Source organism: Pseudomonas sp. NFPP25 (assembly GCF_900116505.1).
Classification (GTDB): Bacteria; Pseudomonadota; Gammaproteobacteria; order Pseudomonadales; family Pseudomonadaceae; genus Aquipseudomonas; species Aquipseudomonas protegens.
Map to the genome: position 1 here is coordinate 1 of NZ_FPBG01000007.1, position 57671 is coordinate 57671.

37 protein-coding genes (1 of these 37 running past the window's edge) are annotated in these 57671 nt (G+C 65.8%); 20 read left to right on the forward strand and 17 right to left on the reverse strand.

Going from position 1 to position 57671, the window contains the following annotated elements:
* On the forward strand, positions 1–3930 hold a 3930-nt coding region (locus BM382_RS25275; RefSeq protein ID WP_139238033.1), incomplete at its 5' end, for a non-ribosomal peptide synthetase.
* A gap of 398 nt (positions 3931–4328) precedes the next feature.
* On the opposite strand, the gene BM382_RS25280 is transcribed toward BM382_RS25275, so the two are convergent.
* Together BM382_RS25280 and BM382_RS25285 are read right to left on the reverse strand one after the other, a co-directional pair.
* Entirely contained in the window at positions 4329–6803 is a 2475-nt protein-coding gene (locus tag BM382_RS25280; protein WP_072444619.1) for a TonB-dependent siderophore receptor, read from the reverse strand.
* Positions 6804–6898: 95 nt separating this feature from the next.
* Positions 6899–8551 (reverse strand): cyclic peptide export ABC transporter, encoded by a 1653-nt coding sequence (locus tag BM382_RS25285; RefSeq protein WP_019094654.1) that lies wholly within the window; start codon positions 8549–8551, stop codon positions 6899–6901.
* Between the two features lie 200 nt (positions 8552–8751).
* Here BM382_RS25285 and BM382_RS25290 point away from each other — a divergent pair, with 200 nt between their 5' ends.
* Positions 8752–9615, forward strand: a complete 864-nt coding sequence (locus BM382_RS25290) for a formyltransferase family protein (RefSeq protein WP_072444617.1) — start codon at positions 8752–8754, stop codon at positions 9613–9615.
* Positions 9616–9669: 54 nt separating this feature from the next.
* On the opposite strand, the gene BM382_RS25295 is transcribed toward BM382_RS25290, so the two are convergent.
* The 3 genes from BM382_RS25295 to pvdM are packed head-to-tail and all read right to left on the reverse strand — an operon-like array spanning position 9670 to position 13301.
* The gene (locus BM382_RS25295; protein WP_011062370.1) at positions 9670–10563 is read right to left on the reverse strand and encodes a dihydropyoverdine dehydrogenase; all 894 of its coding nucleotides are present in this window, start codon (positions 10561–10563) and stop codon (positions 9670–9672) included.
* A gap of 47 nt (positions 10564–10610) precedes the next feature.
* On the reverse strand, positions 10611–11906 hold the full coding sequence (locus BM382_RS25300) for a pyoverdine-tailoring periplasmic protein PvdN (protein WP_011062369.1): 1296 nt from the start codon (positions 11904–11906) through the stop codon (positions 10611–10613).
* A gap of 21 nt (positions 11907–11927) precedes the next feature.
* Complete coding sequence (gene pvdM, locus BM382_RS25305) at positions 11928–13301, reverse strand: pyoverdine-tailoring dipeptidase-like protein PvdM (protein WP_019095850.1); 1374 nt, start codon at positions 13299–13301, stop codon at positions 11928–11930.
* Positions 13302–13508: 207 nt separating this feature from the next.
* On the opposite strand from pvdM, the gene BM382_RS25310 reads away from it, so the two are divergent.
* Positions 13509–15137: a pyoverdine maturation tyrosinase PvdP gene (locus BM382_RS25310; RefSeq protein ID WP_053159574.1), complete on the forward strand. Its 1629-nt coding sequence runs from the start codon at positions 13509–13511 to the stop codon at positions 15135–15137.
* Between the two features lie 10 nt (positions 15138–15147).
* On the opposite strand, the gene BM382_RS25315 is transcribed toward BM382_RS25310, so the two are convergent.
* The 5 genes from BM382_RS25315 to BM382_RS25335 form a co-directional block, all read right to left on the reverse strand.
* On the reverse strand, positions 15148–15585 hold the full coding sequence (locus BM382_RS25315) for an SMI1/KNR4 family protein (protein WP_015636416.1): 438 nt from the start codon (positions 15583–15585) through the stop codon (positions 15148–15150).
* An 18-nt stretch (positions 15586–15603) separates the two neighbouring features.
* The gene (locus BM382_RS25320) at positions 15604–15903 is read right to left on the reverse strand and encodes a DUF3349 domain-containing protein (protein ID WP_072444615.1); all 300 of its coding nucleotides are present in this window, start codon (positions 15901–15903) and stop codon (positions 15604–15606) included.
* A gap of 100 nt (positions 15904–16003) precedes the next feature.
* The gene (locus BM382_RS25325) at positions 16004–17395 is read right to left on the reverse strand and encodes an efflux transporter outer membrane subunit (RefSeq protein ID WP_072444613.1); all 1392 of its coding nucleotides are present in this window, start codon (positions 17393–17395) and stop codon (positions 16004–16006) included.
* A gap of 7 nt (positions 17396–17402) precedes the next feature.
* Complete coding sequence (locus BM382_RS25330; protein ID WP_019094663.1) at positions 17403–19376, reverse strand: MacB family efflux pump subunit; 1974 nt, start codon at positions 19374–19376, stop codon at positions 17403–17405.
* The gene (locus BM382_RS25335) at positions 19377–20549 is read right to left on the reverse strand and encodes an efflux RND transporter periplasmic adaptor subunit (protein WP_015636412.1); all 1173 of its coding nucleotides are present in this window, start codon (positions 20547–20549) and stop codon (positions 19377–19379) included.
* A gap of 326 nt (positions 20550–20875) precedes the next feature.
* Here BM382_RS25335 and BM382_RS25340 point away from each other — a divergent pair, with 326 nt between their 5' ends.
* From BM382_RS25340 to BM382_RS25360, 5 genes are all read left to right on the forward strand, one after another.
* The gene (locus BM382_RS25340; protein WP_026020154.1) at positions 20876–21358 is read left to right on the forward strand and encodes a sigma-70 family RNA polymerase sigma factor; all 483 of its coding nucleotides are present in this window, start codon (positions 20876–20878) and stop codon (positions 21356–21358) included.
* Between the two features lie 149 nt (positions 21359–21507).
* Positions 21508–22845 carry a lysine N(6)-hydroxylase/L-ornithine N(5)-oxygenase family protein gene (locus tag BM382_RS25345; RefSeq protein WP_011062360.1) on the forward strand — a complete coding sequence of 446 codons (1338 nt, stop codon included), beginning with the start codon at positions 21508–21510 and terminating at the stop codon, positions 22843–22845.
* A 638-nt stretch (positions 22846–23483) separates the two neighbouring features.
* Positions 23484–26249, forward strand: a complete 2766-nt coding sequence (mgtA, locus tag BM382_RS25350) for a magnesium-translocating P-type ATPase (protein ID WP_072444611.1) — start codon at positions 23484–23486, stop codon at positions 26247–26249.
* A gap of 204 nt (positions 26250–26453) precedes the next feature.
* On the forward strand, positions 26454–27170 hold the full coding sequence (locus BM382_RS25355) for an MgtC/SapB family protein (protein ID WP_015636409.1): 717 nt from the start codon (positions 26454–26456) through the stop codon (positions 27168–27170).
* Positions 27171–27498: 328 nt separating this feature from the next.
* Entirely contained in the window at positions 27499–27945 is a 447-nt protein-coding gene (locus BM382_RS25360; protein WP_065363180.1) for an ANTAR domain-containing protein, read from the forward strand.
* 76 nt (positions 27946–28021) lie between these two features.
* Here BM382_RS25360 and dkgB read toward each other — a convergent pair whose 3' ends face one another.
* Complete coding sequence (gene dkgB, locus BM382_RS25365; RefSeq protein WP_072444609.1) at positions 28022–28825, reverse strand: 2,5-didehydrogluconate reductase DkgB; 804 nt, start codon at positions 28823–28825, stop codon at positions 28022–28024.
* 221 nt (positions 28826–29046) lie between these two features.
* Complete coding sequence (locus BM382_RS25370; protein WP_026020155.1) at positions 29047–29955, reverse strand: LysR substrate-binding domain-containing protein; 909 nt, start codon at positions 29953–29955, stop codon at positions 29047–29049.
* Positions 29956–30052: 97 nt separating this feature from the next.
* On the opposite strand from BM382_RS25370, the gene BM382_RS25375 reads away from it, so the two are divergent.
* The 3 genes from BM382_RS25375 (at position 30053) to BM382_RS25385 (ending at position 33277) form a co-directional block, all read left to right on the forward strand.
* Positions 30053–30928 carry a pirin family protein gene (locus BM382_RS25375; protein WP_011062355.1) on the forward strand — a complete coding sequence of 292 codons (876 nt, stop codon included), beginning with the start codon at positions 30053–30055 and terminating at the stop codon, positions 30926–30928.
* A 146-nt stretch (positions 30929–31074) separates the two neighbouring features.
* The gene (gene ycaC / locus BM382_RS25380; RefSeq protein ID WP_011062354.1) at positions 31075–31701 is read left to right on the forward strand and encodes an isochorismate family cysteine hydrolase YcaC; all 627 of its coding nucleotides are present in this window, start codon (positions 31075–31077) and stop codon (positions 31699–31701) included.
* A 133-nt stretch (positions 31702–31834) separates the two neighbouring features.
* The gene (locus BM382_RS25385) at positions 31835–33277 is read left to right on the forward strand and encodes a mechanosensitive ion channel family protein (RefSeq protein WP_019094668.1); all 1443 of its coding nucleotides are present in this window, start codon (positions 31835–31837) and stop codon (positions 33275–33277) included.
* Positions 33278–33624: 347 nt separating this feature from the next.
* Here the strand turns inward: BM382_RS25385 and BM382_RS25390 are convergent, their stop codons facing one another.
* The gene (locus BM382_RS25390; protein ID WP_072444607.1) at positions 33625–34389 is read right to left on the reverse strand and encodes an AraC family transcriptional regulator; all 765 of its coding nucleotides are present in this window, start codon (positions 34387–34389) and stop codon (positions 33625–33627) included.
* A gap of 99 nt (positions 34390–34488) precedes the next feature.
* On the opposite strand from BM382_RS25390, the gene BM382_RS25395 reads away from it, so the two are divergent.
* The 3 genes from BM382_RS25395 to BM382_RS25405 all read left to right on the forward strand — a co-directional run bounded on the left by BM382_RS25395 (position 34489) and on the right by BM382_RS25405 (position 37849).
* The gene (locus BM382_RS25395; RefSeq protein ID WP_072444605.1) at positions 34489–35622 is read left to right on the forward strand and encodes an MFS transporter; all 1134 of its coding nucleotides are present in this window, start codon (positions 34489–34491) and stop codon (positions 35620–35622) included.
* A 149-nt stretch (positions 35623–35771) separates the two neighbouring features.
* Positions 35772–36845, forward strand: coding sequence for an NAD(P)-dependent alcohol dehydrogenase (locus tag BM382_RS25400; RefSeq protein WP_026020156.1), 1074 nt, complete (start codon positions 35772–35774; stop codon positions 36843–36845).
* A 92-nt stretch (positions 36846–36937) separates the two neighbouring features.
* On the forward strand, positions 36938–37849 hold the full coding sequence (locus BM382_RS25405) for a universal stress protein (protein ID WP_072444603.1): 912 nt from the start codon (positions 36938–36940) through the stop codon (positions 37847–37849).
* A gap of 14 nt (positions 37850–37863) precedes the next feature.
* On the opposite strand, the gene BM382_RS25410 is transcribed toward BM382_RS25405, so the two are convergent.
* Positions 37864–38601: a Crp/Fnr family transcriptional regulator gene (locus tag BM382_RS25410; RefSeq protein ID WP_011062348.1), complete on the reverse strand. Its 738-nt coding sequence runs from the start codon at positions 38599–38601 to the stop codon at positions 37864–37866.
* Between the two features lie 68 nt (positions 38602–38669).
* A complete protein-coding gene (locus BM382_RS25415; protein ID WP_072444601.1) occupies positions 38670–47357 on the reverse strand; it encodes a glycoside hydrolase family 94 protein in 8688 nt (2895 codons plus the stop codon).
* 497 nt (positions 47358–47854) lie between these two features.
* Here BM382_RS25415 and BM382_RS25420 point away from each other — a divergent pair, with 497 nt between their 5' ends.
* From BM382_RS25420 to BM382_RS25435, 4 genes are all read left to right on the forward strand, one after another.
* Positions 47855–48238 carry a DUF2946 family protein gene (locus tag BM382_RS25420; protein ID WP_011062346.1) on the forward strand — a complete coding sequence of 128 codons (384 nt, stop codon included), beginning with the start codon at positions 47855–47857 and terminating at the stop codon, positions 48236–48238.
* Positions 48239–48356: 118 nt separating this feature from the next.
* Positions 48357–50525 (forward strand): TonB-dependent receptor, encoded by a 2169-nt coding sequence (locus tag BM382_RS25425; protein ID WP_053159557.1) that lies wholly within the window; start codon positions 48357–48359, stop codon positions 50523–50525.
* Between the two features lie 53 nt (positions 50526–50578).
* Complete coding sequence (locus tag BM382_RS25430; protein WP_019094672.1) at positions 50579–52057, forward strand: PepSY domain-containing protein; 1479 nt, start codon at positions 50579–50581, stop codon at positions 52055–52057.
* Between the two features lie 134 nt (positions 52058–52191).
* Entirely contained in the window at positions 52192–52722 is a 531-nt protein-coding gene (locus tag BM382_RS25435; RefSeq protein ID WP_011062343.1) for a DUF3087 domain-containing protein, read from the forward strand.
* Between the two features lie 25 nt (positions 52723–52747).
* On the opposite strand, the gene BM382_RS25440 is transcribed toward BM382_RS25435, so the two are convergent.
* The gene (locus tag BM382_RS25440) at positions 52748–55348 is read right to left on the reverse strand and encodes a patatin-like phospholipase domain-containing protein (protein ID WP_072444599.1); all 2601 of its coding nucleotides are present in this window, start codon (positions 55346–55348) and stop codon (positions 52748–52750) included.
* A gap of 332 nt (positions 55349–55680) precedes the next feature.
* Between BM382_RS25440 and BM382_RS25445 the strand changes: the two genes are divergently transcribed.
* Positions 55681–56463, forward strand: coding sequence for a sulfite exporter TauE/SafE family protein (locus BM382_RS25445; protein ID WP_011062341.1), 783 nt, complete (start codon positions 55681–55683; stop codon positions 56461–56463).
* Positions 56464–56479: 16 nt separating this feature from the next.
* Here the strand turns inward: BM382_RS25445 and BM382_RS25450 are convergent, their stop codons facing one another.
* Positions 56480–57100, reverse strand: coding sequence for a LysE family translocator (locus BM382_RS25450; RefSeq protein WP_015636393.1), 621 nt, complete (start codon positions 57098–57100; stop codon positions 56480–56482).
* Between the two features lie 203 nt (positions 57101–57303).
* On the opposite strand from BM382_RS25450, the gene BM382_RS25455 reads away from it, so the two are divergent.
* Positions 57304–57671, forward strand: the start of a protein-coding gene (locus BM382_RS25455) for a PAS domain-containing protein (RefSeq protein ID WP_011062340.1). It continues 2080 nt past the right edge of the window; 368 of the gene's 2448 nt are visible here — the first part of the coding sequence; it begins with the start codon at positions 57304–57306; the stop codon falls past the right edge of the window.

Here is a 57671-nt window from a genome sequence, read left to right on the forward strand (position 1 = left end):
GACGTGGACGGGCTCGAACCCGAGCGCTTCCGCCAGGCCTGGCAGGCGGCCATCGACAGCCATGACATCCTGCGCAGCGGCTTCCTCTGGCAGGGCGAGCTGCCGGCGCCGATCCAGGTGGTGCACAAGCGTATCCGCCTGGACTTTGTCGAGCATGACTGGCGGGCGAACGAGGCCGTGCCGGCCGCCCTGGATGGCTTGGCCGAAGAAGAGCGCCTGCGTGGTTTCGACCTGCTGGCCGCGCCCCTGCTGCGCCTGACCCTGGTGCGCACTGGCGAGCAGCGTTACCACCTGATCTACACCAACCACCACATCCTGATGGACGGCTGGAGCAACTCACGGCTGCTCGGGGAAGTGCTGCAACGCTATGCGGGGCAGTTCGCGAGCCATGCGCCCGGGCGCTACCGCGACTACATCGCCTGGCTGCAACGCCAGGACGCCACCCTTAGTGAGCATTTCTGGAAACAGCAACTGCAGGGGCTGGATGAGCCGACCCGTCTGGCCCAGGCCATTGCTGCCGGTGCACGCGCGCCGCTGGAGGAGGGCCATGGCAGCCATGGCTGCACCCTCGACGAGGCCCAGACCCGCAGCCTGGGCGAGTTTGCCCGCCAGCAGAAAGTCACGGTCAACACCCTGGTGCAGGCCGCCTGGCTGTTGCTGCTGCAACGCTGCACCGGGCAGGACACTGTGGTGTTCGGCGCCACGGTGTCCGGCCGGCCGGCGGAACTCAAGGGGGTGGAGCAGCAGATCGGGCTGTTCATCAACACCTTGCCGGTGGTGGCCGCGCCACTTCCGCAGTTGTCGGTCAGCGACTGGTTGCAGGCCGTGCAGGAGCGCAACCTGGCCCTGCGCGATTTCGAACACACGCCGCTGTATGACGTGCAACGCTGGGCGGGCCTTGGGGGCGAGGCACTGTTCGACAACATCCTCGTGTTCGAGAACTACCCGGTGTCCGAAGCCCTGGAGAAAGGCTCGCCGGCACAGTTGCAATTTGGCGCGGTAGGCAATCATGAGCAGACCAACTATCCGCTGACGTTGTCGGTGTTTGTCGCTGAACGCTTGTCATTCGACTACAGCTATTCGTACCAGCACTTCAGTGGCGCGGTGATCCGGCAACTGGCCGAGGGCCTGCAGCACCTGCTGCTGGCCATGATCGGCAACCCCGGGCAGTGCCTGGGGGATCTTTCGCTGCTCAGCGACGGGCAACGGACGGTCGTTGAACAGGAGTCCCGCCGGGCGGCCGGGCAAGTGGGCCGGGGCCTGAATATCCACCAGTTGATCGAAGCCCAGGCCGCGCGCACTCCGGATGCCGTGGCGCTGCTGTGCGCCGGTGAGCAACTGAGCTATGGCCAGTTCAACCAGCGGGCCAACCAGTTGGCCCATAAGCTGATCGAGCAGGGTGTAGGCCCGGATGTGCGGGTGGGCATTGCCGTGGAGCGCGGGCTGGACATGATTGTCGGCCTGCTGGCGGTGCTCAAGGCCGGTGGCGCCTACGTGCCGCTGGACCCCGAGTACCCCCAGGAGCGCCTGCACTACATGATGCAGGACAGCGGCATCCAGTTGCTGCTGACCCAGTCGCCGCTGCTGGAGCGTTTGCAGGATGGCCTCGCGGTGCCGTACCTGTGCCTGGACCAGGCTCCCGTCTGGCTGGCCGGTATGGCGCAGGGCAACCCGCCTGAGCGCAGCAGCGCGGAAAACCTGGCCTATGTGATGTACACCTCCGGCTCCACCGGCCGGCCCAAGGGCGTAGGTATTACCCACAACGCCCTGAGCCAGCACGCACGGGCCACCGCCAGCCATTTCAACATGACGGCTGCGGACCGTGGCTTGCAGTTCTCCACCTTCAACTTCGATGCCTTTGTCGAACAGCTGTACCCGGCGCTGATCCGTGGTGCTTCGGTGGTGATCCGCGGCAAGGCGCTGTGGGACAGCGAAACCTTCTACCGCGAGCTGATCGAGCAAGGCATCAGTATCGTCGACTTGAGCACCGCCTACTGGTTCATGCTGGGCAAGGACTTCGCCGCCAAGGGGCCGCGGGACTTTGGCCGCCTGCGTCAGCTCAACCTGGGGGGCGAGGCCATGCCGGCGGAAGGCGTGGCCGCCTGGAAGCAGGCCGGCCTGAAACACGCCTGCCTGCTCAACACCTACGGGCCCACCGAGGCCACCGTGAGTGCCACGGCCCATGACTGCGGTGCCTACCTGAAGGGGACCGAGCCGCTGCCGGCGGTGATTCCACTGGGCAAGGCCCTGCCGGGCCGTTCCATCTACCTGCTGGACAGCAGCGGCAACCTGCCGCTCAAAGGTGTGATGGGCGAGCTGATGATCGGTGGCGACCTGCTGGCCCGGGGTTACCACGACCGCCCAGGCCTGACTGCCGAGCGTTTCATTCCCGATCCGTTCAGCAGCGATGGTGGGCGCCTGTATCGCTCCGGCGATCTGGCCCGCTATGACGCCGAAGGCGTGATCGAATACGCCGGGCGCATCGACCACCAGGTGAAGATCCGCGGTTTCCGTATCGAAATGGGCGAGATCGAAGCGCGGCTGCTGGAGCTGACGCCAGTACGCGAGGCGCTTGTACTGGCCCAGGACGGCGCGAGCGGGCCACAACTGGTGGCTTATGTAGTGCCAGCCGCGCAGGTGGCGGCCGATACGCCGCAGGCCCAGGCGCAACTGCGCGAGCAATTGAAAGCGGCCCTCAAGGAGGTGTTGCCGGACTACATGCTGCCGGCGCACCTGCTGTTCCTCGAAGCGCTGCCGTTGAGCCCCAACGGCAAGCTGGACCGCAAGGCCCTGCCCAAGGCCGACGCCAGCCTGTTGCAGCAGGCCTACATCGCCCCACAGAGCGAACTGGAACAGCAGGTCGCGGCGATCTGGGCCCAGGTGCTGGGCGTCGATCAGGTGGGCCTGGACGACAACTTCTTCGAGTTGGGTGGGCACTCCCTGGATGCCTTGCGCCTGATCGGCGCCATCAACCAGGCACTGGCTGTGCAACTGAGCATCAATGCGCTGTTCACGGCGCCGACCGTGGGGCAACTGGCTGGTGTGATCGCAGCCGGTCAGCCCGACAGTGCACAGAATGTCATCGCCCTGGGTGGCTCCGGCCAGCCGCTGTTCTGCTTCCACCCGGCGGGGGGCAGCGTGTATGGCTACCTGCCGTTGGCGGCGCAGTTGCGCGACCGTTGCGCGGTGTATGGCGTGCTGCACCAGGCCTACCTGCAAACCGACTGGAGCGAGGTTTCATGGCAGGCCATGATCGAGCGCTATGTCGCCAGCATCCGCCAGGTGCAGCCGAGCGGTCCCTACTATCTGGCGGGCTGGTCCCTGGGCGGGTCCATTGCCATGGACGTGGCCAGCGAACTGGAGGCGGCGGGAGAGACGGTGCGTTTCCTCGGCCTGCTCGACCCGACACCGCCTCAGGGCGCCGGGGACGATCAGATCCAGACGCAGGAGATGCCAGTCACTGTGACGGCCGAGTCCGAGTGGCAGGCGATCATCGACAAGCTCTGCCAGCAGTTCCCGGGCAGTGCAGAGATGATCGAGAGCCGCTTGAGGCGCGAAGCCGAGCTCGACTGGCAGAGCATCCATGGCTGGGTGGCTGGCAATATCCCCCTGGCTCCCGGCGAGCTGGATCGGGTGGTGGGGCTGTTCAAAGCCGAGTTCGACGCCTCGCTGGTCAGCGCGGTGTTCAATGACTTGAGCGCCTTGTCTGCGGCCTATGCCTATCGCCCCCTGCGGGTTGCGCCGCGGCTATGGTGGTCCAGCGATTATGCCCGGGAGCGGATCCAGATCATGGAGCAGGCCATGGGTCGTGAGGTGCAGGGTGGTGAGATAGCCGCTTCATATCATATCGAAGCCCGCCATGAAGCCATGGTGGACAGCCGAGCCTTGCTGGAGAGCTTCACAGAGCAGTTGCTGACCTGCTTGAACTGAGACACCGACAAAGGCCTGGACCGGCAACGGTCCAGGCCTTTGTCGTTTTCGTCATAAGCAAATCAACGGCTCGCCCTCGCTCTGTAGGAGCTGGCTTGCCAGCGTAGGCGTCACCCGGGGCGCTGCATGACTTGCGGGCCTCTTCGCCGGCAAGCCGGCTCCTACGGGGATCTGCACCGTGCATCTGACTGCTGTAGGAGCTGGCTTGCCAGCGAAGACGTCACCCGGGGCGCTGCATGACTTGCGGGCGCCTTCGTCGGCAAGCCGGCTCCTACGGAAGGGGATGTGGGAGGGGAGGGGAATTCATCGCGTTGCAGGATCTGGCTTGCCAGCGAATGCGCACGAGTCTCAAGGGCGCCTTCGCCGGCAAGCCGGCTCCTACAGGGGGAGGACGTGATTCACAGAGACCAGCTGACCGTGACCATGGCATTGCGCGGGTCGCCGTAGAGGCTGGTGCCGTAGTCGGTGTTGGTGCCGATGCTCTGGTAGTAGCGCTTGTCGAAGAGGTTGTTGACGTTGAGGCGAATGTTCACATTCTCCGAGGCCTTGTAGCTGGTCATCAGGTCCACCAGGGCGTAGGACTTCTGTTCGATGCGGTAGTCGAAGGTGCTCAGGTAGTCGTTGGTGCCCTTGTTGTAGATGGTGTTCTGGCCATAGATCCCGCCGCCGATGGTCCAGCGGTTAAGGTCGCCGGGCAGTTGGTAGGTGGTGAAGGCCTTGAACACGCTGCGCGGGATGTCGGTGTCGAACAGGCGGCCGACGTTGGCTTCATTGGAGTCCTTGGTGTACTTGACCGAGGCATAGGTGTAGCCCGCCCCCAGTTCCCAGCCCGGGGCCAGGGTGCCGTTGATTTCCAGCTCGATACCTTCGCTGCGCACCTGGCCCGCGGCTTCGTAGCAGGTGCTTCCCACCGGGTTGCACTGGTTGGGGTTGAGTACCTTGGCACGGTTTTCCTGGTCGATGCGGAAGATCGCCGCACTGGCATTGAGTTTGCCGTCGAAGTACTCGCCCTTGATGCCCAGTTCGTAGTTCTTGCCTTCGATGGGCTTGAGCGCGCCGTTGGAGGTGTCGAGTTCGGTCTGTGGCTTGAAGATATCGGTGTAGCTGACATAGACCGAGTGGTTCTGGTCCAGGTCATAGATGGCTCCGGCATAGCGGGTCAGGTGGCGTGTCACTTTGTTCGGCAGGCTGGAGGCGGAGGCCTTGCCGTTCCAGGTGGTGGTCACGTCATAGTCGTACCAGTCCAGGCGGCCGCCCAGGATCAGCTTCAGGTCATCGGTGATGCTCAGACGGGTGGTGACGTAGGTGCCTTCCAGCTGGCTGGTACGGCGTTGTGTCCAGGGGTTGGCACTCATGTCCGGCTTGGGAATGCCGCTGGGCTTGTAGATGTTGGTGTGGGTCTCGAGGTCGATGGGCAGGCCCTTGCCTTTGAACGTCAGGTCGCGCCGGCTGGCGCCCACCACCAGTTCATGGGTACGCCCGAACAGGGAGAAGGGACCGGTGACGTAGCCGTCGTAGCTGTTTTGCTGGTCTTCGTAGTCGTAGCGACCGATGTTCTGGCCGAACTCATCGTAGTTGGCGCCCATGCGTTCCGGAATGGAGCCGAGCATGTTCAGGTCCGACCAGCTCTTGCTGGCGGACAGGAGCATTTTCCAGCTGTCGGCGAAGCGATACTCCAGGCGGCTGAACGCCGTGGTGTTGTTCTGATCCCAGTACTCCCACTTGCTGCCCAGGTAGGTCGAGCGCTTGAGGTGCAGGTCGCTGCCGTCGGCTGCAACCGGCAGGCCACCCCAGGAAGTGTTGTTTCTGCCGCTCTGGTTGGAGACGCCAAAAGTGAAGGTGGTGTCTTCGTTCAGGTCGGCCTCGGTGATGCCGTAGAACACGTTGCGTTCACTGCTGACGAAGTCCTGGAAGCTGCCCTTGCTCTGATAGGCGGCGACCACCCGGCCGCGCAGGGTGCCGCTTTCGTTGAGGGCGTTGGAGGCGTCGATCTCGGTGCGGTAGTCGTCCCAGCTGCCGGCGCTGCCGGTGACGGTGACCCGCGGTGTGGCGGTGGGGCGCTTGCGCACCATGTTGATCGCTGCCGACGGGTTACCTGCGCCCTGCATCATCCCGGTGGCGCCACGCACCACTTCCACATGGTCGAAGATAGCCATGTCAGCCGAGGAGTTCATGTCCCGGCTCAGGTAGTGGGTCAAATCGTTGGGCAAGCCGTCGGTCATCAGGTTTTCGACGGCAAAACCACGGGAGTAGAAGGTCGGCCGCTGCGGACCGTCCTTGGTGATGGAAATGCCGGGGGTGGCCTTGAGCACATCCTCCAGGGACCTCATGTTCTGGTCATCCATGCGTTGGCGGGTGATGACCGTGACCGACTGCGGGGTTTCCCGGGCCGTCAGCGACAGCTTGCTGGCGGTCTGCATGGCCCCGGTGGTGTAGGAACCTGTGTCCTCGGTGGTGGTGCCCAGGCCCTGGCCGCTGACGGTGCTGGTCCCCAGTTCCAGCGAGCCGTTGCCACCATGGTTGCGGATAGTGACCGAGTTGTCCTTGAGGGTGTAGGCCACCCCCGTGCCATTGAGCATGGCCGCGATGGCCCGCTCCGGCGAATAGCTGCCGCTGAGGGCGTTGCTGCGCTTGCCTTGCACATCGTCAGGGTTGTAGAGCACCTGCATATTGGCCTGGCGCCCGAACTCCTGCAGGGCCGCAGACATGGACTGCGAGACGATGTTGAAATGGATTTCCTGGGCCTGGACCTGAGCCATCAGTGGCAGGGTCAGGGCCAGGCCCAGGGTGCGGGAAGCCAGTTTTGGCGAGAAGGCCTGGCGAAGCAGCGCTTTCGTCAAAGGGGTCAGTCGGTGTTGTGCGGGCATGCTCATATGCTCTTATAGATCCGGCAGATGTAGTGACTGTTAATGGTATTAATTCTCAGTTCTGTCTGTATGACGCATCAGCTGCCATAAACCGGAAACAATCACGCCGGTTGCAGTTCAGTCAGGACTCGTCCGGCCTTCATGCGCACCAACTGGTCGGCAATGTCGAAGTAGCGATCGTCGTGGCTGATCACGATGATGGTCTTGCCCAGGCGCTTGAGATCGGGCAGCAGCTCGGTGTAGAAAATCCGCCGGAAGGCCGGGTCCTGGTCGGCGGCCCATTCGTCGAACACCAGCACCGGGCGCTCTTCCAGCCAGGCATTGACCAGGGCCAGGCGCTTGCGTTGGCCGGTGGACAGGTCGGTGGTGGTGAAGGCGCCATCCTTGACGCTGACCTTGTGGGCGATTTCCAGGCGGTTCAGGTACTGGGTGGCGACGTCCAGCGACTTGCCGGCATTGCCCTGGACCAGGTCGTCGAACAGGTAGTAGTCGGCAAATACCGTGGTGAACAGCTGCCGGTAGTCATCCCGGGCCCGGTCGGTCACCGCTTCGCCATTGAGACGGATCTCCCCGGACTGGGGCTGGTACAGGCCCAGCAACAGCTTGATCAGGGTGGTCTTGCCGCAGCCGTTCTCGCCGACGATGAAGACGATGTCGCCCTGCTTGATGTTCAGGTTGATCGGGCCCAGGTGGAACGGTTCGCTGCCTTCCACCGGCGGCGGGCTGTAGCGCACCTCGCGCAGTTCCAGGCTGTGCACCACCGCTTGCGGCGCTTCGCTGTCGTCCATCAGCAGGTGCGGCTCGGGAGAGGAGAAGCGTTCGGATAGTTCGCTGATCCGGGCGAAGGCGATCTTGGCCTTGCCGACGATGGGCAGGTAGCCGACCACGTGTTCCAGCGGGCCCTTCATGTACAGCAGCACCAGCACGAAACCGGTGATCACCGCAGGATCCGGGTTCGGGTAGTAGGCCTGCATGGCCAGGGCCAGGCCGATGACCACGAAGAACAGCATCGAGCCGAAGCTCTTGGCCAGGATGTAGATGTTTACCGAGCGCACCTGGATATCGCTGATGCGATCCGCGGTTTTCTGGATGCGCTGGGTATTCATGCGAAAGCGCCGGGGCCGGTGAATGCGCAGCTCCTTGGCGCCGGAGGCAATCGCGTTGTAGTAGCGCTGCAGCTCGTCCTCATGGTCGCGAGCCTCATCGAAGCCCTTGATGCCCTTGCCGCCGGCCACCAGCTGCACACTGGTGCCGATGATAATGGCCACCACCATCATCAGGAACATCGGCACCGAGAGGTACGCCAGGTAGCCCAGGCAGCCCAGGGTGACGGTGGTGGCGATGGCCAGGGGAGTGAAGGCGAAAGAGAAGTCGCTGATGGTGTCGACGTCGTGGGTCAGTACCGGGATCAGGCGGTGGGAGCGATAGCGCTCGATCTGGGTGATGGGCGCCGAGAGTACTTTTTCACCCAGGTCCTTGCGCAGGGCGGCAATGATCCGTTGTCCCACATAGTTGGTGCCGATGTCCGAGACGATGGAGCTGATCAGGGCCAGCACGCACAGGGCGGCGAAGGTCAGGACCACGCCTTGGGTCATGCCGGTCGCCGAGTGCAGGGCGTTGTTGATGGTGGCCAGCAACAGGGTGATGGCCAGGCCGCCGGCCATGCCCAGGGCAACGGAGATCACCACGATGGTGCGAAAGGGCCTGAGCAATGCGAGCAGACCGTTGAAGGCGCCGCGCTTGGGGTCGGTCATAAGTACTTCCCAGAGAGTGGATAGAGGGTCGTAGCACGCAGACCCTTACCCCTGACAAACGAAGCGCCGACGCCAGTATTTAGCTCGGCATGCCAGCCCGGCGGGCACTGCGGATAAATTGCCCTGCCTGTGGTTCGTTCTTGTTCTGTGGGCGCACGTGTATCGACGCAGTGCCTGAACCATTGAGCGAGAGCGAGCAAATGACAAAGAAGAATCTGGTGTATGTCTGGTCCCTGCGAAATGCCGCCGCCGACAAGGCCGGGCAGGCGGTGGCTTACAAGGACCACGAGCGCTACATGAAATCGGTGCTGGAATTTCTGGTCCAGACGCTGAACCAGACCCCCCTGGGCGAGGCCTACGAACTGGTGGGCGTGGTCTACGACGATGACGAGCAGTCGCCACGGGACCAGCAGTTGGTCAGCGACTACGGCTTTGCCTACCAGCCGGGCCGCCAGTGGTTGTACCCGGCGGACCTGGAAGTGCAGGGCAAGCGGGTCAACGACTTGCTGCTGAGTGTGCCGTCCACCTATCGTCGCCATCCCCGCGGCAGTGCCGAACACATCGCCGGCAAGCAGGATTTCGAACGCCGCCTGCACGACACCCTGGTGGAGCTCAAAGCCGATATCGTGGTGCTCGACGGCCTGCTGGTGATCCTCGATGAACTGGTGCGCCCGGGAGCGCCTTTCGCCCGGCGGATCATGAACATCCACCCGGGCATCACCCGCATCGAATCGCCCTATGAGCGTCGCGGGGCCTATGCCACCTGGAATGCCCTGTACGGCGCCCGTGGGCAGAAAGTAGTGGATTGGGCGACGAAGGAAACCGAGCCGACCGCGCCGCTATACCTGACCGGGGCGTCGTTCCACTACGTGGACAACGGTATCGACTCCGGCGAGGTGCTGCATGACGTGCTCAACACCGAAATCGGCCCCGAGGACACCATCCTCGAACTGCGCTGGAACAACTTCAACAACAGCCTGTTCCCGGCCTTGCGCCAGGGCCTGTGGCTGATGCTGGAGAACCTTCGCCAGGCTCAGGCCGGCAAGTCCCGGGACGTCGCCTGATACTGCCAGTGGCCCGGTGCGGTTGTTGCCCCGGGCCGCTGTTCATCGGGGTGTCTACTTGTGGCTGGCGCCGGGCTGTTCCAGCTCACGCACAACTCGGAAGCTCAGCCAGTCCCCGCGCACTTCGCGCTTGCGGCTGTTGCGGTTGCCCGAACGCGAGAATACCGGTGCCTCGCCCCAGTCGTTGCCGCGAATCTGGGCATCCAGGCACACCCCTTCCGACTCTTCCATCCAGGCCCGGCCATCGGCAGGTGCGCCCACGTAGTCGGGGTGCCAGCAGTCGGCGACCCATTCATAGACGTTGCCGTGCATGTCATACATGCCGAAGGCATTGGGCGGATAGCTGCCCACCGGGGCGGTGAAACTGAAGCCGTCCTTGGGGCCGTAGGTGTTGGCGTGCTTGGTGATCTGGTACTGGCCTTCCTCGTCGAAAGGGAAGGGGAAGGAACCGGTGCTGCCGGCGCGTGCGGCGTATTCGCGTTCCGCCTCGCTGACCATGCGGTAGTGCTTGCCGGTTTTCTTCGACAGCCACTGGGTATAGGCCTGCACGTCGGCGTAGTCGACGCAGACCGCCGGCTGGCGCGGCCCCTGTTCATAGCGTGGCTTGCTGGCCTGGCACAGGCGGCCGGGGCGGTCGTCGCCGTCCTTGATCACGGTACCGGTTTCGCGGATGTAGGCATCAAGCTCGGCGGCAGTGACATGGAAGCGGCTCATGGCGAAGGCGTTCTTGAAGGTCACGGTGTGCTGCGGGCCTTCATCGGGCTCGCGGCCCACTTCGTCTTCCGGGGTGCCCATGACAAAGCTGCCGGCCGGCAGGACCACCATTTCCGGGCAGTTCTTGCAGTCCTTGAACACGCTGCCGGGCTTGGGCGGTTCTACCGCGTGTGCGTTGAGGCTGATCAGGCAACCGGCCAGGGCGGCCAGGGAGGAACAGGCGATGGGTTTCATCAGTCAATAGCCTTGTGCAATGTGAGTTCAGGGGGCGTGGCAACGGCTCAGGCGGTCTTGCTGCTGCGCAGGCGCTTGCCCAGCAGGTCCATCGTCCGGTCGATATCCGCCTCGCTGTTGAGCAGGCCGGGGGCCATGCGCACCACCGGCCCGGCATCGCGGTCCACCGCGTCCACCAGGATGCGGTTCTCGATCAACCAGGCGGCGGTGGCGTCGGTGTCCAGGTTCTGGCCGCGGAAGAAGGTGAAGCCGGCGGAGTGCTCCGGGCTCAGGGGTGTTACCAGCTCGATGCCCGGGTGCTCCTGCAGGCGCTGCTTGAGGTAGCTGTTGAGTTCATGGATGCGCGACTGGATGTTGGCCTTGCCCAGCTGCATGTGCAGGTCGAAAGCCTGGTCCACAGCCCAGCGGTGCTCGAAGCTGTGGTAGCCACCGGGGGTCATGGTGGTGGCGAAGTTCTGGTTTTCGGAGAAGGTCGCCACCATCGGCGTCAGGTGTTCGAGTTGTTCCGAACGTGAGCAGAAGATCCCGGTGCCGCGCGGGCCGAACATCCATTTGTGGGTGCCGGCGACGAAGAAGTCGCAGTTCAGGTCGGCAAAGGTGATGTCCTCCACCCCCAGCCCGTGCACACCATCGACGCAGTAGAGAATCCGCTCGTGCTCATCGCGATTGCGGTTGTGCTGGTCCACCAGCTTGCCGATCTCGCCGATCGGCAGTTTCACGCCGCTGCCCGACTGCACCCAGGTCATGCCCAGTACGCGGGTGTTGGCGCGGATGTTGCGGTCGATGTTGCCCAGCACTTCGTCGGTGGACATCCGGTGGGGCGACTTGAACAGTTCGATGGTGCGCACCTGGGTGCCGTCGCGCTGGGTGCGGTACTTCAGCGCGTTGCGGGTCGAGTAGTGCTCGTGAACCGTGGTCAGGATCTCCTGTCCGGGGCGCACGTGGATGCCGCCATACATCAGGGCCAGGCCTTCGGTGGTGCTGCCGGTCAGGGCCACCTGGCCGGGCTTGATCTGCAGGTAGCGGCCGACACTTTCGCGCACCTGGGCCTCGCGCTTCCAGGTGTACTGGGTGTCGTAGTCCATGGCCATGGCCGGGTTGCGGTCGAGCACTGCGCGGTATTTTTCGATGGCCTCGCGCACCGGCCTCGGGTGCGAGGTGATGAGGAAATTGGCCAGGTGCACGTAGTCCGGGTCGAGGTCGAACAACTGGCGCAATTGGGTCCACTGCGAAGCACTGGCGGTGGCACTGTCGGCCCGGGCCTGGCTGATGGCGAGGTTGCCCAGGGGCAGGGCGGCGGCCAACAGGCCTGCTTGTTTGAGGAATGTCCGACGGTTGGTCACAGGAAGGCTCGTGGTCATGGGTTAGCCGGCGATGGCGGGTTGAGGGGCGGGTTTTGCAGGCTTGGCCAGTTTCTGCACCTGTTCCCAGACGCGCAGATAGTTCTCGCCCCAGAGCTTGGCGATCTCGATATCGCTGTAGCCACGCTGGATCAGCTCGGCGGTGACGTTGCGGTTGTCCGCCACGCTCATCCAGCCATTGACGCCACCGCCCTCGTTGAAGTCCGAGCTGATGCCGACGTGGTCGATGCCGACTTTCTTCACCGTGTAATCGATGGCGTCGACATAGTCCTTGAGGCTGGCCTTGGGTTCCTCATCGAGGATGCCGTACAGGGAGCTGGCGTATTCGCCAAAGCGCTGTTCCGGCCAGATGGTGATCACGGCGTCGCCGGGCATCAGTGCGTTCTCCAGGCCTTGCAGTGGCCCGAGGTCGAAGCGCTTGCGCAAGGCATTGAGCTTGTCCAGGGTCGGCTGGCTGAGGGGGCGCAGGTAGGTGGAGAAGCCCACGACCTGGATCACCCCGCCGGTGGCCTTGATCTGTTGCATTTCCTGGTCGCTGAGGTTGCGCGGGATATCCACCAGCGCCCTGGGGGCGGAGTGGGAAGCCACCACCGGTGCCCGGGTCAGGCTCGCAACGTCGTCCAGGGCCTTGCTCGACATCTGCGAGACGTCGATCACCACCCCCAGGTCATTGAGCCGCTGCACCGCCTGCTTGCCGATGGGCGAGAGGCCGCCGAGGGCGTCCCGGGTGTCATTGAAGAAGGGCAGCGGGCGCGACGAGTCGGCCCAGTCGTTGTTGCCCACATAGCTGAAGCCGAACAGGCGCATGCCCCGTGCGGCCCACTGGTCCAGCTGGTCCAGGTCGTCGCCCATGGCGTAGGCGTTGAGCAGGCTGATCACCACCGCCACCTTGCCTTCCGAGGCAATGCGGCGCAGGTCGGCGGGGGTGTAGGCGATGGCGGCCTGGTTGGGGAAGTCACGCACCATGCCCTGGATGATCCGGTAGCGGGTCTCGCGCTGGTGGCGGGCTTCCTCGACGAAGCCGGCGGTGGGGCGGTGCGGCGCGTTGGCGCCGTTCCACATCTCCGGCCAGGCCAGGATGCTCAGGGCGGCGCCGGACATGCGGCCGCGACCGGCCTTGACCAGGTCGAACTGGCGAGAGGTGTCCTTGTCCGCTTCGCTGCCTTCGGTGCCGAAATCCAGGGGCACGGTGATGTGGCTGTCGAAGGAGATGATGCGTTCTTGCAGGTCGTTGGCGTGCTTGACGATCTCGCTGGGGTAGGACACCCGATCCTTCCAGTAGTAGTGCCAGGCCGCGCCGGCACCGACGCCGAGGGCGGCGATGATAAGTATCAGCAGGCTCAGATAGAGGGTTTTCTTACCAGATATTTTGATCATTGCTATCCCAGTCGCAGGCGGGCTGATGACGGGGTCGGGCCCTGGGGTTCAGTGCTGCCGGGTCCGACCTTTTGTGCACATCTATCCGCGATAAACGAGCTGGCCGAGAGCAAATTTAGCGTCGCGGCAATCGCTGGCCGGTAAATTTCCCTGCAAATCCAACGTTCTAGCTAGATGCGTGACGCGCCACTGGATAAAGGTAGAGCGATGAGGTTTTCGAGAAGAGGATTTTTGACCGGTCTGGCGGTGACGGGAGCGGCTATCCCTGTGGCGTACTACACCCAGAAGGAGTTGCTGCGTCAGGATGTTCGCCGCAAGGAAGAGCAGGAGATCACCCCCGGGGAAGCCAAGCTGGAGGTGGCCCTGGACCCTGGCGTGCGCCTTGCCGATCACCTGCGGGGCATCTGGGATATCGAGTTTCTCGACGCCAACGGACCGCAATCCCTGCCTCGTAAAGGTTGTGAGTTGTTACTGGATGCCGGCCCCACCGGGCGCGGCTTGCGTGGCCTCCTGGGGCGTGCGCAGAGCCTGCGAGGCGACGGCCCGGTGGAGTTCATGGTGCAGGGCGACCTGGCGTCGGTGGACGCCGCCAGGTTGCGCTGGCGCTTGTTTGCCGGTGGCCGCATCGCCGGTGCCCCCAGCCATGAATGCCAGGTGGTGCTCGATGAGGTCTGGGCCAGTTGGGGCAATGCCGGCAGCGGCACCCTCAGTGGCAGCCTGCAGTCGCTGCAGGCGTCACCACTGGCGCCGGTATCCGCGGCGCGTTTTGTGGCGCGCAAGCGAGTCTTTCCTGCCGCCCGGGACCAGAGCGGGCTGAGCCCCGCCTTGCTGGCGTGGCTGGTATCGCCGCAGCACCGCCTGTTCCATCAGCTCTGGCACGCTTCGCGGGACCGTTGGCACACCCTGCCCAAGGACAAGCGCAACAGCCTGCGGGGGCTCGGCTGGCAGCCGGGCCCGGTCAAGCATGAACGTGACGCCCGTGGGCGGCGCAAGCACCGCAATGCCTCGGGCATCGATTTTCTGTTCATGCACCGGCACATGCTCCTGCACGCCCGCTCGTTGCAGCCGGACCTGGTGTCCTGGCAGCAGTTGCCGCAGCCCTGTGCCCGCCTTGAGCAGGACCGGCAGGCCTTTATCCGCTATTACGAAAACCACGACGGCTGTTCGGTGCCGCCGGCCTGGGTGGCCGACGACGATGAAGAGTTCACCCAATGGCTGCACGGGCTGAAAAGCGATGCGGCGTTCTATGGCAACTTCCAGGTCTGGGAGTCGCAGTACCAGGACCCCGAGTACCTCAGCCGCCTGACCCTGGGCCAGTTCGGGTCCGAGGTCGAGCTGGGCCTGCACGACTGGCTGCACATGCGCTGGGCGGATGTCGCCCGCGATCCTTCCAACGGCATGCCGGTGATGGAAGCGCGCCTGTCCTCGGACTTCGCCGGGCGCTGGTACCAGCCGCAGAATGACTTTCTCGGCGATCCCTTCTCGTCCCACGTGCACCCCATGTTCTGGAAATTCCATGGCTGGATCGATGACCGGATCGACGACTGGTTCCGGGCCCACGAGCGCTACCACCCCGGCGAAGTGTTGCGCCGTGAGGTCAATGGCGTGCCCTGGTTCGCCCCCGGGCGTTGGGTCGAGATCGACGACCCGTGGCTGGGGGCCTCGACCCATGGCTGCGGCCCCCTGGGCAATGCCCCGGGAGAAATGTCCCTGGAGATGGATCAGGAGGTCATGAAGCTGGCCTTGCGCATCGCCCTGAGCCGCGACGAAGAGGTGCCGGACCTGCTCAAACGGGCACCGCGCCGGCCCTGGTATGCCCAGCACTTGAAGCTCTGAGGCGGGGGATTCAGTTGCTCAGGGCCACTTCGGCGAGGAAGCTCAAGAGCCCGTTGTATCGGCTGGTTTGCCATTGCCCGCAGCTGTGGTCGAAAAACTCGACCGGTGCCAGGCAGTGCCGGTTCTCGATCCTGAACCCGTAGAAGTCACCACAACCGTTCTCTGAAAACAGCAGGTGACGGCCGGTGATGGCCGGGTGCGCCCGGTTGATCTGCACCAGGTGGAAATCACTGCTGCTGTCCAGTGAGTAGAGCGTGCCCAGGGCAAAGTAGCCGCCGCCGCACTCCTTTAGGAACCAGGCGTATTCGGCTGGCAGTTGCAGCCCCAAGGCCTGCTGTGCCTCCAGGATCTGGGTTTGGCTGGCAAGGCGGTCCGACGGCAGTTCGAACCAGATCGGATGGCTGCGCTTGCGCTCGTCCAGCAGTTGCTTGAAGTCCTCGACGTTCATTGTTTGCTCCTTGCGCAGTCAGTCGTCCGTCAGGATGGCCCGGGCGCCGTGCCGCTCCAGTAGCGCCTGCAACGCTTCCAGCTCTGCGGCGGGCGGCGGCTGGCCGGTCACGGCGGCGTAGAGGTCGTTGAGAATGAGGTCCGCGTCCCTGTGGGTGAGCTGCGCCATCAACTGCGCCAGATTGCGGTCGCACAAGTGCGGGTACAGCAGCACCAGAAGGCGCTTGTAGTCGCGGTTGTCGAGCCCGTTGGGGTAGACCTTGCGCAGCAGGGCCAGCAGGTCTGCCAGTGGGTCGTGCGGCGCATTTTCGAGGGACATGGGGTTCTGTTGGCGGTGGGGCGGGAGGGGATTCTAAGCGATTTCACGCTCGACCGCTGCGCCGGGCGCGGGAGTGACCGGGCCGGGCACTCCCGCCGTGTCAGTGGCTCCAGCCGCCCCCCAGGGCCTTGTACAGGGCAATGCTCGACTGCAGGCGCGACAGCCGCAGTTGCACGTTCTGGTCCTGGGCGGTGTACAGGGTGCGCTGGGTTTCCAGGACGGTCAGCAGGTCTTCGGCGCCGGCCTGATAGCGGCTCTGGGCGATCTCGAAGGCGCGCTGCGCCTGGTTCAGTTCTTCGCTCTGCCACTGGCGTTGCTGGTCCAGGCCGCGAATGCTGTTGAGGGCTTTCTCCACATCGGCAAAACCATTGATGATCGCCCCGCGATAAGTCTCCAGCAGCTCTTGCTGGCGCGCTGTGGTCCTGTCCCGTTCGGCGCTCAGGCGCCCGTTGTTGAAGATCGGGGCCACTAGCCCGGAGGTGAGGTTGTAGAAGGGATTGCGCAAGACATTGCCCAGCTTGTCGGCGTTCGAACCCAGGTTGGCGGTCAGGGTCAGGGTCGGCAGCATTGCCGCCCGCGCCACTATGACATCGGCCTGGGCCGCCGCCAGCCGGGCCTCGGCACTGGCGATATCGGGACGGCGGGTCAGCAGTTCGCTGGGCACCCCGGCATCGATGGTCGGCCAGTTCAATTGGGCAAAGGGCTGGTCGTTCAGTTTCAGGCTCTGTACCGGCCGGCCCAGCAGGGTGGCGAGGGTGATCTGCGCCTCTTCGGCCTGCTGTTGTACCAGGGGCACCTGGCGTTGCTGGGCGGCCACCAGGCTTTTCTGCTGGGCCAGTTCCAGGGCGGTGGCCGAGCCGGAGTCATAGCGGGTCTGCACCAGTTGCAACACGTTCTGCGCATTGGCCAGGTTGAGTTCGGCGATACGGCTCTGTTCCCGCAACGACAGGACCTGGGCATAGCTGTTGGCCACGCCGCTGAGCAGGGTCAGCTCAACGGTGGCCTGGTCGAACTCGCTGGCCTGGACCCCGAGCAGGGCGCTGTCGTAGGCGGCGCGGCGACCGCCCCAGAAGTCGACTTCATAGGTGGCGCTCAGGCCCGCGTCGAACGAGTTCGTGACCGTGCTGTTGCTGCTGGAATCGAGCTGGCTGGAGTTGTTGCCGCGCAACTGTTTTCTGCGGCTGGCGTTGAAGGTGCCATTGACGCTGGGCAGCAGCGGTGCCCCGGCGACGATGGCACTGGCCTGGGCCTGGCGGACCCGGGCCATGGCGGCGGCCAGGTCGTGGCTGCCGGCCCGGGCTTCGGCGATCAGTTGGTCCAGCTCCGGGCTGCCGAAACGAGTCCACCAGCGCAGGTCTTGCTGCCGGTCGCCCTGGCTGGCGGGAGAGTGCCAGGACGCCGGTGCTTGCAGGCCGCTTTCCGGGCGCGGCGCCGGGCTGCTGCAGGCCGCCAGCAAGACGCTGGCGGCCAGGAGGGTCAGGTGCACTTTCATAGATCGATCATTCACTGGTAAGGGCCGTGACCGGGTCGAGCCGGGCAGCTTTGCGGGCCGGCATGAAGCCGAAGATGACGCCGGTGACCAGGGCGCAGGCGAAGGCACCGAGCACTGCGGCCAGGGAGAAGGCCACCGCCACTTCGCTGAGAATCAGGATGCCGCCGATAATCAGGGCCACGCCGATGCCGGCCAGGCCGCCGACCACTGAAAGCATCACTGCTTCAGTGAGGAACTGGCGCAGGATGTCGCGCTGGCGGGCACCGGTGGCCATGCGGATACCGATTTCCCGGGTGCGTTCGCGCACGGTCATGAGCATGATGTTCATCACCCCGATGCCGCCCACCAGCAGCGAGATCGCGGCGATGGCGCCGAGCATCAGCGACAGGGTGTTCTGGGTCCGGGCCTCGGCCTGGATCATCGCGGCGTTGTTGGTCAGTTCGAAATCGCGCTTGCCGCCGTGCATGCGTAGCATCAGTTCATCGATCTCCTGTTCGGTCTGCTTGACCCGGCTGGCATCGGCGGCGGCGATCGCCACGTACTGCGGGTTGTGGTCGCCGAACAGGCGGATGCTGGCGGCGGAGTAGGGCACGGCGATGCGGTCGTCACTGTCGCTGTCGCCGGAGCTGGCGCCTTTTTCCGAGAGTACGCCGACCACCTGGAACGGCACGTTTTCGATGAGGATGTACTGGCCGATGGGGTTGGCCACGTCCTTGAGGAGCTTTTCCCGGACCTTGTGGCCAATCACCGCCACTGCCGCCGCCGAGCGTTCGTCGGCCTCGCTGAAGTAGCTGCCCTGGGCCACGGGCCAGTTGAAGATTTCCGGGAAGTTGGTGTCGTTGCCGCCCACGTAGCTCATGTAGTCGGCGTTGCCGAAACGCACCCCGGCCTTGGCGCCGTTGACCGCCATGATCCGTTTCACCTGGGGTAGGTTGGCCAGGGCGGCGACGTCATCCAGGGTGACGATGCCTTCCGGGGTGCGCGGGTTGGGCGAGTAGCCGCTCAGGTAAATGATGTTCGAGCCAAACGCCCCCATCTGCGCCATCACCTGGCGCTTGCTGCCTTCGCCCACCGCCAGCATCACCACCACCGAGGCCACGCCGATGATGATCCCCAGCAGGGTCAGGGCGGTGCGGAAGCGGTTGATCCACATCACCCGCCAGGCGGCCTGTATGGCTTCCAGCAGTTCGCCTTTCCAGGCACCGGTGGGCTCGCTGCCGTCGGCCAGGCGCTGGCGCAGGTCCACGGCTTGCAAGGCGCCGGCGTTGGCGCTCAGTTGTACCGAGGGATCGCTGGTGGCGGTGTCGCTGATGATCTCGCCGTCGCGGATCTCGATGATGCGCTTGGCCCGGGCCGCCACTTCGCGGTCGTGGGTGATGAGGATCACCACGTGGCCCTGGCTGGCCAGTTCGTCCAGCAGGGCCATGACTTCGGCGCCGCTGTGGCTGTCCAGGGCGCCGGTAGGTTCGTCGGCGAGGATGATGTGGCCGCCGTTCATCAGGGCGCGGGCGATGGACACTCGCTGCTGCTGGCCACCGGACAATTGATGCGGGCGGTTGCCGCTGCGGCTGGCCAGGCCCAGGCGCTCCAGCAGGGCGGCGGCGCGGGTGTGACGTTCGGCGGTCGGGGTGCCGGCGTAGATGGCCGGCATCTCGACGTTTTCCTGGGCCGAAGCCGAGGGGATCAGGTGGTAGCCCTGGAACACGAAGCCGAAGGCTTCGCGGCGTAGCCAGGCCAGTTCGTCGCTGTCCAGGTGAGCCACGTTCTCCCCGGCGAACAGGTACTCGCCCGAGGTTGGGCGATCCAGGCAGCCGAGGATGTTCATCAGCGTCGACTTGCCGGAGCCCGAGGCGCCGACGATGGCGACGAACTCGCCGGCGTGGATCGACAGGTCGATGCCCCGCAGGACATCGACCTGCGGGCTGTCGCCGCCGCCGTAGGATTTGCGGATGTTCCTGAGGTCGATCAGAGGCGTCTGCATTCAACCCCCGCTGCTGTTGGCCGGGCCGATCAGCAGATGATCACCTTCGTTCAAGCCGTCGAGGATCTGGATGCGCAGGCGGTCGCTGATGCCGACCCGGACCTTGCGTTCGTCGATCGAGCCGTTCTTGGCCACTACCCGAGCCATCTGCAGGTCCGGCTCGGTACTGCCGTGCAGGGCGGCGATGGGGGCGGTGAGCACATTTTTTGCCTGATTGGCGACGAAGAACACCTGGGTGGTCATTTCCGCCATCAGGGCGTTGTCGGCGTTGTCCACGTCCAGCAGCACGGTGTAGAGCACCACCCGGCCGCTGCCGCTCTTGCTGGTGCTGTTGGGGCTGCCGCTGCCCTGGCTGGATTCGTTGAGGGGCTTGGGCGGGATCGGCAGGATCTGCCGCACAGTGCTGGTCCAGCGTCGGTTGCCGCCGCTCAGGGTGGTGAAGTAGGCGTGCATGCCGGGTTTGACGTGGCCGATATCGGCTTCCGAGACTTCGGCCCAGACGGTCATGGGCGAGAGCTTGGCGATGCGCAGGATCAACGGGGTCTGCTGTTGGGCGTTGAGGGTCTGGCCTTCGCGGGCGTCCACCGCGACCACGGTGCCGGACATGGGCGCATAGATGCGCGTGTAGCCCAGTTCGGCCTGGTCGCTGCGCAGGCTGGCCTGGGCCTGGCGGATCTGCGCCTTGTACATGTCGATCCGCGCCTGGGTGGCCTTGAGTTCGGCCTGGGCGGTCTGTACGTCTTCCTCGCGGGTGGCGCCGCCGGCCGCCAGGTTCTGCTGGCGCTGGTACTTCTGCCGGGCCAGCTGGTTCTGGGCGTACTGCTCCTGCAACTGGGCCTGCAGGTTCTCGATGGAGAAACGGCTGGCGTCGAGTTTTGCCTGTTGGGTGGAGGGGTCGATCTCCACCAGCAACTGGCCTTCCTTGACCTGATCACCGGATTCGACGTGGATCTTGCGGATCTGCCCGGACGCCTGGGCGCCCACATCCACGTAGCGGCGTGGCTGCAAGGTGCCCAGGGCGGTGACGCTGCTTTCTATATCGCCGCGGCTCACTTGCACGGTGGTGAACTGGTCACGGCCCGCCGGGATGAACTTCCAGGCAGCGATGGCAACAACGGGGATCACACACAGTGCGGCAAGCAGGGCGCGTCGGGTAGGGCGAGGACGTTTCATGCAGGGTTCCGGCCAGGGGATATCGGCCCGTCACAACGGCCAGCTGCACAAGGGGCAGCCAGGCTTGCGGCTGCCGCAGGAACGGCAGAGACGGGGAGCTGTCAGGTAAACGAGATGCCGGGGGGGGAATTTAACTGCCGACACATGGCGTTACAGCTGTCGGAACACTGAAAATAAACCCACCGCGGTGCTGCGCTACTTTAAATCTATATGAGAATTACTATAAATTACGCCGCTACTAAACAGCCATCACGAATTACCGGGTGCAATCGGCCATGGCCGGACTTGCTCAAGGACAGAACCGCCCCAGTGGGCGCTCGGGAGCCCTGTTGGAAAACTACTATCGCGAGCTGATGTGCTTCCTCAACGCCAAGCTGGGCAATCGCCAGGTGGCCGAGGATGTGGTGCATGACGCTTATGTGCGGGTCCTGGAGCGCTCCAGCGATACCCCCATCGAGCAGCCGCGGGCGTTTCTCTATCGCACGGCCCTGAACCTGGTGATCGACGGCCATCGGCGCAATGCCTTGCGCCAGTCCGAGCCCCTGGAGGTGCTGGACAACGAAGAGCGTTACTTCAACCCTTCGCCGCAGACCAGCCTGGATCACGGCCAGCGCCTGGAAATGCTGCAACGGGCCCTGGCCGAGCTGCCCCGGCTGTGTCGCGAGAGCTTCCTGCTGCGCAAGCTCGAAGGCCTGTCCCACCCGCAGATCGCCGAACAGCTGGGGATTTCCCGCAGCCTGGTGGAGAAACACATCGTCAATGCCATGAAGCATTGCCGGTCGCGCCTGCGCCAGTGGGATGCTCAATAACGCGTTGCCGTTGAGACGTATTTAGTTAAATTTTTTTTCATTGTCCTCGTCCCTACTCAACAGACGATCTGCTGTCCTGCATGGGCCAGTCGGGTCACCGTGACACTTTATCCCCCGCGTTGAGGCGGTTTATCCAGAGGACACTGGAAATGACACAGGCAATTGCATCGGCCCACGTTCACGATTTGATCGGTATCGGTTTCGGCCCCTCGAACCTGGCGCTGGCCATTGCGCTGGAGGAGCGCGGGCAGGAGCACGGTCCGCTGGACGCGTTGTTCCTCGACAAGCAGGCTGACTATCGCTGGCACGGCAACACCCTGGTAACCCAGAGCGAACTGCAGATTTCCTTCCTCAAGGACCTGGTGACCCTGCGCAACCCCACCAGCCCCTATTCCTTCGTCAACTACCTCAAGCACCACGGGCGCCTGGTGGACTTCATCAACCTGGGCACCTTCTATCCATGCCGCATGGAGTTCAACGACTACCTGCGCTGGGTGGCCGGGCATTTCCAGGAACACAGCCGCTACGGCGAAGAAGTGCTGGCCATCGAGCCAGTGCTGCACAACCAGCAGGTCGAGGCGTTGCGGGTGATTTCCCGGGATGCCCAGGGCAGCGAACTGGTGCGCACCACCCGTTCGGTGGTGGTCAGTGCCGGCGGCACGGCGCGGGTTCCGGAAACCTTCAAGGGGCTCAAGGGCGATGCGCGGGTGTTCCACCATTCCCAGTACCTGGAACGCATGGCCAGCCAGCCCTGTGTCAGTGGCAAACCGATGAACATCGCCATCATCGGCGGCGGGCAGAGCGCGGCAGAAGCCTTCATCGACCTCAACGACAGTTTCCCTTCGGTGCAGGCCGACATCATCATGCGCGGTTCGGCGCTCAAGCCGGCGGATGACAGCCCGTTCGTCAACGAAGTGTTCTCCCCGGCCTTCACCGACCTGGTGTTCCAGCAGACCGGCAGTGAGCGCGAGCGCCTGGTCAGCGAATACCAGAACACCAACTATTCGGTGGTGGACATCGACCTGATCGAGCGCATCTACGGGATTTTCTACCGGCAGAAGGTTTCCGGCATCGCGCGCCATACCTTCCGCACCATGACCACGGTGGAGAAGGCCACCGCTACCGACCTGGGCATCGAGCTGATCCTGCGCAACAGTGCCAGCGGCGAGCGCGAAGTACGTCACTACGATGCGGTGGTGCTGGCCACCGGCTACGAGCGGCAGATGCATCGTCAACTGCTGGCGCCGCTGCAGGCCTACCTGGGCGACTTCGAGGTGGACCGCAATTACCGCCTGGTGACCGACGAGCGCTGCAAGGCCGGCGTCTACATGCAGGGCTTCAGCCAGGCGAGCCATGGCCTGAGCGACACCTTGCTGTCGGTGCTGCCGATCCGTGCCCAGGAGATTGCCGATTCGCTCTACGAACACGGCAAGAGCCGCGGTCACAGCCGTTCGGTGCGTGACATGCTGCTGGCCACCGCCAGCTGATCGGCGCTACCTCCGTTCTTGCGGACCTCTTCGCCGGCAAGCCGGCTCCTGCCATTCGGGGCTATCCCGGGTGTTTTTTGTAGGAGCCGGCTTGCCGGCGAAGGCGATCTATCGGGCCCTTTCGCTGGCAAGCCAGCTCCTACGGTTGTCAGTGACAGTGTGGGGAGCCGTAGAAGCCGGCTCGCTGGCGAAGGCATTCCTGAACCTTGGCTGAAGAACTTTTCGATTCCCTCTGCCAGGGTTTACCTCCGGTTTACTCTGCAAATAGTGCGGCGTAAGCTGCGCGCGTTTTCAATCAGTGGAGGCCCAGTGTGGGTACTTGTTCGAGTGACAGGAGTCGGCCGGTTTCAGTAACCGGCGCAGTCCCGGCAAGATAGCGCGCAGCCTTTTTCCTGCCGCTGTCTCGCCGTCCAGCGAGATGCGGCATCCCGATCGCGAACTTCTGTGGTTCGCTTCCCGACGCCACTTCCTGGCGACTTCTATTTCCCCTTCGACCCGGCCGGCTGCCGTGTCGTGGTGGCATCGACGCGCAGGTCCAGGACCTGCGGATCAGGCATGCATGGAGGATTACCCTCCGGCAACGCCCGATCGTACCTGCCTGCGGTTTTCCCTACGCCGTTGCTGCAGGAGTCATCACCATGAAGCTCACCCTGTTGAAAGAGTTCTTTGCCGGCTTCTTGCGGACCCGGCATTTCGCCCGGCACTTCCGCCGCCTGGCACTGCTGGAAAGTTTCAGCGATGCCAGCGTCAGCCGCGACGTGCCGCCGACCCTGGGGCAAACCCTGGTGGCCGCGGCCAACAGCGACGCCGCGCAACTGCTGGACCAGCTCGGCAGCCACACCGACGGCCTGAGCACCGAGGAGGCCGATGCCCTGCGTGAGCGTCACGGCCTCAACGAGGTCGAGCACGAGCAGGCGCTGCCCTGGTGGACCCACCTGTGGCACTGCTACAAGAACCCATTCAACCTGCTGCTGACCCTGCTGGCGGTGATTTCCTGGCTGACCGAAGACATGAAGGCGGCCACGGTGATCTTCTCCATGGTGGTGCTCTCGACCCTGCTGCGCTTCTGGCAGGAGGCCAAGTCGAACAAGGCCGCCGATGCCCTCAAGGCCATGGTCAGCAACACCGCCACGGTCATGCGCCCAGGGTCGGCGCCCCAGGCCGCGCCGATGCTCGGCCGCCTGCTGGGGGCCGCCGCCGAGGTCAAGGGCGCTCAGCGCATCGAGTTGCCGATCAAGCAACTGGTGCCCGGCGACCTGATCGTGCTCTCGGCCGGCGACATGATTCCCGCCGACTGCCGGGTGCTCAGCGCCAAGGACTTGTTCGTCAGCCAGGCGGCCATGACCGGCGAATCCATGCCGGTGGAGAAATTCCCCCGCCAGCAGGACGCCGACACCAGCAACCCCCTGGACCTGGACAACATCCTGTTCATGGGCACCAACGTGGTCTCCGGTTCCGCCACGGCAGTGATCCTGACCACCGGCAACAGCACCTATTTCGGCGCCCTGGCCCAGCGTGTCAGCGCCACCGACCGCGCGCCCACCTCGTTCCAGAGCGGGGTCAACAAGGTCAGCTGGCTGCTGATCCGCTTCATGTTCGTCATGGCGCCCCTGGTGCTGTTCATCAACGGCTTCACCAAGGGCGACTGGATGGAGGCGCTGCTGTTCGCCCTGTCGATTGCCGTGGGCCTGACCCCGGAAATGCTGCCGATGATCGTCACCTCGACCCTGGCCAAGGGCGCGGTGTTCCTGTCGCGCAAGAAGGTCATCGTCAAGCGCCTGGACGCGATCCAGAACTTCGGCGCCATGGACGTGCTGTGCACCGACAAGACCGGCACCCTGACCCAGGACAAGATCTTCCTGGCGCGGCACGTGGACGTCTGGGGCGAGGATTCCGACGACGTGCTGGAAATGGCCTACCTCAACAGCTACTACCAGACCGGGCTGAAGAACCTGCTGGACGTGGCGGTACTGGAGCACGTCGAGGTGCACCGCGAGCTCAAGGTCGGCACGGCATTCCAGAAGGTCGATGAAATCCCCTTCGATTTCACCCGTCGGCGCATGTCGGTAGTGGTGGCGGAACAGGACCGGCCGCACCTGCTGATCTGCAAGGGGGCGGTGGAGGAAGTGCTGGCGGTGTGCCGCAACGTACGCCATGGCGAAGCCGAGGAAGCCCTGACCGAGAGCCTGCTGGCGCGGATCCGCCAGGTGACCGCCGACCTCAACGAAGAGGGGCTGCGGGTGGTGGCGGTGGCCGCGCGGCCGATGATCGACGGGCGCGATACCTACAGCCTGGCGGACGAGTGCGAGCTGACCCTGATCGGCTACGTGGCATTCCTCGACCCGCCCAAGGAAAGTACCGCGCCGGCCCTCAAGGCCCTGGCCGAACATGGCGTTGCGGTGAAAGTGCTGACCGGTGACAACGAACTGGTGACGGCGAAGATCTGCCGCGAAGTGGGCCTGGAGCAGCAGGGCCTGCTGATGGGCAACGACATCGAGCGCATGAGCGACGAGCAACTGGCCCAGGCGGTGGAAACCACCAACGTGTTCGCCAAGCTGACCCCGACCCACAAGGAGCGCATTGTCCGCCTGCTCAAGGCCAACGGCCACGTGGTGGGCTTCATGGGCGACGGCATCAACGACGCCCCGGCGTTGCGCACCGCCGACATCGGCATTTCCGTGGACAGCGCGGTGGACATCGCCAAGGAAGCGGCGGACATCATCCTCCTGGAAAAGAGCCTGATGGTGCTGGAGGAGGGCGTGCTGGAAGGGCGCCGGACGTTCGCCAACATGCTCAAGTACATCAAGATGACCGCCAGCTCGAACTTCGGCAACGTGTTCTCGGTGCTGGTGGCCAGTGCCTTCATTCCGTTCCTGCCGATGCTGCCGATGCACCTGCTGGTGCAGAACCTGCTGTACGACATTTCCCAGATCGCCATTCCCTTCGATAACGTCGATGAGGAAATGCTGAAAAAACCCCAGCGCTGGCAGCCGGCGGATGTGGGGCGGTTCATGCTGTTCTTCGGGCCTATCAGCTCGATCTTCGACATCACCACCTTTGCCCTGATGTGGTACGTGTTCGACGCCAATACCCCGGACCACCAGACGCTGTTCCAGTCCGGCTGGTTCGTGGTGGGGCTGCTGACCCAGACCCTGATCGTGCACATGATCCGCACGCCGAAGATTCCGTTTTTGCAGAGCCGCGCGGCCATGCCGTTGATGGTGATGACCGGCGTCATCATGGCGGTGGGGATCTTCCTGCCGATGGGCCCGCTGGCGCACTACTTCAAGCTGCAGGCGCTGCCGTCGCTGTACTTCGTGTTCCTGCCGCTGATCCTGCTGGCCTACATGGCCCTGACCCAGGCGGTGAAGGGCTTCTACGTGCGGCGCTTCGGCTGGCAGTAATGCTGCCCTGTAGGAGCCAGCTTGCTGGCGAAGGCTTTCTTGCCAGCGAGAGTTACCCCGCGGGAGAAGGCGTCCTCACGGGCCTCTTCGCTGGCAAGCCAGCTCCTACGGTCAGCCGTGCATCACGGCAGGCCATGAGACGTTCATGGACCGCTGCTAGAGTCCTCTGGTGCCATTCATGCCCTTCGCTCAAGGACAGTCGCCATGCAAGCCCTGCACAACATCAACCTGGACTCGCTGATCGATACCCTGGTCAGCCTCAGCGCCGCCTTTATCCTCGGTGGCCTGATCGGCTTCGAACGCCAGTACCGCCAGCGCACCGCGGGTTTGCGCACCAATGTGCTGGTGGCGGTGGGGGCCGCGATCTTCGTCGACATGGCCAACCGCCTGGGGGGCGCCGAAGGGGCGGTGCGGGTGGTGGCCTACGTGGTCTCCGGCATCGGCTTTCTCGGCGCCGGGGTGATCATGCGCGAGGAGGGTAATGTCCGTGGGCTGAATACCGCCGCCACCCTCTGGGCCTCGGCGGCGGTGGGGGCCTGCGCCGGTGCCGACCTGATCCTCGAGGCACTGCTGGGCACCCTGTTCGTGCTGGCCGCCAATACCCTGCTGCGGCCCATCGTCAACAACATCAACCGCCAGCCCCTGGACGTGGTGTCCGCCGAGGTCACCAATATCGTCTACGTGATCGCCCACCGCTCGAAGCAGAAGGCAGTGTTCGCCCTGCTGGAAGCGGAGCTGGCGCGCTGCAACTACCCCGCCAGCGACGTTGATGTGCACGCCTTCGGTACGGAGGATGTGGAGATCGAGGCGACCCTGGCGACCACCTCGGTGGACGGTGACGAACTGGATGCGCTGGTGGCCCGGCTGTCCACATCGCCCTGGGTGCAGCAGGCGTTCTGGAGCCCGAGCACCACCGAATGAGCATTTTTCGCCTCCGCCCAGGGGAGGCATGAGATACGGCTCGGTTTCTCTCGGAAGGGGCTTACCGGACAACAAGACTTTTCCGCGGGCTGGCCCCTGCTAAAAACCGTGGCCGGTGGTTATGGTAGGGCGCGGTTGCACAGCGGGGCTGGAGGACGAGCCGCGAGCGCCAGGCGGCCGGGGTAGAGCGCCGTCCGCCGGGGCGCCCTTGGCAGCGACTTTCAGGTTGTTCCTAGAGCCAACCTCCACGCACTGGCTTAGCCTTCCAGCGGCCCGGGAGTAGGGCCGGTATTCGCAGTGCCGAAGTCTTGTCAGCAGGATCAGAAAAATGTCCAACAGAGCATTGCGCATATTGATTGCCGATGATCAGCACTTTCGTCGCATGCAGATCGAAAGAGCCCTGAATCAACTGAATTATTACCGAGTGGCCCCGGTGCACAGGCTGGAGGAACTGCTGACGCTGGTGGAGTATTCCTGCGAGTCGTTCGACCTGCTGATCATCAACGCCAACCTGGCTGTCCGCAGCGATTTCGACCTGCTGGCTTTCTGCCTGGACCACCCGCATATCGAGCAAGCCCTGATCTACGGCAGCCAGCATCTTGCCGCCACTTCCGGTAGCCGGCGGTGCAAGGTGCATGTCAGCCCGGCCGAATGGCCGGACAGCGCGGCGATCAAGCGCCTGATGCTATGGGTGGACCCGCCATTGCCCGATGCCGCCGGGCCTTCCCGGCAGCGGCTGGCGCAATTGCATGGCCATTGGGGCAGCCCGAACTGACCGAGGTTTGCGCACCCCACGCCAAACGGCATCCCCAGGGATGCCGTTTGGCGTTTTTGTCAGCGCCGTTCGCGCTTCAGTCCCACTGCGGGGCAATGCCTGCCGGGCTGGTCAGGCGCTGGCCGCGCTCCAGGCCGGCGATGCTCTCAAGCTCCGCGCTGCTCAGGGTCAAGGCGCAGGCTGCGAGGTTGCCTTGCAGGTTGGCCCGGCGGGTGGAGGAGGGGATCACCGCATAGCCCGACTGCATGGCCCAGGCCAGCACCACCTGGGCCGGCGTGGCCTGGCGTGCCTGGGCGATCTGCAGGATCAGTGGGTCCTTGAGCACTTCGCCATAGGCCAGGGTCATGTAGGAGGTGATGTGAATGCCCTGGCTGCGGGCGAATTCCACCACCTTGCGGTTCTGCAGGTAGGGGTGCAATTCCACCTGGTGGCTGGCGATCTGCTCGGCCCCGACGGCATCAATGGCTTGCTGCAGCAAGGCATTGCTGAAGTTGGACACGCCGATCTGCCGGGTCAGGCCCTGGGTCTTGGCTTCCAGCAGGGCCTGCATGAACTCCGCCACCGGCACCTGGTTGTCTGGCGAGGGCCAGTGGATCAGGGTCAGGTCCAGGTAATCGGTGCGCAGCTTGTGCAGGCTTTCCTTGAGGCTGGGGATCAGGCGCTCCCGGGACAGGTTGGCGATCCAGATCTTGCTGGTGATGAACAGCTGGTCGCGGGGAATGCCGCTGGCGGCCACCGCGGCGCCGACATCGGCTTCGTTGTCGTAGATCTGCGCGGTATCGATGGCGCGATAGCCCAGTTCCAGGGCGCTGCTCAGGGAATCGATGAGCACCTGGCCCTGAAGGCGGAAGGTGCCGAGGCCAAAGGCGGGTACAGACATGGGTCACTCCGGGCATTGCAGTGGGATTGGCCGGCAGTATCCGTACCTGCATCGCTGAGAAAAACCGCCGCCGGCACAAAGGAATATTGCCCCGCGTTCACGAATCCACCTGCCCCTGTAGGAACCCGCTTGCCGGCGAATCGTGCAACCCAGGCACGAACCCCACAGGGAGGCTGCCCAACCGCCACCGCCTGGCCGCTCCAGGCGCTTGCTTCTGAGCCTCAGGCCATGTCGCTGTGGCTGAATTCCTCCCCGAGAAAGTCGATCAGGCTGCGTACCGAAGGCAGCAGCCCTCGGCGCGAGGGGAAGATCGCATGCACGATGCCGCACCTTGGCGCCCAGTCGGGCACCAGTTCCAGCAGTCGCCCGGCCTCCAGGTCTTCACGCACCACCACCTTGGGCAGGTGGGCGATGCCGATGCCCGCCAGCACTGCATGGCGCAGCGCCAGCAGGTCGTCGGTGACCATCCGCGGTCGGTGGCGGATCAGTGCCTCGGCGCCGTCCGGGCCCAGCAATTGCCATTGATATTCACGTTGCGCCGCACCCCAGTGCACGCTCGGCAAACCGCTGAGGTCGGCCGGTGTTGCCGGGCCCGACAGGCGCTGGAGAAAATCCGGGTGGCCCACCAGGCACTGGGTGCTGTTGCCCAGCACCTTCATCACCAGGTCGGTGTTTTCCAGGGGCGGGAAGCGCACCCGCAGGGCGATGTCGAAGCCCTCGTGGATCAGGTCGACCCGGCGGTTGGTGCTCTCGATGAACAGTTCCACCAGGGGGTACTTGAGCATGAAGCGGGTAAGCATCGGCCCCACCCAGGAATTGAGCAGGGCGGTGGGGCAAGCCACGCGTACCAGCCCCTGGGGTTCGGAGCGGTTGCGTTCTATGACTTCCGCCGCGCCCTCGGCTTCCACCCGCATGGCCAGGCAGCGCTGGTAGTACTCCTGGCCGATCTCGGTCAGCGAACAGTGGCGGCTGGTGCGATGGATCAGGCGCACTCCAAGGCGTTCCTCCAACTGGGAAATCCGCCGGCTGAGCTTGGACTTGGGCATGTCCAGGGCCCGTCCCGCGGCGGCAAAGCCACGGTGCTCCACCACCTGGGTGAAGTAGTAGAGGGTGTTCAGATCTTCCAAGATCGTTCTCCAGATAGAACGCTAAGGGTGATTTTTGCAGTCTAGCGCGGCAATGGTCTGAGTTTTAAGGTGTGTCCATCAGATAGTTCTGGAGGACGACATGAAAAACATCATCGGCATCTACACCAGTCCACGGCCCCATTGGGTCGGTGACGGCTTCCCGGTCCGTACCCTGTTTTCCTACGACAACCTGGGCCAGCACATCAGCCCGTTCCTGCTGCTGGATCACGCCGGCCCCGCGCAGTTCAGCCCCACCAGCGCCCGGCGCGGCGTCGGCCAGCACCCCCATCGCGGTTTCGAAACCGTAACCATCGTCTATGACGGCGAGGTGGAGCACCGGGATTCCACCGGCAGCGGCGGCAAGATCGGCCCTGGCGATGTGCAGTGGATGACCGCGGCCTCGGGGATCCTCCATGAGGAGTTCCATTCCACGGACTTCGCCCGGCGTGGCGGCAACCTGGAAATGGTCCAGTTGTGGGTCAACCTGCCGGCGAAGGACAAGCTCGCGGCGCCCGGTTACCAGACCATCGTTGCGGCGGACATCCCGCAGGTCCCGCTGCCGGGCAATGCCGGCAGCCTGCGCCTGATCGCCGGCGAGTTCGATGGCCACCGGGGCCCCGCACGGACCTTCACCCCGATCGACGTCTGGGACATCCGCCTGCAAGCCGGCAAGCACCTGGACCTGCCCCTGCATTCGGGGCGTAACAGCGCCCTGGTGGTATTGCGCGGCACGGTGCAGGTCAATGGCCAGGAGCTGGTGCGCGAAGGTCAGCTGGCGCTGCTGGAGCGTGACGGTCAGGACATCAGCCTGGAGGCCAACAACGACGCGATCGTGCTGTTGCTCAGCGGCGAGCCCATCGACGAACCCATCGTCGGCCACGGCCCGTTCGTGATGAACAGCGAAGAAGAGATTCATCAGGCCTTCGTCGATTTCCAATCGGGACGCTTCGGCCAGATGGACGCAACCGGTCACTGACCGGTTGCACTGGCGCGGCGGGCATTGGCCACTAGGCTTTGTCAGTCGCGTGCTACTCCCCGACGCCCGCCGTTACCCCGGCGGAGCGTGCCACGGGTTTCATCCAAGCCGGGTCTTCCGGCATCGATCATTAGCGAGGACTTCACATGACCACTGCATACAAGCGTCTGGACAAGGATAACGCCGCCGTTCTGCTGGTAGACCACCAGGCCGGCCTGCTGTCGCTGGTCCGCGATATCGAGCCCGATCGTTTCAAGAACAACGTGCTGGCCCTGGCCGACCTGGCCAAGTACTTCAAGTTGCCGACCATCCTCACCACCAGTTTCGAAACCGGCCCCAACGGCCCCCTGGTGCCGGAGCTCAAGGCGCTGTTCCCCGATGCGCCGTACATCGCCCGCCCGGGCCAGATCAATGCCTGGGACAACGAGGACTTCGTCAAGGCGATCAAGGCCACCGGCAAGAAGCAACTGATCATCGCCGGCGTGGTTACCGAAGTGTGCGTGGCGTTCCCGGCGCTCTCGGCCCTGGAAGAAGGCTTTGAAGTCTTCGTGGTTACCGACGCTTCCGGCACCTTCAATGCCCTGACTCGCGATTCGGCCTGGAACCGCATGTCCAATGCCGGCGCCCAGTTGATGACCTGGTTCGGCCTGGCCTGCGAGCTGCACCGCGACTGGCGCAACGACATCGAGGGCCTGGGCACCCTGTTCTCCAACCACATCCCCGACTACCGCAACCTGATGACCAGCTACAACACCCTGACCCAGGGCCAGTAATCCCTGAGTCGCGGCGGGCCCTGCGCCCGTCGCCCGATCCCGGCCCGGGGCGCACGCCCCGGGCTTTTCCAGCTATACCTGCTCCTGCGTCTTTCGTGCGATCGTGCCGTCTTCGTCATGCCGGAGTGCCTCGATGTCTTCCCTGTTCAGCGATCATCCGTTGTTGGCCGCGCTGTTCCTGCTGTTCCTGGATATGCTGCTCTGGCGCCTGATCGGCAGCCGTGGCGACTACTGGAAGCTGGCGGTACGGGTGCTGATCTTTTCCCTCTACAGCCTGATGCTGTTCAACCAGGGCATGAACCCGATGCAGGCCGCGCCCTGGCCCGACGACGTGCCCCTGCACCTGGCCGCCACCGGCCTGGAAATTGGCTGGTGGCTGTTTGGCGCGCGGACCCTGACGGTGTTGCTGGGCACCCTGATGATGCAGCGGGTGGGGCATACCGGGCGCCTGCTGCAGGACCTGATGGGCGCGGTGATCTTCCTCATCGCCATCATCGCCGCCCTGGCCTATGTGCTGGAACTGCCGGTCAAGGGCGTGCTGGCCACCTCCGGGGCCTTGGCGATCATCGTCGGCCTGGCGCTGCAAAGCACACTCAGCGACCTGTTTTCCGGGATCGTCCTCAACACCACCAAGCCCTACCAGATCGATGACTGGATCGCCATCGACGGCACCGAGGGGCGGGTGCTGGACATCGACTGGCGCGCCACCCGGCTGCAGACCTCTCAGGGCAGCATGGTGGTGATCCCCAACTCCCTGGCGTCCAAGGCCAAGATCACCAATTTCAGCCGGCCGGTGGATGTTCATGGCCTGTCGGTGAGCGTGCAGGTCAGCCCCCACGCGCGCCCGCAGAAAGTCATCGAGGCCCTGGAACGGGCCACCCTGGGCTGCCGCCTGCTGTTGAGTACCCCGGCGGCCAGCGTGGCGATGAAGAGCACCAGCAGCAGTGGCGCGGAATACGAGATCAGCGGTTTTGTCGCCGACATGGGGCACAAGCGCGAGGTGCGCAACCAGCTGTTCGACCTGGCCTTCCGCCATTTGCAGGCCAGCGGCATCGGCCTGCTGTCCGCCGCCGAGCCGGCCCAGGCGGCGACCCTGTCGCGGCCCCGGGCACTGCTGGACGCCTCGAGCATCTTTTCCACCCTGCGCCAGGATGAGAAGGACACCTTCAGCCAGAACATGCACCTGCAGACCTACCGTGCCGGCGAGACCATCCTGGCCCAGGGCGAGGTCAGCGATCACCTGTTCATCATCGAATCCGGGGTGGTTTCGGTGACCATGCAACGCGACGGCAAGCCCTTCGAGGCTGGGCGCATGGGGCCGGGGGAGGTCATCGGCGAAGCCGGCGTGGTGGCCGATCAAGCCACAGTGGCGCAGTTTGCGGCCAAGACCTTCTGCAGCCTCTACCGCATCGACAACGAGTTCCTCAAGCCCTGCCTGGATGCGCGCCACGACATCAACGAGGCCATGAAGAACCTCCTGGATTTTCGCCGGCACATGGCCCAGACCCTGTCCCAGGCTGCGCCCAAGCCAGTGCCCAGGAAGGGTTTCCTGCAATGGCTGCGCAGCCGCACCTGAGGCGCCGGCCACCCCAAGCCCCGGCCCTGGCCTGACAATACCCCTGGCATCGCCGCGTCTGCGCGTAGCCGTTCGCCGCCTGCAACAGTGGCTACAAAAATCGCCGATCAGCACTGGCCCTGTAGCCGCTGCTGAGCTTGCGAAGCTGCGCAAAGGCCCGCAGGGCCTTGCCTGGCGATCTCCCGCCCTGCCTCGCCAAGGCGCTGGGCCGCGACGGCATTGGTCTCCTCAAGCTCCCCGATAGCGGTCATGGGCCTGGGTGCGTGCGGCACGTAACGTAGCCCCACCTCGACCCGTGCTGTAGCGGTGGGCTTTCGCCACATCCCCCAGGAATGAAACGTGCGGCCTTACTTGAAATACGCCCGCGGCGTGGTGCCGGTCATGGCCTTGAAGAAGGCGATGAAGATGCTGTCGCTGGCAAAGCCCAGTGCGCAGGCGCTGTAGCCGATGCTGCGGCCTGTGGCGAGCAGTTCGATGGCGCGCATCAGCCGCCACTGCTGGCGCCATTGCTGGTAGCTCAGGCCGGTTTCACGCTGGAAGATCCGGCCGATGGTGCGGCTGCTGGCGCCGACCCGGGTGGCCAGTACCTGCAATTGCGGCGGCAGTTGCTCCAGGTTCGCCAGCAGCGGTTGCAGGCGTTTGTCCCGGGGCAGGGGCAGCGACAGGGGCTGGTGCAGGGCCTGGCGGATTTCCTCGATGCACAGGCCCAGCAGGTGCGGGTAGCGGCCCTGGCTCCAGTCGCAGTCGAAGGCGGCCTGGGCCATGGGTTCCAGCACGGCCTGGAGCAACGGGCTGACTTCGATCACCGCCACTTCGGCCGGCAGGCGCTGGCTCAGTTCGGCGCTGAAGTACAGCGAACGGTAGTCCACGCTCTGCTGCATTTGCGCGCGGTGCGTGACCCCCGGGGGAATCCACGCCGCCCGCGAGGGCGGCAGCAGGCACAGGCGATGGTCCAGGGTGATCCGCGTGCAGCCCTGGCGGGTGTACAGCAATTGCCCGCGGCGGTGGCGGTGCAGGCCGGAGTCGTGGTCGCCGAGGGTCGCGGCGATGCCCAGCAGGGGGGCGTCGAAGCGGTCGGGGTCGAAGAGTGCCTGTGGTTCGAGCCAGGCCATGATTGGCGTACTTCCGATGTTTGTTGGCAGGGTTGCGATAATACGCCAGGCGCCGCTGCCTAGAATCGCCGGCATGTTTTTTTTGCCGAGCACTGCCTGATGAATCCCCGTTCCCTGTTGCCCCTGGCCCTGGCCCTGCTGATGTTCCCGCAGCTCGCCCAGACCCTCTACAGCCCGGCCCTGGCCGATCTTGGCCGGGCCTTTGGCGTGGCCCCCGCGCAAGCGGCCCAGAGCCTTTCGGTGTTTGTCCTGGGGTTTGCCCCGGGGGTGCTGCTGTGGGGGCGCTTGAGCGATCTTTGGGGCCGGCGCCCGGCCTTGCTGGGTGGCCTGACGCTGTACGTCCTGGCCATCGGGCTGCAATTGCAGGTGCAGAGTTTTACCGCGCTGTTGCTGTGCCAGGCCCTCGCCGCCCTGGGCGTGGCGGCGGGCTCGGTGGTGACCCAGACCCTGCTGCGCGACCTGTTTCGCGGCAGTGAACTGGTGCGGGTGTTTTCCCTGGTGGGCATGTTCCTGGCGGCCAGCCCGGCCATTGGCCTGTTCAGTGGCGCCGGGCTGGTGCGGGCCTGGGGCTACCAGGGCGCACTGGCCGGGTTGCTGGTGCTGGCCCTGGCCTTGCTCGGCTGGTGCGCCCGGGCCTTGCCGGAAACCCGTGCGCCGGCGCCGCACCTGGCGCCCCTGGCCGGGACCTTGTGGCACATGCTCAGGGACCCGGGCATCTGGCGCTCGGCGCTGCTGGTAGCGCTGTTCAATGTGGCCTTGCTCAGCTACTACAGCCTCGGGCCGTTCCTGTTTCGCGACCTGGGGTGGGGCGAGCAGGGCTTTGGTTACAGCGGTGCGGGCCTGGCCCTGGCTTCGGGGCTGGGGGCCTGGCTCAATCGTCGGCTGCTGGGGCGGGGCTGGTCCGGTGACACCCTGCTGCGGCTGGCGGCCCTGGCGGTGACCCTGGGTGGCCTGGGGGTGACAGCGCTTGGGCACAGCCTGTGGTTGCTGCTGCCCATGCTCGGCGTGGTGCTGGGCTTCGGCCTGGCCATCCCCAATATCCTCGGCTCGGCGCTGGCGGCCTACAGCGACCGGCTGGGCAGCGCCGGGGCCGGGTTCGGCCTGTTCTACTACCTGCTGATTGGCGCCGGGTTGCTGCTGGTGGGCTGGGGCCAGGCCCTGGGGCCGACCCTGGGCCTGTGCGGGGTTGCGGCGCTGTTGTTGTGCCTGGTGCGGCGCCGGCAGCAGGGCTGAAGGGCGAGTTTGCGACACACGGTCGCCCCAGCGGCCGCCAAGGGGCCATTGTTTGACCATGATCAAGCCCTTCCTCGGGGTATCCGCGCAGTCTGTCAGCAGACCTGCGGATTCGCGCAGACCCCTTCCCGGCAATGGAGATCGGCAACATGGCCAAGATGAAAGCAGCGGTATTCGTGGAGAAGAACCGCATCGTGCTGGAAGACAAGGACATCCCCGAAATCGGTCCGCTGGACGCCCTGGTGCGGATCACCACCACCACCATCTGCGGCACCGACGTGCACATCCTGCGGGGTGAATACCCGGTGGCCAAGGGCCTGACCATCGGCCACGAGCCGGTGGGGGTGATCGAGCGCCTGGGCTCCCAGGTGCGCGGCTTCCACGAGGGCCAGCGAGTGATCGCCGGGGCCATCACCCCCAGCGGCCAGAGCTACGCCTGCCTCTGCGGCTGCGGCTCCCAGGATGGCCCGGACACCCGCCACGGCTTCCGCGCCACGGGCGGCTGGAAGTTCGGCAACACCATCGATGGCTGCCAGGCCGAATACGTGCGTGTGCCGGACGCCCTGGCCAACCTGTGCCCGATCCCCGACGGCCTGAGCGATGAAGAAGTGCTGATGTGCCCGGACATCATGTCCACCGGTTTCTCCGGCGCCGAGCGTGCCGAGGTGAACATCGGCGACAGCGTGGCGGTGTTCGCCCTGGGCCCCATCGGCCTGTGCGCGGTGGCCGGAGCCAGGCTCAAGGGTGCCACCACCATCATTGGCGTCGACACCGTGGCCGCGCGCATGAGCGTGGCGCGGGAGCTGGGGGCGACCCATGTGGTGGACTTCAAGCAGGGCGACGTGGTCAAGCAGATCATGGACCTCACCGACGGTCGCGGGGTCGATGTGTCGATCGAGGCCCTGGGCACCCAGGGCACCTTCGAGTCGGCGCTGCGGGTGCTGCGCCCGGGGGGCAAGCTGTCGAGCCTGGGGGTTTATTCCAGCGACCTGCGCATTCCCCTGGATGCCTATGCCGCCGGCCTGGGCGACCTGAGCATCCTCAGCACCCTGTGCCCGGGCGGCAAGGAACGCATGCGCCGGCTGATGGAGGTGGTCGCCAGTGGCCAGGTGGACCTCAAGCCGCTGGTGACCCACCGCTTCAAGCTCGACGATATCGAGGCCGCCTACGAGCTGTTCGCCAGCCAGCGCGACGGCGTGATGAAGATCGCCATCACCCCATGACCCGTGCCACCGGGCGCCCTTGATACCGGTCAAGGCGCCCGGCAGCACGGCATTCCACACTCAAGCTCACGTATCGCCCAAGGAGGAGCACCATGAGCCAGTACCAGCGTCTGTTGCTGATCGCCGATCCACAGCAGCACCAATCCCCCGCGGCGCGCCGTGCCGTTGCCCTGGCCCGGGCCAGCGGCGCGGCGCTGCACGCCCTGGTGTTCGTCGAACCGCCGGCGCGCACCTACCTGTGGGAAGAACACCTGGAAGACAGCGAGCGCGAAGCCTACCTGCAGCGCCACGAGCGCTGGTTGCAGGTGGAAGCGCAGTGGATGGCCGAGGAGGGCGTGCAGGTCACCACCCAGGTGATCTGGAGCACCCAGGTGCTCAAGGACATGCTCGCCTACATCGACGAGTTCCGGCCTGACCTGCTGATCAAGGACGTGACCCTGGAGTCGGCCCTCAAGCGCGTGTTCGTCACCCCGCTGGATTGCCACCTGCTGCGCGAGGCGCCGGTGCCGATGCATCTGGTCAACGACGCGCCGCACAAGCTGCCCCGGCGGATTGTCGCCGCGGTGGACCCGGCCCAGTCCGACACCCAGATCCGCGGGCTCAATACCCAGATCATCCAGACCGCCCACGCCCTGGCCCTGCAATGCGACGCCCAGTTGCACCTGCTGTACGCCTACGACCTGATGCCGATGCTCGATGGCGTGGCGCCGGTGGCGTCCACCGCCTGGAGCGTCAACTGCCTGGACGAGTTGCGCGATTCCCTGCACAAGGAATTCGAACGCCTGGGGGATGAGCACAACGTGCCCCAGGAATTCCGCCACTTCATCATGGGCCCGCCGGTGCCGGGCATCGCCCAGTTCGTCGACGAATACCTGGTGGACGTGGTGGTGATGGGCACGGTGCACCGCACCGGCTTTGGCCGCTTGATCGGCAGCACCACCGAACGCGCCTTGTACTCGATGCCGGGGAGCATCCTGGCGGTGAAGGCGTCTGGCGCGGCCTGACACCCACGCCCGTTTCAGTCCGGATCGGCGCGCTTGCTGCCAGGCAGGTACGGCAGCAAGCGCTCGGTTTCCTTGCGCACCACCCCATAGCACTCGCAGCTGTGCTGTTCCAGCCGCGGCCGGTCAAGCACATTGATCCGGCCGCGGCTGTATTCGATGATGCCCTGGCGCTGCAGTTTGCCCGCGGCTTCGGTCACGCCTTCGCGACGCACCCCGAGCATGTTGGCGATCAGTTCCTGGGTCATCACCAGCTGGTTGCCCGGCAGCCGGTCCAAAGACAGCAGCAGCCAGCGGCACAGTTGCTGGTCGATGGAGTGGTGGCGGTTGCACACCGCGGTCTGGGCCATCTGGGTGATCAGCGACTGGGTGTAGCGCAGCATCAGCAGGAGCATTTCGCCGTGGCGGTTGAACTCGTCCTTGAGGCGCTGGCCGGGCAGGCGCAAGGCGTGCCCGGCGCTCTGCACGATGGCCCGGCTGGTGGTGCTTTCGCCGCCCATGACCAGGGCCACCCCCACCAGCCCTTCGTTGCCCACCACGGCGATTTCCGCCGAGGCGCCGTTTTCCATCAGGTACAGCAACGACACCACTGCATCGGTGGGGAAGTACACGTGGCGCGGTATGTCCCCGGACTCGTAGAGCACCTGGCCCAGGCTCAGGGCGACCGGCTTGAGGTGGGGCAGCAGGCGCTCCTGCACCGCCGCCGGCAGTGCATTGAGCAAGTGATTGGGCCCGTGCCCAAGGTTGTCGAACATCTCAGAACCACCGGATGGCAAGGCGTCAGCGCTCACTCAGGGTAGTCCAGGGTGTGGCCGGGTGTCTGTCATGGTGCCGGCTCCGTATGGGTCGCTGTCGGGGTATGCCCGGCCTGCGCGGGCAGGGCCGCGGGCCAGGTGAGCAGCACCCGGCGCGTACTGCCGTCATCCAGCAGCGGTATGGCCAGCCCCACCAGTGGCCGGCCGTCCAGGCTCAGGCTGAGGGTGGCGCCGGGGTTCTGCCGCACTTCAATACGGTAGAGCGTCTCGCCGAACCGATAGTCCAGGCTGTAGCCCGGCCAATGCGCCGGGATCACCGGTTCGATGTACAGGCTCTGGCCTTCGCGGCGCAGGCCCAGCAGCGACTCGACGATCAGCCGGTAAGTCCAGCCCGCCGAACCGGTGTACCAGCTCCAGCCGCCGCGCCCGGTGTGGGGCGCCACGCCATAGACGTCGGCGGCCATCACGTAGGGCTCGACCCGGTAGGTGGCGACCTGTTCGGCACTGCGCCGGCTTACCGGGTTGATCATGTGCAGCAGCTCCCAGGCCCGGGCACTGTCCCCCAGGCGGGCGAAGGCCATGCTCGCCCAGACCGCGGCATGAGTGTACTGGCCGCCATTTTCCCGCACCCCGGGCACGTAGCCCTTGATGTAGCCCGGGTCCAGGGGGCTGTGGGCGAACGGTGGGTCGAGCAGCAGCACCACGCCGCTGTCGCGACGCACCAGGTGCTGGTCCAGGGAGGCCATGGCCTGGTGCTGGCGGGCATCGCTGGCGGCGCCGGACAGCACCGACCAGCTCTGGGCGATGGAGTCGATGCGGCACTCCTGGTTGCTGGCGCTGCCCAGGATCTGGCCATCGTCGAACCAGGCGCGGCGATACCACTGGCCGTCCCAGGCCTGGCTGTCGAGGGCGGCGCGCAAGGCCAGGGCCTGGGCGCGGCACTCCCGGGCGAAGTCCGGGTCCTGGTGCTGCTCGGCGGTGACGGCAAAGCGTTGCAGCACTTCATGGCCGAAGAAGCCCAGCCACACGCTTTCCCCTAGGCCGTGTTCACCGACTCGGTTCATGCCGTCGTTCCAGTCCCCGGTGCCCATTAGCGGCAAGCCGTGGACCCCGCGCCGCTGGCCGTGCTCGATGGCGCGCCGGCAGTGCAGGTAGAGGCTTTCCCGCAGCCCGCTGGCCTGGGGCAGGTCGTAGTAGGACTCTTCCCCGGAATTGAGCAGGCGGCCTTCCAGGTAACCCACTTCGACCTCCAGCACGCTGTGGTCGCCGGTGATCTGTACATAGCGGCTGGTGGCCAGGGGCAGCCACAGGAAATCATCGGAGCAGCCGGTGCGCACCCCGCGATTCTGTGGCGGGTGCCACCAGTGCTGGACGTCGCCCTCGGGATACTGGTGGGCGGCGCACAGCAACAGGTGCTCGCGGGCCAGGGCCGGCTCGGCGTGGATCATCGCCATGCTGTCCTGCAACTGGTCGCGAAAGCCGATGGCACCGCCGGACTGGTAGAAACCGCTGCGGGCCCAGAAGCGGCAGGCAATGGTCTGGTACATCAGCCAGCCGTTGGCCATGACGTCGATGGCCGGGTCCGGTGTGCGCACCTGTACCGCGCCCAGGCTGCGCTGCCAATGCTGGTGCACGGCCGCAAGCTCGGCCTGCGCCATCTGGCTGCCGCGGTACTGCAGGACCCGGCGGGTGGCGGCCTTGGCATCCACTTCGGCCCCCAGGCGGAACAGCACCTCCCGGCTCTGGCCGTCCTCCAGTTCCAGGCTCACCTGCATCGCCGCGCAGGGGTCGAAACCGGCACCGGAGCGCCCGGACAGGCGCCCCCGAGTCAAGGCTGCCGGCGCCGCGAGGCTGCCGTTGCGGCCGATGAACTCACTGCGATCGCCGGTGAAGCTGCTGACCTCGGCGTCCGTATCGAGAAACGCCACGTGCCCGGAAAACTCCATGTTGTAGGGGTTGCGGGCGAACAGTGCGCCGCTCACCGGGTCGCTTTCGCTGACCACGTGCATGGCCGAGCGGCTGCGGGACTCTCCCAGCACCCATTCCACATAGCAGGTGGCCGACAAGCGCCGTGGCCGACCGCTGAGGTTGCGGATCTTCAGCCGCGAGAACTTGATCGGCGCCTGCAGCGCCACATAAACCGTGAGCTCGCTGTGGATGCCGTCCTCTTCATGCTCGAAGACGCTGTAGCCGAAGCCGTGGCGGGTGCGGTAGCTGCCGCTTCCGGGGCAGGGCTGGGGAGTGGGCGACCAGACCCGTCCGCTGTCTTCGTCGCGCAGGTACAGGGCCTCGCCGCTGGGGTCACTGACCGGGTCGTCGTGCCACGGGCTGAGGCGGTATTCGTGGGCGTTCTCACGCCAGCTGTAGGCGCCGCCGGTTTCCGAAATCACCGTGCCGAACAGCGGGTTGGCGAGCACGTTGGCCCAGGGCGCGGGCGTCGGCTGCCCGGGGTTGAGGGTGATCAGGTATTCACGGCCGTCGCTGCTGAAACCGCCGTAGGGGGTTTCCAGGATCAGCTCTGGCGCTGCAGCGGTGCTGGCTCGGCTGGCGGGTGGTGGCAGGCGTACCAGGGGCGCTTCCAGGCGCGGCAGAGAAGGGTCGGCGCGGCGCCGGTGGACTTGCTCGGCGAGGCTGCCGCGGCTGTCGCTGACCACCAGGCGCGCCACCGCCAGCATCAGCGTGCGGTCCTCGCCGGACAGTTGCTGGGCCGGGCGCACGAAGATGCCCCCCGGGCGGTCGATCAGGCTGGCTTCGCTGCCGGAGGTCACCAGGCCCATGATCAGGTCCTGGAGCTGCTGGCGGTAACCCGCCTGGTCCTCGTTCCAGATCACCAGGTCCACCGCCAGGCCTTTTTGCCTCCAGTAGGCGTGGGCCTTGATCAACTGCTGCACCAGGGCAATGTTGGCCAGGTCGCCCACTTGCAGCAGGACGATCGGCAGGTCGCCGGAAATGCCCTGGCCCCAGAGCCCGGACTGGCTGCGCCGGTTGGCCTGCAGCAGGCTGTTGTCGGCGCGCAGGGTGGCGTTGGCGTAGAGCAGCGAAGCTGCCATCTGCTGGAACAGCCGGGCCTCGGCCAGGGATGCGTTGAGCTGGCGCAACAGCACCTGGCTGTGGGTCCAGGCCAGGTCGAAGACCCGGTCCGCCAGGTGCCGGTCGCGGTATTTGTGGATCAGTTGCAGGCAGTGTTCACGGCTTTCGGCGACCCCGGTCACCAGGTCGATGGTGGCGCTCTGGCCGGGGTCGAGGGTGATCCGGCAGCGGATCGCCACGATCGGGTCGAGCACCGGCCCGGCGCTGCCCGAGAGCCGTTCGGTCTGTGGGTCCAGGGCCTGGGGCGCGGCCAGGTCGCGGCCACGGCCGATAAAGCGCGCGCGGTCGGTTTCGTAGGAAATCGCGTCGATGTCCACGCCGTGGGCTGCCAGCAGGTGGCACATCCAGGGCACCGGCTGCTCCTGGGAACGTGGCCGGCGGCTGCAGACGATGGCCTGCCAATCGGGCAGCAGTTCGGTCTCGATGAACAGGTTGCTGAAGGCCGGGTGGGCGGCATCGCTTGGAGCCGGGGCCAGCACCACTTCGGCGTAGCTGGTGAGCTCGATGCTGCGGCGTACCCGGGCGCGGTTGCAGATGTGCAGGCGGCGCAGCTCGATGGGGTCTTCGGGGGACACGACGATTTCCGTGTGGCTGTCGAAGTCCTGTTCACGCACGCGGAATTCGGCCCGGGCGTCGGTGAAGATCGCCTCGAAGCTTGAAGGGCGGCCTAGGGTCGGCTGGTAGGCGGCGGACCAGAACGTGCCGCTGGCCACGTCCCGCAGGTAGCAGAACTGGCCCCAGTGATCGCGGGTCGGGTCTTCGTGCCAGCGGGTCACCGCCAGCTCGTTGCAGCGGCTGTAGCCGCCGCCGGCGCTGCTGAGCATGACGTGGTAGTGGCCGTTGGAAAGCAGTTGCACCGCCGGGCGCTTGCGGTCCGGGTCGGCGAACACCCGCAGTTTGTTCTCGTGGGCCCGGGCGGCTTCGTCGGCCGCCGGGGCACCGGCGGCATGCAGGTACTGGGCGGCGGTTTTCGGCACTCGTTCCTGCAACAGCAGGGCGATGGCCTGGAACTGCGGGTCGGATTCGAAGCGCCGCTGCATGGGCTGGTCCAGCAGCAGCCACGCCAGGGACAGCAGGCTCATGCCCTGGTGGTGGGCCATGAACGATTGCACCACGGCATGGTTCTGGCCCCGGGGCAGGCGCGACTCGGTGTAGTCCACGGCTTCATAGAGGCCGAAGCGGCCCTGCAGGCCCAGCTGGGCCAGGCGCTGCAGGTTCTGGCAGGCTGCCTGGGGCGCCACCATCAGCGCCAGGACGCTGGCGTAGGGCGCCACCACCCGTTCCGCGCCGAGGCCACGCTTGAGCCCCAGCCCCGGCACGCCGAACGCCCTGTACTGGTAGTTGAACTGGCTGTCGAGGGTGTTGTAGCCCGACTCGGACACGCCCCAGGGCAGGCCCAGTTGCTGGCCGTGCTCGATCTGCAGGGCCACGGCGGCGTGGCAGGTCTGGTCCAGCAGGGTGCCCTGGTAACTGGGCATCACCAGCATCGGCATCAGGTATTCGAACATCGAACCGGTCCAGGACAGCAGCACCGGGGTACCGGCGCTGCTGGTGAGCAGGCGGCCGAGGGCAAACCAGCTTTCCTGGGGCAACTGCCCCTGGGCGATGGCGACAAAATGGGTCAGGCGCACTTCCGAGGCCAAGAGGTCGTAGTAGCCGGCATCCAGGCGGTGCTCGTCGGCGTTGTAGCCGATCACCAGCAGATGGCGCCGGGTGTCGTAGAGGAAGCCGAAATCCATCTGCGCCATGCCGGTCACCTGCTCCAGCAACTGGTTCACCGCGGTACAGCGTTCCAGCGCCAGTTCCCGTAGCGCGGCGATCCGCCCATAGTGACGGGGCAGCCAATAGTCGGTGTCCAGCTCGGCCAGCTGGCGCCAACTGAGGAGGCCGAAGCGGCGACCGTCGGCCATGGGCGGTGGGGTGCGCCAGAGCAATTCGTCATGCAGGTCGCGACATTGCGCGGTCAGCGCCTGGTGCCAGAAGGCGCTGTCATCGGATGCCTCGCCGTGGGAGTCGGCGGCGCTCTCGCCAATGCGTTGCAACAGGCCCAGCAGGCCCTCGGCGCTGACCCCGGCATGCAGGCTCAGGTGTTCATGCACGGCGCGGGTTTCCAGGCGCCAGCGCAGCACGGCCGCGGTGTCCTGACCCGCTGCGGTGAGGGCGTCCTGGAGCACGTCGAGGCAGTCCAGCAGGCCGTTGGCGATCTGCACCGGGGACGGTGGGCTGTCCATCAGGCCCTGCAAGCCCGGGCGCAGGGTCAGCAGCATCCCGGCCAGGTTGCCGCTGTCCACCGTGGACACATAGCGCGGTGGCAAGGGCTCCAGGCTCTGGGTGTCGTACCAGTTGTAGAAGTGCCCGCGATAGCGCTCCAGCCGGCCCATGCTGGCGAGCATCCGTTCCAGGCGCTGCAGCAGCCGGCTGCTGCTCAGGTAGCCGAAGTCATGGGCCGCCAGGTGCGCCAGCAGGGCCAGGCCCAGGTTGGTGGGGGACGTGCGATGGGCTACCCGCTGCTGGGGTTGCTCCTGCAGGTTGTCCGGGGCCAGCCAGTTGTCCTGGGGGCCGACGTACTGGTCGAAAAAGGCCCAGGTGCGGCGGGCCAGGCTCTGCAGGAAACGCCGCTGGCCCGTGTTGGGCACGAAGGCCACCTGGCTGGCGGGGCGGCTCAGCCACCAGGCCAGGGCCGGGCCGGCCAGCCAGGCCAGCAGCAGGGGCACGGCCACCAGCAACTGTGGGCGCGGCCACGACAGCCCGGCCAGGAGCAACGCCAGGGCCGGGCCGACCCACATCCGCCGGTAGAGCTCCAGCAGGCTGTCATCGGGGCCGCGTTCGGCTTCCCGGGACGGTTGCCATTGCAGGCGATACTCCTTGCTGATGCTCATGCGCCATAGCGCGCGGCCCAGGGCACCCAGGCTGTAGGCCACCTCATGGGGCAGCCAGGCCAGGGGCAGCAGCGCCCGGGACAGGTGCTGGCCGGCTGTGCCCAAGGCGGCCACCAGATGTTGTTGCAGGGGCACATCCGGGGTCTTTTCCAGCAGCTCGCGAAAGGCCGCCGACAGTGGCAGAACCAGCAGCAGAATCAGCACCGCCAGGGTCCAGGCCACGGGGTGGGTGGCCCCCAGCCAGCCCCACAGCAGCATGCCCAGCAGGGCCATGGGCTCCAGGCTGCGGCGCAGGTTGTCGAGGATCTTCCAGCGCGCCAGGGGGCTCAGGCGATTGCTTTCCAGGCCTCCACCGGCCTTGGGCGACCAGGGCAGGAGCCACGGCAGCAGTTGCCAGTCACCGCGGATCCAGCGCTGGCGGCGCTTGACGTCGGCGCTGTAGCGGGCCGGGTACTCCTCGAACAGCTGCACATCGCTGAGCAGCCCGGAGCGGGCGTAGCAGCCCTCGATCAGGTCATGGCTGAGGATCCGGTTGTCGGCGAAGCGCCCGCCCAGGATCTGCTCGAAGGTGTCTACGGCATAGATGCCCTTGCCGACGAAGGAGCCTTCCTGGAACAGGTCCTGATAGACGTCCGATACGGCGCGGGTATAGGGGTCGATCCCGGCGTCGCTGGCGAACAGCCGGGCATAGGCCGAACGGGCGGTGCTCGACAGGCTGATGCCGACCCGCGGCTGGAGAATCCCGTAGCCGCTGACGATGCGCCCGCTCAACGGGTCGGCCAGGGGCCGGTTCAGGGGGTGGTCCATGGCTCCCACGCATTGCTGGGCCACGTCCCGGGGCAACTGGGTGTCGCTGTCCAGGGTGATCACGTAGGTGATTTCAGGCAGTGCCTGGATATCGCCGACGATCAGCGAAAAACGCTCCCGACCCCGGCCGCGCAGCAGGGCATTGAGGTCTTCGAGCTTGCCGCGCTTGCGTTCGTGGCCCATCCAGCAATGTTCCGCCGGGTTCCACAGGCGTGGCCGGTGCAGCAGGTAGAAGCGCTCCACGGCTTCTTCGGGGTACTTCAGGTTCAGCGCCTCGATCCGTTGCCGGGCCAGCATCAGCAGGCCGGCATCGGCGTCCAGGGTTTCGCTGGGGGCGTCGAGAAAGTCGCTGAGCAGGGCGAAATACAGCTGGGCGTCGCGGTTGGCCAGGAAGCGCACTTCCAGCCCTTCCACCAGCTCCTCGACATCCGCCGTGCAGCCGATCAGGCAGGGCACCGCCACCAGGGTCCGGGCTCGGGGAGCAATGCCTTCGCTGTAGTCCAGGCGCGGCAGGATGCCGGGGGCCACGGTCAGGGTCACCAGGCCGTTGATCAGGCCGATGGCCAGCCGGCTGGCGAGCAGCAGCGCCGGCACCGCCAACAGCCCCAGCCAGTAGTGGCCGGAAGTCGCTTCCTGATACAGGGCACTGAGGAAGGGCCAGGCGAACAGGGCTGAGAGCAGGATCACCGGCACCAGGAAAAAGCCCAGGGGCGCCTGGGTCAGCAGGCGGCGGCCACGTTCAGCCAGGGGGACTCGGGCGCCGATCTGCTGTTCCAGGGTGCGCCGGCCAGCGCCGATCAGGTAGTGACCGACGTGGCCGGCCACGGCTTCCGGCGCCTCGGCGCGGTACTGGGCGCGGGCCAGCTCGATGCACTGGCGGGCCACCTGTTCTTCACTGTGGCGGCAGTGCCGGGCCAGGCGTTCGAGCACATGGCGGTAATGGTCGCGGGTGGCGAAATCCATGCGTCGGTAGACCCCCGCGGGGTCCTGTTCCAGTACCTGTTCGACCCGGCTCATCAGCTCGACGAACTCGCGCCAGTTGCTGGCCGAGAGCAGGCGCAGGCTGGAGATGCTGTTGCTGATGGAGACCTGGTCGGCGGCCTGCTGCTGGGCGTCGAGCTGCACCAGGCGCTCGATGTTCAGCCCGGTTTCCCCCAGCAGTTGCTCGATCCAGGCCAGGGGCAGCACCAGGGCCGCGTTCTGTCCTTGCAGGCGACGCGCCAGCTCGGCGACGAAGGCGGCGGTCATGGGCGGTGCCGAGCGGGCCATGTCGGCCACCGCCAGCACCACGCTCTTGGCGTCCTGCTCGGCGGTTTCCATCAGGCGGTCGGCCCAGTCGTTGGCCAGGTTGCGCTCGCTCCAGTTGGCCATGACCCGGAAGGCCACCCGGCGCAGGTTCTCGATCAGGGCCAGGCGCAGCATGATGGGGATTGCCCATAGCTCGCCGAGCATCAGCGGGGTGACGCTCTGGTAGCTGTCGACGAAGCGCCCCAGGCTGTCGGTGTCGACCCGGCCGTCGCCGTGGGAAATGGTTTCCAGGGCGATGTCATAGACCCGCGGCAGGCCCGCCGACTGGCCGTTGGCCAGGCGCGGCAACTGCCGGCTGTAGCCCCGGGGCAGGTGGGTGCGGGTGATGCGGATCTGTTCTTCCAGCAGGTAGTAGTTGTCCAGCAGCCATTCCGCGGCGGGGGTGGCCCGGGGTGAGGCGTGGGTGGCGGCGGTCAGGCTCTTGCAGCAACTGGCCAGGGCGCTGGCGTTGTCCGCCAGGCGGGCCAGCAGCCAGTCCGGGGTGCGGCTCGGGCTCAGGCGATGCTGTTGCGCCAGCAGGGTGCCGTGGCGGGCCATCTGTTCAGTGCTGAACAATTCCGAGCGCAGCGGCGCCTGGTATTCGACGCTGTTGCGCGAGGCCTTCCATTGGCCGTATCGGGCGGCGGGCAGCCGCCAGAACCTCAGGAATGCGTGGGTCCAATGACTGTCCATGTTTTCCTTGGCATAACAGAGCCGTCCCTCGGCACGGGGTGCGAGGGAGGGCCGGGAGCGGGGCGTGCGGTCAAATCGAGGCACCGTCGCGACGAGCGTGTCAGGCAAAAATCTGCAACCTTGAGGTTGCCGGGCAGAGGCGAGGGTTGTCTGTGCGCTGGGGCACATAGCCTGGCGATAAGGATGAAGGGTGACGCTGCTTGTAGCCGCTGCCGAGCTTGTGAGGCTGCGACAAGGGCCGCAGGACCTTCAGCGCTCTCAAGAGCGGCGCCTGCTTCGCAGTCGTTCGCAGCCTGCGGCGGCTACAGGGACCGTATGGGCTGGGAGCTGCTTTGAAGGTGAGGCGATGCGCCTTCTTTTTAGTTCTGGTCCGACACTGCACTCTTCGGGAGTCGGCTATAAAGCTCGCCACAACCTCACCGCTGGCAGGCCCATGAGTCTCGCTTGCCCTGCATGGGTGATTTTCCGCCGCTTTTTTCACTGTTAATCTTGCCGCCATGACCCATGCCTCCCCCCATCGCCCCCACATTGCCTGGACGCTGTATTTCTGCGTGCTGTTCAACGTGTTCGTCTGTGGCCTGGGCCACGGGCAGATGGCCGGGCTGGAGCTCAATGGCGTCGGCGGGCAGTTCTGTTCCGCCATGGGCAACCCGGGCCCGGCCCTGGACGGCGACTTCAGCGATCAGGCCGCCGCCGGTGGGTTGAGCACGTTCATGTGCCCATTGTGCTCGGCCGTGAGCCTGGGCATCGCGCTGCTGTTTTGCCTGGGCTGGCTGCTGCGCCGCCAACGCCCGCCACGGCTGGGGGGCGAGCAGCGCAGCAAGGCGCCGCCGCGCTCTTGCTGGCCTGCGCTCAATCCCCGGGCACCTCCTCTGGGCTGACTCGCTCCGGCGACCGTCATCGGCGGTCGCGCTTTCTCGTCCTCCGGCACTAGCTGCACGGTCGCTCCGGCGACTGTTGCCGGACGCTGTTCGATGATTTTTTTTCGAGTCCGAGTCCATGAAACACCTCAATCGCTCCCCCCACTGCGCGGCGCTGTGCTGCGCCCTGTCGTTCAATGCCCTGGCCGACTCCCCGCTGGAGTTGCCGCAGATGCGCATCAGCACCGACGAAGAACGCAAGGTCGGCCTGCAACTCGATACCCAGGGCAGCACCGGTTCGCGCCTGGGCCTGACGCCCCGGGAAACCCCGGCTTCGGTCAGCGTGGTCAACCGCCAGCAGATCGAGCAGCGCGGCGCCGCCAATACCCAGGACATCCTGGCCAGCGTGCCGGGGATGAACGCGGCCTCGTCCCCCGGGGTGCCGGGCTTCGTGTCCTATCGCGGCTTCTCCGGGGCGCAGATCACCCAATTGTTCAATGGCATCAGCGTGCAGTACGACTCCATCGCCGCGCGCCCGGTGGACAGCTGGATCTACGACCGGGTCGAGGCCGTCGGCGGGCCGTCGAGCTTTCTCTACGGCGCCGGCGCGGTGGGCGGTTCGATCAACTACATCACCAAGCTGCCGTCGCGCACCGAATCGTTCAATGAAGGGCGGGTCAGCTATGGCTCCTACGACAGCACTGAAACCTCCTTCGGCTTCAACCACGCGCTGAACGAGGGGGCCGGCCCGCGGCATTACGCGCGCCTGGACCTCAGCCACACCACCAGCAACGGTTATGTCGACCGTGAACAGCGCGACGCCTGGACCACGGCCTTCTCCCTGCTGACGGACTTCAACGACCAGCTGTCCCACACCCTGGCCTACGAGTACCAGGACGAGCGCGTCGACAGCCCCTACTGGGGCACCCCGGCGCTGAACCCGTTGGGGGGCAAGATGGAGGTGGACAAGAGCCGGCGCTTCGAGAACTACAACGTCCGTGATGGCCGTTACGAACAGCGGGTGCAGTGGTTGCGCTCGATCATCGACTATCAGGTCGATGACCGTACTTCGCTGCGCAACACCCTGTACCACTACAACGCCGACCGCGAATACCGCAACCTGGAGACCTACGCCTACAACAGCGACAACAGCCAGGTGGTGCGTTCCGGCATCCTGCTCCAGCGCCACGCCCAGGAGCTCAACGGCAACCGCTTCGAGCTGCTGCATCACAACACGCTGTTCGGCCTGGACAGCCAATGGTCGGCGGGCATCGACTACAGCCACAACGTGATGAGCAACTTCCCGCGCTCGGTGTCGGGCTCACTGCCCGGCGTTGATCCGGGCGATTTCGACCCGGGCAGCTTCTGGGACTTGCCCGGCATGCAGCGCGGCTTCGACAAGAACCGCCGCAACCAGGTGGACACCTGGGCCCTGTTCCTGGAAAACCGCCTGCAACTGAGCGAGCGCCTGTCCCTGCTCAGCGGCCTGCGCCACGACCAGATCGACCTGCAGGTGACCAACTACCGCGCCGTCACCGAGGCCAACCCGGCGTTTTTCCAGCGTAAGTACCGCCCGACCACCGGGCGCCTGGGGCTGGTCTACGAGCTGACCCCGGCGGCCAACGTGTACGTGCAATACAGCACCGCCGCCGACCCGCCGGCGGGCATCCTGACCACCGCCAGCTATGGCCAGGTGCGCGACTTCGACCTGAGCACCGGCAACCAGTGGGAGGTCGGCAGCAAGTTCGATTTCCTCGACGGCCGCGGCTCGGCGACCCTGGCCGCCTACCGCATCGAGCGCAAGAACCTGTCCACCGCCGACCCGAGCAACCCCGGCAGCAGCCAGCCGGTGGGGCAGCAGTCTTCCCGGGGCGTGGAACTGGCGGCATCGCTGCGGGTGACGCCCAGGCTGCTGGCCGAAGGCAACTTCGCCTACGTCGATGCCCAATACGACGAGTTCTATGAAAACGTCGGCGGGCGCCCGGTATCGCGCAAGGGCAACAGGCCTACCAACACCCCGGACAAGGTCGGCAACCTGTGGCTGACCTATGACCTGGCGCCGTCCTGGCAGGTGGGCAGCGACGCCCGCTACGTGTCTTCGATGTACGCCAATGCGGCCAACAGCCGCTACGCGCCGGCCTACACGATCTTCGGTGCCTTTGTCGGCTATCAGGTGAACGCCGATACGCGGATCACCGGGCGGGTGCGCAACCTCACCGATCAGGTCTACGCCCGCACCACCGCACCGAGCCAGCTGTACCTGGGGGCGCCGCGGACCTTCGAACTGGCGCTGCAAACGCGCTTTTAACCTGAGCCAGCGGGGCGCCCGGTGGCGCCCCGCGCATCTGCGAGTTGCCCGTGATGAAGCGTTACCTGTACCTCTGGCACCGTTGGCTGGGCATCGTTGCCTGCCTGTTCATGGCCCTGTGGTTTATCTCCGGGGTGGTGATGCTGTATGTCGGCTACCCCAAGCTGACCCCGGCCGAGCACCTGGCCCACCTGCCGGTGCTGCAACTGGAGCCTGCCCCAGCCGACCTGGGGCAGGTGCTGCACGCCGCCGATCCGCACCAGCCGCCCACCCGCATCCGCCTGACCACGGTGGCGGGGCAGCCGCGCTACATCCTGGAATACCCCGGGCCGCGCAAGGTGGCGGTCGACTCCCACAGCGGCCAGCCGGCGGCGCCCCCCGATAGGGTCGAAGCCCTGGCCGCGGCCCGCCAGTTCGCCCCCGAAGCGGTGGCGCGTGATCGTGGCGTCGTGCAGGAAGACATGTGGAGCCTGTCCCGGGCCCTGGATGCCGACCGGCCGCTGCACCGGGTGGCCATTGCCGATGCCGAACGGCGCCTGCTGTATATCTCCGGCACCACCGGCGAGGTGGTGCGTGACGCTACCGCCAGCGAACGCGGCTGGAACTGGATCGGCGCCTGGCTGCACTGGCTGTACCCGTTGCGGGGCATCGGCATCGATGGCGCCTGGGGGCCGATCGTCACCTACCTGTCCCTGGCCGCCACCCTGATGGCGGTGCTCGGCCTGGCGGTGGGCGTGCTGCGCTGGCGCTTCAAGCGCACCTACCGCAACGGCTCGCACTCGCCGTACCAGGGTTTTGCCCGCTGGCATCACCTGGGGGGCATGCTGTTCGGCGTGCTGCTGATCACCTGGATCTTCAGTGGCCTGATGTCGATGAACCCGTGGAAGCTCTTTAGCAGCGCCCAGCCCTTGTCGGTGGCGGCGTACCAGGGTGGTCCACTGCGCGCCCTGGCCTTCCCGCTGAATGCCGGGCAGGTCCTGCAACGCTTTGCCGATGACGGCCTGCAGGCCCGGGAACTGGAGTGGCGGATGATCGCCGGCAAGGGGTATGTGATTGGCTATGACGGCGCCGGGCGTACGCGGATCTTCGACATGGCCGGGGATCGGGTCCAGCGCCGGTTCCACCCCGGCACCTTGCAGCAGGCGGCCTGGGCCATCCGGCCAGGGCAACCGATGCTCGTCGAGCAACTTGCCGCCTACGACTTCTATTACTACGCCCGGGAACCGCAAAGCATGATGGGCCACCTGCAGCAGCGCCTGCCGGTGCTGCGGGTGCGTTTCGACGACCCGGCGCAGACCTGGCTGCACCTGGACCTGCACACCGGCGCCATCGTCGGCCAGTTGGACCAGCCGCGCCGCGCCTCGCGCTGGCTGTTCGCCCTGCTGCACAGTTGGGACTGGCTGCCGCTGCTGGCCAACCGGCCGTTGTGGGATCTGTGGATGATCGCCTTCAGCGCCGGAGGTTTGCTGGTCAGCGCCAGCGGGGTGGTGCTGGGCTGGCGGCGCCTGGGGCGGTCGTTGCAGCGGCGTTGACGCGGGGGCAGGGGAATACACCGACCTGGATCAGCCTAATGGGATATTTTTCCCGTTTAACCCACCGGCGGCCGGTCCAGCGGTGATAATGCGCGCCAGCCACTCACGTTCAGCCATTGGAGCCCGTCGCGCCCATGTTCGTCATCACCCCGCAGGACCCTGAGACTTACCGTCGGCAAACCCGGCGCAGCACCTTGATCATCGCGCTGGTGTTCATTGCCCTGGCCATGCTGTTTTCCAGCGCGGCGGTGGCGCTGTTCGGCCAGCCCGGCGGGGACAACCTGCTGTGGAACGCGGCAGGTGTGTTCACCGGCCTGCTGATCAGCGCGGCGTTGTTGCGCAGTGTGTTCTGGAGCAAGCCGTGGATGGCGGCGGCGGTCTATGGCTGGCGCCTCAAGCGCAGCCTGATGCGGGTGACCAACGTCATGCACCAGGTCACCGCCGGGGTGGCGGCGGGTGATCCTGCGGCCCTCAAGCTGCTGCGCTTCTATCACCTGGGGCTGATCCAGATGCACCAGCTGGACGCCAACTCCAGCGCCCACGGGCAGATGCACGGTGAGGTGGAGCGGCATCTGGCGCTGCTGGCCGAGCATGGCATCGACCCGCACCAGGAACGCCTTGAAGCGCAATGGCTGGAAGCGGTGAAGCGGCACAAGACCCCTTGACCGGCAGGCCCCGGCGCTGCCGGGGCTATTGCAGATACCGCCACAACGCCTGGGCAATCTCGCTGGGCTGGCACTGGGTGCCGAAGACTGCCTGGCCAATGCTCAGGCCCAGTTGCCGGTAACTCTCGAACTGCGCCTCGTCGAAAAACTGATCCACGGTGCTCTGGTTGGGAAAGCCCGGATTGGTCCGGGCGTAGTTCAGCACGTCCGGCGTCAGTCCGGCGATCAGCCGGGGCTTGAGCACCAGGATCCGGCAGTGGGGCGTCTGGCACAGGTCATCGTCATTGCCCGGGGAGTGGGCATGGACGTTGAGCAGCAGGGCGCATTTCTGGTTCTCGGCGCTCGGTGGCTGGCGGAATTCCTCAAGGCTGGCAAACACCGTCTTGAGCTGCGGATGGCTCAGAACCCCCGGGTCTTCGCGGATCTCCAGCGCCTGGTCGATGCGCGCCAGGCGCACCAGGTTGGCCAGGTCGTCGAACTGGTAGTCGGGGTCGCAGCCGGCGTCGCAGGTGACGATCAATTCCACCTTGCGCTCCTTGCGCAGCAGTTCGTAGGTACCGGTGTTTTCGAAGTGCCCGCCGTCTGACAGGTACTGGTAGTCGCGGCGGTAGCCGTGAAAGCGCGCGGTCAGTTCATAGAACAGGTAGGCCTGGGTGCCGTAGCGGGTCCAGGGCTTGAGGTCCCGGGGCACCCAGTGCTGTTGCCCGGGGTCGAGGAAGTGGCTGGGCCACCAGATGCCCAGGCGCACGTTGGCCAGCCCCAGCACCAGCGACATACCGAGGCTGGTGGCGCGACCCAGGCCGGTGCTGAAGGCGGCGCCGGAGACGCCGATCCACTGGCCCAGGGTCAGCGGGCTCATGATCTCCGAGGCCGGGCCATGGTCGAGGTCGCGACGATAGGCCGTGCCATCGAGAATGTAGCGTTCTGCCGGGCATCCGGCGCTGGGGGCCGGGCTGTCGGGTGCCCAGTTCGGCGCGATGCACAGCGGCTTGCCCTTGCGGTCGCGCTGCACCAGTTGTTCGGCCGGGTCGACGGTCAGGTTCATGGTGACGTTGATCAAGTGCACCGGGCCGGCACTGGGGCTGGCGTAGTACTGCTGCAGCGACAAGTCGTCGCTGGACATGGGCTCGGCCACGCTCATGTAGGTGCGGCGCTGTGCGGCCGGGCCGTTGAAGCGTCGGCCATTGGAGGCGCCCAGGTAGGCGCGGATCAGCCGCGCCGAGTAGAAGGCCTGCAGCGATGAGGTATTGAGGAAGCCGATGAAGCGCCCGCTGATGTGGGTCAGCACGGCCGCCAGCAGGCTCAGCGCCGCCAGCCGCCAGGCCACCGCGTGGTCGCCGGACACCACCCCGCCGTCGTGGGCGATCCACTGCACCAGCAAGCCCCAGCACAGGCACAGCAGGCTCAGCAGCAGGCCGCCGGCAATCAGCGCGAGCACGTCCAGCGGCAGCTTGTGCATCCAGCCCGGCAGGCGTTTTTCATCCTTGAGCAGGGCCAGGCGCCGCACCAGCCACACCAGGCCCACCAGCAACAGTAGGCTGCCCAGGGCCCTCAGGTCGTGCAGGTAGCTGTACAGCGCCTGGGCCGCAGTCACCAGCAGGGCGAGAAAACCCAGCACCGCCACCGCGGCCATCGCCCGGCCCAGGGCGCGGGTGATCTGCACCCGATAGTTGCGCACGCTGTTGGCGCAGGCGTTGTCCTTGGCCGGGTCGCGGTTGTCGGCCAGGCGCCGCACCAGTTGCCGGGTGATCAGCAAGGCGCAGCTGCCCACCAGGGCACAGCCCAGGGTCAGGGCGCCCACTGCCTGCCACTGGGCCAGCCAGTAGGCCAAGGCGCCGCTGAGCCACAGGCCGATGACTATGCCGAGCATGATCCGGTACGCCGCGTTGCCCATGCTCGGCGGCCGGTCCAGGTCGCCCTGGGGAATGACCAGCCAGTACGCCACGGCGCAGGGCAGGGCGAACAGCACACCGGCCATCAGCGGCCAGAGCAGCAGGCTGGCCTGGCTCAGGACCTGGAACAGGCTCAGCAGGCTGAGCAGCAGCACGATGGGCAGGCCGATCATGGCCTGCAGCGACAGCCAGTTGCGCCAGGTCATGGCCAGGGCGTAGAGCATGTCGCCCGAGCCGGTGGGGGTCAGGTAGCGGCCGTTTTCCCGCAGCCAGGCCGCGGGGCCCTGGCCCGGTGGCCGGGTGGCGTAGTCGACGCCGGTGCTGATGCGCCCCGGCGGCTCGAAGCGCAGGGCTTGGTAGGCGTTGTGGGCGGCATGGGCCACCGGGTCCTGGGGAGCCTGCGGCTGCAGGCGCCCGGGGAGGAACAGGCTGCTGAAGAAACTGCCGATATAGCCACCGCCGCTGACCGTGGACAGGTAGTCGATGCGCGACAGCAGGCTGTGTTCGCGCGCGCCCGTAGGCTGTGGTTGCGCCTCGGCGGGGGCCGGAGCCCGGGCCATGGCCTGCAGCACCCCAAGGCCGAAGGTTGCACTGCGAATGCCGCCACCGGACAGTGCCAGCCCCCAGTTGCCCCGGCCGGGTGCGCCGGTTTCGGGGGCTTCCTGTTGCAGGCTCTGGCGCCTGAAGCGGATGCGTTGGTGCTCGATCTGGTACGAGGTGTCGGCAGAGGTCATGGGCCTTCCTTGGAATCGGGTGTGGGGCACGAGCCAGGGGGAGTGCCAGGCCGGGTGCCCCGGCAAGCGTCAGGCAGAATACCGGATGCCGCGGCCCTGATGTGCAGCGCAGAGCGTTCGGCGTCTTTCGGCAAGTGTTTTTTTTAGCCGCGTGCCAGGGGTGCCGGGGCATGTGGCGGCTGCAATTGCGCAGGGGCTTCCATGCGCCTTGTGCATGAAAAAAATGGTCCTGGTTATAACGTTAGATTTTATTCATATAAATGGACATAAGCTTTAGCCGCTATGCTGCCGCCAGTTTTTGACCTGGCCGCGTGATTTGTAGGGCTTTATTGATGGATGTGGGTAACTTCGGTTTTGTAGTCGCGGGCCTGGTAGTGGGTTTCATCGTAGGCATGACGGGTGTGGGGGGCGGTTCGCTGATGACCCCGATCCTGCTCTGGTTCGGCATCAACCCGGCCACGGCCGTGGGCACCGACCTGCTGTACGCGGCCATCACCAAATCCGGTGGGGTGCTGGTGCACCAGAAGAACCGCAACATCGACTGGCGCATCACCGGCTGGCTGACCCTGGGCAGCGTGCCGGCGGTGGCGCTGACCCTGTGGTTCCTGAAGAATCTCGACACCGACCCCCAGGCCCTGAACGCGGTGATCAAGCAGGGTCTGGGGTTCGTCCTGCTGCTCACTGCCCTGGCCATTGTCTTCAAGAAGAAACTCATGGCCTTCGCCCAGCGCCATGGCAGCGACTACCAGCCCAGCCCCGGCGGGCTCAATGGCCTGACCGTGGTCACCGGGGTGATCCTGGGCACCATGGTTGCCTTGACCTCCATCGGCGCCGGTGCCCTGGGCACCGTGGCGCTGTTCATCCTCTATCCGTTCCTGGCCACCAAGCGCCTGGTGGGCACTGAAATCGCCCACGCCGTACCCCTGACCCTGGTGGCAGGCCTGGGCCACGCCAGCATGGGCAACATGGACTGGCACCTGCTGGGTTTCCTGCTGATGGGCTCGTTGCCCGGGATCTGGATCGGCAGCCACATGACCGGGCGCATTTCCGACGAGATCCTGCGCCCGTGCCTGGCGGTCATGCTGTTTTCCATTGGTTACAAGCTGGCCTTCTGAAACCTGGCGCGGCGTTTCAGCTGCGCCGATACAGCGCTAGAAACCCCGCCAGCGCCAGCATCGCCGCACCGCAGCATTGATTGAGCCGGCGCATGCCGCTGGCGGTCAGGAACTTCGCCGCTTGCACGCCACCCGCGGCGTACAGCCCCATCACCAGCACCTCCACCACCGCAGTGACCAGCGCCAGAGTGGCGTACTGGATGAGGACCGGCTGGGCGGGGTCGACGAACTGCGGCAGGAACGCGGTGAAGAACAGCAGCACCTTGGGGTTGGTCATGGCCACCGAGAAGCTGCGCCGGAACACCTCGACGCGCCGTGACCCGGCCTGCACCTGCTGGGCTCCGAGGGCCTGGGGCGCACTGCGCCAGAGCTGGATGCCGAGCCAGGCCAGGTAGCACACCCCGAGCCATTTCAAGGCCATGAACAACTGCTGCGAGGCCATCAGCATGGCCCCCAGCCCGAGGCCCACGGCAGCGATGATCAGCACATCCGAAAGCGCCGCACCGGCCATGCCTACCGCCACCAGTTGGCGATTGCGCGAGGTGCCGTTGGCCATGGCCAGGAGTGAGGTCGGCCCGGGAATCAGGGCACCGATAAAACAGCTGGAGGTGTAGAGCAGCAAGGTGGTGGTATTCATCGCGCGGTTCTCGGCGGGCAGGTGGCAATGCCGGTGCAGAATGCCCCAGGCCGGCGCGGGATTAAAGGCATTCGCCGGGCACTTTGGCCGCCGTTGTCGAATCAGCGTTGCCGGTTGCCAACTTCTGCGGATCCACGGGGTCAGTTATCCTGCGCTGGCCATTGGATGGCAGTGTTGCCTTTTTCCTTTTCTGTGATGTGTTCATGACTACTTCCCCACCTCGTGGTGCAGCGCCCAAGACCTCCCGCGGCGGCGAGATCGGTGCTGCAATCCGTCGCTTCGACTGGTCGCAGACCGCGGTGGGCCCTCGTGAAGGCTGGCCCGGCCTGCTGCGCAGTACCTTGAGCCAGATGCTCGAGTCCCCGGAGAGCCTGTACCTGCTGTGGGGGCCGCAGATGCAGTTCTTCTTCAACGATGCCTACCGCCCGGTCCTCGGCCCGCGCCTGGCCAATGCCCTGGGGCAGACCATCCAGACCCTCTGGGCCGATGCCTGGCCGGATGTCCAGCCGATGGTGGAGCAGGCGTTTCTCGGTTACTCCTGCCGCCACGAAGACCTGCCGGTGAACATGCA

Excerpts from the sequence above, each read along its gene's own strand:
- BM382_RS25280 (WP_072444619.1), bottom strand. The coding sequence starts at position 6,803 with ATGAGCATGCCCGCACAACACCGACTGACCCCTTTGACGAAAGCGCTG.
- BM382_RS25285 (WP_019094654.1), bottom strand. The coding sequence starts at position 8,551 with ATGACCGACCCCAAGCGCGGCGCCTTCAACGGTCTGCTCGCATTGCTC.
- BM382_RS25290 (WP_072444617.1), top strand. The coding sequence starts at position 8,752 with ATGACAAAGAAGAATCTGGTGTATGTCTGGTCCCTGCGAAATGCCGCC.
- BM382_RS25295 (WP_011062370.1), bottom strand. The coding sequence starts at position 10,563 with ATGAAACCCATCGCCTGTTCCTCCCTGGCCGCCCTGGCCGGTTGCCTG.
- pvdM (WP_019095850.1), bottom strand. The coding sequence starts at position 13,301 with ATGATCAAAATATCTGGTAAGAAAACCCTCTATCTGAGCCTGCTGATA.
- BM382_RS25310 (WP_053159574.1), top strand. The coding sequence starts at position 13,509 with ATGAGGTTTTCGAGAAGAGGATTTTTGACCGGTCTGGCGGTGACGGGA.
- BM382_RS25315 (WP_015636416.1), bottom strand. The coding sequence starts at position 15,585 with ATGAACGTCGAGGACTTCAAGCAACTGCTGGACGAGCGCAAGCGCAGC.
- BM382_RS25320 (WP_072444615.1), bottom strand. The coding sequence starts at position 15,903 with ATGTCCCTCGAAAATGCGCCGCACGACCCACTGGCAGACCTGCTGGCC.
- BM382_RS25325 (WP_072444613.1), bottom strand. The coding sequence starts at position 17,395 with ATGAAAGTGCACCTGACCCTCCTGGCCGCCAGCGTCTTGCTGGCGGCC.
- BM382_RS25330 (WP_019094663.1), bottom strand. The coding sequence starts at position 19,376 with ATGCAGACGCCTCTGATCGACCTCAGGAACATCCGCAAATCCTACGGC.
- BM382_RS25335 (WP_015636412.1), bottom strand. The coding sequence starts at position 20,549 with ATGAAACGTCCTCGCCCTACCCGACGCGCCCTGCTTGCCGCACTGTGT.
- BM382_RS25345 (WP_011062360.1), top strand. The coding sequence starts at position 21,508 with ATGACACAGGCAATTGCATCGGCCCACGTTCACGATTTGATCGGTATC.
- mgtA (WP_072444611.1), top strand. The coding sequence starts at position 23,484 with ATGAAGCTCACCCTGTTGAAAGAGTTCTTTGCCGGCTTCTTGCGGACC.
- BM382_RS25355 (WP_015636409.1), top strand. The coding sequence starts at position 26,454 with ATGCAAGCCCTGCACAACATCAACCTGGACTCGCTGATCGATACCCTG.
- BM382_RS25360 (WP_065363180.1), top strand. The coding sequence starts at position 27,499 with ATGTCCAACAGAGCATTGCGCATATTGATTGCCGATGATCAGCACTTT.
- dkgB (WP_072444609.1), bottom strand. The coding sequence starts at position 28,825 with ATGTCTGTACCCGCCTTTGGCCTCGGCACCTTCCGCCTTCAGGGCCAG.
- BM382_RS25375 (WP_011062355.1), top strand. The coding sequence starts at position 30,053 with ATGAAAAACATCATCGGCATCTACACCAGTCCACGGCCCCATTGGGTC.
- ycaC (WP_011062354.1), top strand. The coding sequence starts at position 31,075 with ATGACCACTGCATACAAGCGTCTGGACAAGGATAACGCCGCCGTTCTG.
- BM382_RS25385 (WP_019094668.1), top strand. The coding sequence starts at position 31,835 with ATGTCTTCCCTGTTCAGCGATCATCCGTTGTTGGCCGCGCTGTTCCTG.
- BM382_RS25390 (WP_072444607.1), bottom strand. The coding sequence starts at position 34,389 with ATGGCCTGGCTCGAACCACAGGCACTCTTCGACCCCGACCGCTTCGAC.
- BM382_RS25395 (WP_072444605.1), top strand. The coding sequence starts at position 34,489 with ATGAATCCCCGTTCCCTGTTGCCCCTGGCCCTGGCCCTGCTGATGTTC.
- BM382_RS25400 (WP_026020156.1), top strand. The coding sequence starts at position 35,772 with ATGGCCAAGATGAAAGCAGCGGTATTCGTGGAGAAGAACCGCATCGTG.
- BM382_RS25405 (WP_072444603.1), top strand. The coding sequence starts at position 36,938 with ATGAGCCAGTACCAGCGTCTGTTGCTGATCGCCGATCCACAGCAGCAC.
- BM382_RS25410 (WP_011062348.1), bottom strand. The coding sequence starts at position 38,601 with ATGTTCGACAACCTTGGGCACGGGCCCAATCACTTGCTCAATGCACTG.
- BM382_RS25415 (WP_072444601.1), bottom strand. The coding sequence starts at position 47,357 with ATGGACAGTCATTGGACCCACGCATTCCTGAGGTTCTGGCGGCTGCCC.
- BM382_RS25420 (WP_011062346.1), top strand. The coding sequence starts at position 47,855 with ATGACCCATGCCTCCCCCCATCGCCCCCACATTGCCTGGACGCTGTAT.
- BM382_RS25425 (WP_053159557.1), top strand. The coding sequence starts at position 48,357 with ATGAAACACCTCAATCGCTCCCCCCACTGCGCGGCGCTGTGCTGCGCC.
- BM382_RS25430 (WP_019094672.1), top strand. The coding sequence starts at position 50,579 with ATGAAGCGTTACCTGTACCTCTGGCACCGTTGGCTGGGCATCGTTGCC.
- BM382_RS25435 (WP_011062343.1), top strand. The coding sequence starts at position 52,192 with ATGTTCGTCATCACCCCGCAGGACCCTGAGACTTACCGTCGGCAAACC.
- BM382_RS25440 (WP_072444599.1), bottom strand. The coding sequence starts at position 55,348 with ATGACCTCTGCCGACACCTCGTACCAGATCGAGCACCAACGCATCCGC.
- BM382_RS25445 (WP_011062341.1), top strand. The coding sequence starts at position 55,681 with ATGGATGTGGGTAACTTCGGTTTTGTAGTCGCGGGCCTGGTAGTGGGT.
- BM382_RS25450 (WP_015636393.1), bottom strand. The coding sequence starts at position 57,100 with ATGAATACCACCACCTTGCTGCTCTACACCTCCAGCTGTTTTATCGGT.